A 45,388-nucleotide genomic window follows, 5' to 3' on the forward strand; every position below is an offset into this window, starting at 1 on the left:
AACTAGAACATCCTGACGACGTTTCCCTAAAATAGCGCCAATCATTTCTTCATTGGCCCCAAAATCATATAAATCGGCTGTATCGATATAATTAATGCCAGCATCTAGCGCCATATCGACGATTGCAGCAGCCTTTTTCTTATCTGTCGAAAGAGACATGCCCCCTAAACTAATTTCTGAAATGAACAATTCACTTGAGCCAAGCTGTCTTTTTTTCATGCTAATGCCCTCCTTCGATTTCTCTACTTGTAATGGTACAATGAACATATCTGAAGAACAAGCGAGGTTATAGTCAATGAAAAAGTTTGAAGAAAAAACGATAAAGACTACACCCATTTATGACGGGAAAATTGTAAAACTACAAATTGATGATGTCACTTTACCAAATGGTAATGTTGCAAAAAGGGAGATTATTAAGCATCCAGGCGCAGTTGCGGTTATAGCTGTTACAGATGAAGGCAAATTAGTATTAGTGGAGCAATATCGCAAAGCTTTAGAACGTTCAATTATTGAAATTCCAGCTGGTAAGCTTGAACCAGGGGAGGAACCTATTGTAACCGCGCGCCGTGAATTAGAGGAAGAAACAGGTTACGGAGCACAGAGCTTAACTTATTTACAAGCGTTTGCAACATCCCCAGGCTTCGCAGATGAAATCATCCATCTATTTGTAGCTAAAGATTTATATAAAATTGACAATAAGGCAGATCTAGATGAGGATGAATTTGTCGAATTAATAGAAGTTTCGTTGGAAGAGGCGGGGCAAATGGTGGCAGATGAGCGTATATACGACGCCAAGACAGCGTTTGCAGTACTTTGGCTTGCAACACAATAAGATCATAATCTTTAGCATAATAGAAGCGGACGAGCATAAGCTGTACAAACCTTGATAGAAAAGGAGCATGTTTATGTCTCGTACGGTGTCTATATTTTATCACGCTTCCATTATTGCTATGAGTTTCGTTTGCGGCGTTATCTTATTTCATATTATTGGTGGGCCGAAAGCAGAGCCTTTTATTTCATTTATAGAGCCTCGTTTAACAAATGGGGACAGGCATTCTCTGTTTCGTTTAGTGTTACCTGTTGCTGTTTCAATCGCTCTCGTAATATTGCTTGCAACACATAATGTCCTAAAGGTTCTAGTGCGTGTTACAGTGGCAATGCGTGCAACCTTTTTTGGCTTTAGCTCGGTTTTTTTATTACAAAAGCTTGAGGCGTTCTGGGTTTATACGATTTGGTGGTTTCCATTTCAGCTTATCTATTGTATATTGTTGCTAAACCTATGCAATTTACTTGTGCCAGCATGGTCAAAGCGAAAAATCGGAAAAATGATAAATGGTCGGACAATTTTGTTGAATTTTATCGGATTTTTCATCATAATAGTGGCTGAGTTTATTGTTATTTCTTATATTTTAAATTGATAACTACAGAAATTTAGCATTAGGTAAAAATATACAAAAGCATATTCGAAATCTATTCACTATCTTGTAATAGGATTTACTCCTTTGGTATAATGGAAAGAGTTTAGGGGGGCGTCACATGGAGAGCCGAATTGATCGTATAAAAAAACAGTTGCATAGTGCTAGTTATAAGCTGACGCCGCAGCGAGAAGCAACAGTTGCTGTACTGCTGGAGCACGAGGAAGACCACCTAAGTGCAGAAGATGTTTACCTTTTAGTAAAAGAAAAGGCACCTGAAATTGGTCTTGCTACTGTCTATAGAACGTTAGAATTACTAACTGAGCTCAAAATTGTCGACAAAATCAACTTTGGCGATGGCGTTTCGCGCTATGATCTACGCCAAGAGGGAGCTGCGCATTTCCACCATCATCTAGTTTGTATCGAATGTGGTGCGGTTGATGAAATTCAAGAAGATTTACTTGAAGATGTGGAAGCCGTTGTTGAAAAACGTTGGAACTTTATCATAAAAGATCACCGACTAACATTCCACGGTATTTGCTGGCGCTGTCATGATAAAAACGACGAATCGAATGAAGAAAAATAACAAGAAGCTGTCTGTTTTAATCTTTTGATTAATCGGGCAGTTTTTTGTTTTATATGAAATTAGCAATGTAGAATAGGGGACCGTTTTAGCACAATTCAAATTGCCGTGCTAAAATAGAGAATAATTGACAGTAAGGGGGCGTTATGATGAATGAATTCCAATATGCCATAGAGGATTATATCCATTTTATCCAAGTTGAACGACAATTATCCGATAATACATTAGCATCCTATCGCCGAGACTTAGAAAATTACGTGAATTTTTTGCGGGAAGTAGAGGGAATGTCTGATTTTCGAAGAGTGGATAGGACGACCATTTTACGCCATTTAGAGCAGCTGCGAATGCAAGGAAAGACAAGTCGTACTGTGGCTCGACACATCTCCTCCATTCGTAGTTTCCATCAATTTCTACTACGGGAAAAACGAGCTGAAACAGATCCGACTGTCCATTTAGAAATGCCGACCATTGAGCAAAAGCTACCAAATGTACTCTCTATCGAGGAAATAGAAGCTTTATTAGCGGCACCAAATCGCAGCAAACCACAAGGTATCCGCGATGTAGCGATGCTAGAGCTGTTATATGGGTCAGGAATGCGCATTAGTGAGCTGATTGCATTGGATTTAGCGGATATTCACTTGACGATGGGCTTTGTCCGCGTCTTTGGTAAGGGAGGCAAGGAGCGTATCATTCCACTTGGAAAAAGTGCCCTTTTTGCATTAAGTACTTATTTAGATGGCGCACGAAGTCAATTACAAGGGAAATCTCCCAAAACAGAAGCTTTTTTTATCAATCAACGAGGAAAACGTTTAACAAGGCAAGGTTGTTGGAAATTAATGAAGGAGCACGCCTTAAAAGCGGGCATCCAACATGAATTAACGCCACATACATTACGTCATTCTTTTGCAACACATTTAGTGGAAAACGGTGCGGATTTGCGAGCAGTACAAGAGATGCTAGGGCATGCCGATATTTCTACAACACAAATTTATACACATATTAGTAAATCCCGACTATCAGAGGTTTATAAGCAATTTCATCCACGCGCTTGAAAATTATTAGTTAGTCGGATGTCTGACCTTTATTTTTCGCTGTTTTTTGGTAAAATAGAGACAAGAGAGTAGGAGGCAAAATGAATGAATAAACCATTTGAAAAAATCCATGTAGTAGTATTGGACTCGGTTGGAATTGGTGAAGCTCCAGACGCAGCAAATTTTGGAGATGTGGGTTCACATACTCTAGGACATATCGCTGAAAAAATGAATGGGCTTACAATGCCACATATGGAGTCTTTCGGCTTAGCAAACATTGAACCATTACAAGGTATGCAGGCTACTGACAAACCAAAGGCATACTACGGAAAAATGCAAGAAGCATCTGTTGGGAAAGATACGATGACAGGGCATTGGGAAATTATGGGTTTGAATATCGATAAACCGTTTAAGGTGTACCCTGAGGGATTCCCAGCTGAGCTTATTGCAGAATTGGAAAAACGTACAGGCCGCAAAGTACTTTGCAATAAACCTGCAAGTGGCACACAAGTAATCGAAGACTTCGGCAAGGAGCATATGGAGACAGGAGCGATTATTGTCTATACATCTGCTGATCCTGTTTTGCAAATTGCTGCCCATGAAGAAATTATTCCATTAGAGGAATTATATAAAATTTGTGAAATTGCTCGTGAGCTAACATTACAGCCAGAATATTTAGTTGGCCGTGTTATTGCTCGTCCATTTATCGGTACACCAGGAAACTTCACGCGTACATCTAATCGTCATGACTATGCGTTAAAGCCGTTTGGTCGTACAACGATGAATGTCTTAAAGGATGCAGGGTTAGATGTTATCGCAATCGGAAAAATCTCAGATATTTTCAACGGTGAAGGCGTTACTGATGCTGTACGTACAAAAAATAATACAGATGGTATGGATAAGTTTGCAGAGGTAGTGCGCCGTGATTTCCATGGTATTAGTTTCTTAAACTTAGTGGACTTTGATGCGAATTTTGGACATCGTCGTGACCCAATAGGTTATGGCAACGCACTTCAAGAATTTGATGCACGTTTACCAGAAATTACTGAAGCGATGACAGAGGATGATTTACTAATCATTACGGCAGACCACGGGAATGATCCAACATTCCCAGGGACAGATCATACGCGTGAATATGTACCGTTAATTATCTATTCACCACGCTTTAACGGTGGTAGTGAACTAGCACTACGTGAAACGTTTGCAGATATTGCAGCAACAGTAGCTGAAAACTTCAAAGTAGAAGCACCAGCGTTTGGCAAAAGCTTCTTAAATGATCTGAAGTAAGGGGGATTATCGATATGAATATGGCGCAGCTATTTGAAAAGAAGAAACAAGGCAAGGAGCTATCACAGGCTGAAATTCAGTATTTTGTAGAGGGTTATACGACTGGTACAATTCCTGATTATCAAGCAAGCTCACTACTGATGGCAATCCGTTTATTGGGTATGACATATGATGAAACATTTTATTTAACAAAGGCAATGATTGAATCTGGAGATGTCATTGATTTATCATCTATTGAAGGTTTTAAAATTGATAAACACTCAACAGGCGGTGTAGGAGATAAAGTGACACTAATCGTCACGCCTATCATTGCTGCACTAGATATTCCGGTAGCGAAGTTTAGTGGTAAAGGTCTAGGTATTACAGGTGGTACAATCGATAAATTAGAATCCATTCGTGGCTTAAAAACAGAGCTTTCATCACAAGAATTTATCGACAATGTCAATAAACATAAAATTGCAGTGGCTGGTCAAACAGGCAATCTTGTACCAGCTGACAAAAAATTATATGCGTTACGAGATGTGACGGGTACTGTCGATTCTACCCCACTAATTGCCGCATCTATTATGAGTAAGAAAATTGCAAGTGGTGCTGACGGCATTGTACTTGATGTCAAATGTGGCTCAGGTGCATTTATGAAAACAGAAGAAGAAGCGCAGGTTTTAGCTGAAACGATGACTGCTATCGGTGAAAAGCTGGGGCGTAAAGTAGTCGCTCATATTAGTGACATGGACAATCCACTTGGAAAAATGATTGGCAATAAGCTTGAAGTAGTGGAAGCGTTTGCTTTATTAAGCGGTCGTATGGATGAAACACATGAGGATCTACTGGAGGAATGTATTATTATTTCTTCTTTAATGTACCAAGTGGCAGCAGGCGTAAATGAGGCGGAAGCAACAGCAGCTGTGAAACGAGTATTAGAGGATGGTTCAGCCGCTACAAAATTCGAGGAATTTATCGTAGCACAAGGTGGCGATTTAGCTGATATCGTGCAAAAAGACACAGCTAACAAAGTAGCTGTCAAAGCACCTACTGAAGGGACTGTAGGGACGATTAATGCACTATTAATCGGAGAAGCTAGCGTTGGTCTTGGCGCAGGTCGATTAACAAAAGAATCAGCGCTTGATTACGATGCTGGTATTCAATTAATCGCTAAAAAAGGTGACCATGTTCGCGCTGGCGAGACGATTGCTTATCTATATTCAAATCGTCAAATCGATGAGGAAACCATCGAAAAAGTACTAAAAGCTTATACAATTGCATAAATGATGAATGGAAGCGAGAACTCTCTTTAAAGGGGGCTCTCGCTTTTTTGTGTTCTAAAAAAACGTAGAGTTAAAGCGGGGGAAGAATAGTCAGGGCGAGGTGAAAAAGACAGAGCGACGGAAAGAATGGCCCAGACAATGGAAAGAAGGGGCAAAGTGACGGAAAGAAAGGCCAAGGTGACGGAAAGAAATCAGAGAGAGGGAAAGAAGAGCCAGAGCGACGGAAAGTAGGGGCAAAGTGACGGAAAGAAGAGCTAGGGTGACGGAAAGAAGGGCCAAAGCGACGGGAAGAATGGCTAGGGTGACGGAAAGAAATCAGAGAGAGGGAAAGAAGAGCCAGGGTGACGGATAGAAGAACCGAAGCGACGGAAAGAAGAGCCGAAGCGACGGAAAGAAAGGCCAGGGTGACGGGAAGAAATCAGAGCGACGGATAGAATGGTTGAAGAGACGGAAAGAATGGTTGAAGAGACGGAAAGAATAGTCAGAGCGACGGAAAGAAGGGCCAGGGTGAAGGAAAGAAGACAGAGCGACGGAAAGAAGGGCCAAGGCGACGGAAAGTAGGGCCAATGCGATGGAAAGAAGGGGCAAAGTGACGGAAAGAATAGTCAGAGCGACGGAAAGAAAGGCCAGGGCGACGGAAAGAATGGCCGAAGCGACGGAAAGAAAGGCCAGGGTGACGGAAAGAAGGGGCAAAGTGACGGAAAGAAAGGCCGAGGCGACGGAAAGGATGGTCAAGATGACGGAAAGAAGAGCCAGAGCGACGTAAAGGATGGCCCAGGTGACGGAAAGAAGGGCCAAGGCGACGGAAAGAAGACAGAGCGACGGAAAGAAGACAGAGCGACGGAAAGAAGACAATGCAACGGAAAGAAGGGCCAGAGTGACGGAAAGAAGGGGCAAAGCGACGGAAAGAATGGTCAGAACGACGGAAAGAATGGTCAGAACGACGGGAAGAATGGCCAGAGCGACGGGAAGAATGGCCAGGGTGACGGAAAGAAGACAGAGCGACGGATAGAAGAACCGAAGTGACGGAAAGAATAGTCAGAGCGACGGAAAGAAGAGCCGAAGCGACGGAAAGAAGACAGAGCGATGGAAAGTAGGGCCAGGGTGACGGAAAGAATAGTCAGAGCGACGGAAAGAAAGGCCAAGGCGATGGAAAGGATGGTCAAGATGACGGAAAGAAAGTCTAAAGTGACGGAAAGAAATCAGAGCGACGGATAGAATGGCTGAAGAGACGGAAAGAATAGTCTGAGCGACGGAAAGAAGACAGAGCGATGAATAGAACCGACAAACATGGACAGAACTGCCAAAATCATGGATAGAACTATCAATTTCCGTGGATAGGCCCGCCAAATCCGTGGATAGAACCTCCAAAGTGACGGATAGCCCCGGCAAACGTGGATAGAACCGTCAAAATAGCGGATAGAACTATCAAATTCGTGGATAGAGCCACCCAAAATCGTGGATAGAACTGCAAAAAAAGTGGATAGAACCGTCAAACGTGGATAGAACCTTCAAAGTGACGGGTAGCCCCGCCAAATCGACAGAAAGAAGAGCGTAAACATTTGCTGGCCGTTAGCATAATAATAATTCTTGTGAAAAGTGTCAGCCAGGTTTAAAAAATGTTGATATATCCCATACTGCAATTAACCTAAAAGGCTATGAGTATGTCGATTTGCCACTATTTCGGAAGACTTTGCACTAGTTCTGTCAGCCGCAAGGAATCACCACAGTGAATGTGGAATTGCACGAGGAGGAGGCGATGTTCATGCATTTTCAATTAGAAATGGTAACAAGAGAGACAGTAGTTATACGTTTATTTGGGGAGCTCGATCATCATGCAGTTGAGCAAATTCGAGCTAAAATTTCTACAGCAATTTTTCAGGGGACTGTTACGACTATCATTTGGAACCTAGAGGGGCTTTCTTTTATGGATAGTTCAGGTGTTGGTTTAGTGCTTGGGCGAATGCGTGAGTTAGAAGCAGTCGCTGGACGAACAATTTTATTGAATCCATCGCCGACAATGCGAAAGGTATTTCAATTTTCAGGGTTAGGGCCGTGGATGATGGATGCAACTGAAGAAGAAGCGATTGATCGAGTTAGGGGGATTGTAAATGGATAACGAAATGACATTAACTTTTTTAGCAATTAGTGAAAATGAAGCATTAGCGCGAGTAGCTGTGACTGGTTTTATTGCACAATTAGATCCAACAATTGATGAGCTATCTGAATTTAAAACGGTTGTCTCGGAGGCTGTTTCTAATGCCATTATTCACGGTTACGAAGAGAATGGTAAAGGTGTTGTTACAGTTCATGCAAAACGTGAGGATGATGTTGTAACGGTGTCTGTTATGGATAAAGGGATTGGTATTGAGGATGTAAGTCGAGCGATGGAGCCATTATTTACGACGAAAAGTGCGATGGAGCGTTCGGGTATGGGCTTTACTATTATGGATAGTTTTTCAGATCAGTTGACAGTCATGTCCAAGTGGCAAGAGGGTACAACTGTCACATTTACGAAGAAATTTTACTCGGTTCGCACACCGGTAATGTGAGGCTACGATTGTGAAGCCGCTAGAACAGTCGTCCGATAAGCTATTGTCACAGGGAGAAATGCGAGATTTAATTGCGCGTGCACAGCAGGGCGATCATGAGGCTCGTAAACGAATGATTGAAGGGAATACGAGGCTTGTGTGGTCTATCGTCCAGCGCTTTACAAGTAGGGGCGTGGAGCTCGAGGATTTATTTCAAATTGGCTGTATCGGGCTCATGAAGTCTGTGGATAAATTCGATCTAACATATGATGTTAAATTTTCGACATATGCTGTACCAATGATCATCGGTGAAATTCAGCGTTTTCTAAGGGATGATGGTATGGTGAAGGTTAGTCGATCTATTCGTGAGCTTAATTTTAAAATTCGTCATGCCACTGATGAATTCATTAAAAATAATGAGCATCCACCGACCATTCATGAATTGGCGCAGGTTCTTGGTGTCACAACTGAGGAAATTGTAACAGCTTCAGATGCATTAAGAGATCCTGCTTCCTTGCATGAACAATTGTATGAGAGCGAAGGGGATTCTATTACTTTAATGGATCAGATGAAGGACGAAAAATCTGAGCAGCCATTTGACTATATTCCACTAAAAGAGGTGCTCACAAGACTTGAGCCTAGGGAGCAATCCATTATTTATTTACGATACTTCTCAGATTGTACCCAAACTGAAATTGCTAACAGGCTTGGCATTTCACAAGTTCAGGTATCAAGATTAGAGAAAAAAATTCTTGCTCAATTAAAAAATTGGATGGCTACAAGTGCCACAGTTGAAGAGGAAGAAGTAAAAAAAGACATCTAAGAAAATGGTGACAGCATGACAGAAGATAAACTATTTAACAGCTTAGAAGAAGCCGAAAATTTTCTTAAAGAACAATTTGGAGACGGCGAATCATTTGACATAAGTATTAAGCATTTATTCGTCAAAGATTTGCCGGTTCTTTGCGCATATATAAGCGGACTTGTGGATGGAATAGTCTTAACACAATTACTCTCTAATATGTTGCCTGATGAGGATATTGATATTGAGGATGAAAAAGAGTATTTTGAAGCCTATTTCAATTTTCAGGGGCGTTCTGAGGAAACCAAACGTGAAGCCATTTTATTATCAATATTAAGTGGACAAGTAGCCTTTATAACGAAAAGTGGTTATGGCTATGTTGCTGAGATTCGAAATTATCCAGGACGTACCCCTGCGGAGCCTGATAATGAAAAGGTTATTCGTGGTTCTAGGGACGGCTTTGTAGAAGGTATTTCGCAAAATACTGCTTTGATTCGTCGGCGAATTCGCAATAGTAATTTACGTTTCGAGCTACATAAAATATCCGAAATCGGTCAAACCGATGTCGCGCTAGCGTTTATAAAGGGTATTGCGAGTGATGAAACGCTCGATAAATTACGACAGCGCATAGAACAAATTCATCATGATGGTTTAACGATGACTGATAAATCACTAGAAGAATGGCTGTTTAAACAAAAGTTTCATCCAGTTCCTTTTGTACGTTATACGGAACGACCAGATATTACTGCAGCGCATTTACTTGAGGGCCACATAGCCATTATTGTCGATACATCTCCTTCTGTTATTATTGTGCCAGCTACGGCTTTTCATTTACTGCAACATGCAGAGGAGTATAGGCAGGCACCATCAGTCGGAACCTTCGTCCGTTTTATGCGTTATTTCGGAGCAATTATGGGTTTACTATTATTGCCCTTATGGTATTTATGTGCAACGCATGGGATACATTTACCAGATGAGTTAGCCTTTTTAGGAGCAAAGAAAAAATCGCATATCCCACTTTTACTACAAGTATTAATTGGAGATATTGGGATAGAATTTTTGAGGATGGCCGCCATTCATACCCCGTCCCCATTATCCACTGCGATGGGTTTGGTAGCGGGTGTAATTATTGGTCAAATTGCTATTGATGTTGGGGTGTTTTCACCAGAAGTAGTGTTATATACAGCAATTTCAGCCATTTTAACTTTTATTATTCCGACATATGAGCTAGGTATCTCCATTAAACTCTTTAGATTAGTGTTGTTAATAATGACTGGTATTTGGGGAGTAAATGGGTTATTTATCGGGTTCTTTATATTATTTACGTATTTATGTTCATTACGTCCGATGCAAGCGCCATATTTGTGGCCACTTATTCCGTTCTTTCCAAATGCGATGCTTCGCGTACTTATCCGTTTCCCAATGACAGCAGATGCATTAAGACCTTATGTAGTCGATTCCGCACAACGAAAAAGATCATAGGAGCCGTTGCACTCGTTTTTTTCATGTGATAAAGTTCACATATAGTATTTTGTGATTTTTGCGAAAATTATCTTCATTCAACACAAGGTTCCACCACGACACGAGGTATTTGTGCACGTGTACTGGTCGAACTATTGTTAGATGTAACATAAGGTGCAATTTTTATCACAAGATGGAACGATGTGAAAAGGGAGAGATGCACATGCATTTATATGGAACACAAGCGATTTCTGAAAATGGTCATTTAACGATTGGACAGGTAGATACTTTAGAGCTTGCAAAAGAATATGGTACACCTTTATTTGTGTACGATACAGCGCTTATTCGGAAGCGTGCACGCAGCTTTATGGATACGTTTAAAAAACTAGGTGTAAAAGCAGAAGTAGCTTATGCTTCGAAAGCATTTGCATGTGTAGCTGTGTACCAATTAGCGGCAGAAGAAAATTTATCTTTAGATGTTGTCTCTGGTGGAGAATTATTTACAGCTTTAAAAGCTGGATTCCCAGCAGAGCGCATTCATTTCCATGGTAATAATAAGAGCATGGCTGAATTAGAATTAGCCTTTGACTCGAAAATTGGTTGTATTGTCGTGGATAACTTCTATGAAATTCAACTTTTACAAGAAATCTCAGAGCGCCGTCAACAAAAAATGCGTATTTTACTACGTGTCACACCAGGTGTTGAGGCACATACGCATGATTTCATTACGACAGGTCAAGCGGACTCTAAATTTGGCTTCGATTTAAATAATGGTCAAGCAGATGAAGCTTTCCAACGAACGTTTAACCATGAATACCTAGAGCTTCTTGGATTACATTGCCATATCGGCTCACAAATTTTTGACACAGCGGGCTTTGGCTTAGCAGGAGAAAAATTAATTGAAAAGATTTCTGATTGGAACAAGACTCACGATTTTACATGTACTGTGTTAAACTTAGGAGGGGGCTTCGGTATTCGTTATACTGAGGAAGATGCACCGCTTGAGCCGCAAGTATATGTAGAGGATATGATTACAGTTGTAAAGAACAAGGCGACTGTACTCGGTCTAACTATGCCGGAAATTTGGATTGAACCAGGACGTTCACTTGTAGGCGATGCAGGAACATCACTTTATACGATTGGTTCACAAAAAACAGTACCGAATGTTCGTAAATATATTGCAGTCGATGGTGGTATGAGTGATAATATCCGTCCAGCTTTATATGATGCGAAGTATGAGGCAGTCATTGCAAGTAAAGCAAATGAATCAAAAAGTGAAACATATACAGTGGCTGGAAAACTTTGCGAATCTGGTGATAAATTAATTATTGATGCAAAGCTACAGGAAGCAGCTTCTGGAGATGTGCTAGCAATCTTCTGTACTGGAGCGTATGGATATTCTATGGCGAGTAACTATAATCGTGTGCCACGACCAGCAGTTGTATTTGTAGAAAATGGTCATCATCAATTAGCTATTCGACGCGAAAGTTATGAAGATATTGTCCAAAACGATCTCCCGCTAACGTTAAAAAAGGGTGAGTAAATATGAGAAAAAACAAATGGGTATTACTAGCGTCCATTTCAACTTTTATTTTGTTGTGGGGCGTTGTCTATTGGGTATTAGCGTCTAAAGGTATTCTCGGACCTGGTTCGTAAGACAGAAATTGACTTGCGGTAAAAGTACAAATCGTGTAGGATAATCAAAGATTATGTACAGCTAGAAAATGAGGGAATAGACAAATATGTTAATTCGATATAAAAAAGCTTTCGAGAAAATAGCAATGGGGCTACTCTCGTTTATGCCTAACGAAAAAGACATAAAAAAGCTCAAAGAGACAATCCACTCCTATGAAAATGATAATAATTGGGTTTTATATTTATGGAAAAAGAACGATGAGTATGTTGGCATTGTTGGACTTGTAACAGACAGTAATAATATAGCTACGATTCAACATGTTTCCGTGGTACCTTCTTATAGAGGTGAAGGTGTTGCGAAGGAAATGCTACAGGAAGTAGCAGACCTTGGCCAGTATGAAAGTGTAAGTGCAACGGAGGAAACGCGTAATATTGTTCAAAAATGTATAAATTGTATGGATGAAGAAGCAGACGATCATTGACGTCTGCTTCTTCTTTGTTTGCTTTCTTGACGTTCAGCAAGAATATGTGAGCGATCTCGAAGCATATGTTTATGAAGAAGATAATTAGCGTTACTTGCTGGTAAAAGCTGTATGCGAGCAAATACTAATTTTTCTAATATAGGTGAAAGAGGAAGTTGAAATGCTTGAAAGGACTTGCCTATTTGGATAGCAGCAAGTGTATCTGTTAGTTGTGTTAGTAGTTTTTCGTAGTCGATTTCATCAAAAAAGATATGTCCCATGTTATATTGAAAATTATTGAGTGCTTTTTCTAAGATTCGCGCAGCGCCAATATCATTGTCTCGCCGCCAATGATAAAATCCTGTTGCGAGCTGTACGTATCCAACGAGAGGGTGCTTTTTATCACCTGGAGCGATAATTTTCCAGTATTCCTCGAGGACTTCATGGCATTCAAAAAAATCTTGATTGCCGTTGAAAAAAGCACAGTAGTCGATAAATAAAGTATGGTGCTGAGGATGCATTTTGGACTCCTTTCTACTATACTAAAAGAACATAGAATCTCAGGGTGGTAAAACAATGTCTTATGAAGTAAAATTAGAAGCCTTCTCAGGGCCTCTTGATTTATTATTGCATTTAATTCACAGATTGGAAATTGATATATATGATATCCCAATGGCTGAAATAACTCAACAATATATCGACCATATACATGCAATGCAGGTACTGGAGTTAAATGAAGCTAGTGAATATTTAGTGATGGCTGCTACATTATTAGCCATTAAAAGTCGTATGCTCCTACCAATTCATGAAGGTGAGCTTGAAGATGCCGAATTAGAGGTTGACGGTCCTGACCCTCGTGAAGAACTGGTCCAACGTTTAATAGAGTATAAGAAATATAAAGAAGCAGCGAGCAGCCTGCAAGAGCTTGAAACAGATCGTGCACAGGTATTTACAAGGCCCCCAGCAGATTTATCAGCGTTAGCATCAGATGAGCAAATGGCGTTATTTGATTTGAACGTCAATATCTATGATATGCTTGGCGCCTTTCAAAAACTGATGCGTCGAAAAAAATTAAAAAAACCGCTAAAAACAACTGTAGCGAGACAAGAACGCTCAGTGAAAGATCAAATGCGTTCGGTTGTCGATTCATTACGAACTACAGGTGGACGTGCATCATTTTTCGAGCTTTTTCCCTATGAAGATAAGCCAACACTTATTCTGACGTTTTTATCAATTCTTGAACTGATGAAACGTCAGGTCATCATCGTAGAGCAAGACGGTAACTTTGAAGAATTAACAGTTACATTACAGAAGGAGGAATGGGATGATGCCGAAAACAATGATGCTACAGAGTAGAATAGAAGCCTTATTATTTGTTGTTGGTGATGACGGTTTAACCATAAAACAATTGTCACAACTTTTAGGCGAACCGGAAGAGTTAGTCGTACAAACAATGGAAGTGTTGAAAACAACATATGAAGAAGATTTAGCAAGAGGCCTTAGTATAAAAGAAATAGCTGGAGTTTATCAGCTTATCACAAAATCTGAGCTAGCAGATACTATTCAAAGATTAGTAGAAAATCCAACTGCTCAATCATTATCGCAAGCCTCGCTTGAGGTATTGGCTATTGTTGCATACAAACAGCCAATTACACGTGTAGCAATTGAAGATTTACGTGGTGTGAAATGTGAAAGACCAATTCAAACGCTCGTTTCTAGGGGGTTAATTAAGGAGGTTGGTCGTTCGGAAGGAACAGGACGTGCAATCTTATATGGAACGACAAAAGAATTCTTAAACTATTTTGGATTAAATAGTATAGAAGAAATGCCTCCGTTACCTGAAGAAGAGTTAGTCGAACAAGAGCAAGAAACAGATTTATTTATGACGAAATTCCAAGAAACCTTTAGTGGAGTAAAGTGAATGAGCAAGGTATAATGCTTTGTTTGAAACATAAATATAAGTTATATTTTCCTATTACTTTTAATAAGGAGTGGCTCGTTGCTTCGGATAGTACGTTTAATATTGCTCATGATAGTCGTGGTAATAGTAATGCTTCCTCAAACCAGTCTAGCGCGAGGGGGCAGCGGATATGCTGTTTTAGATGGTGATACGGGCCGTGTTTTATTCGAATCAAATAGTGATGCACGGTTACCAATTGCTAGCTTAACAAAAATTTGGACAGCTCTTGTGGCAATAGAAAATAGCAATCTTCAAGATGAAGTGGTTATTTCACCAAGGGCTGCAACGGCTGAGGGCTCGTCCATTTACTTGCAAGCAGGTGAAAAAGTTACGGTAGAAACACTGTTATATGGTTTGATGCTTCGTTCGGGTAATGATGCAGCAACAGCTTTAGCAGAGCATGCCGGCGGATCGGTAGAAGGGTTCGTCAAGTTAATGAATGAGCGTGCTGTTGTTGCTGGACTCACAAATACAGTATTTATGAACCCTTCTGGCTTGCATCATGATGAACACTTATCGTCAGCGCGAGATACAGCTGAAATGTTAAGGATTGCTCTTCAGAATAAAACGTTCAAGAAGATTGCCTCCACAGTTCTATTTCGTGCCAATACTGAAAACGGAATGTTATGGGAAAATAAACACCGTTTATTACGAGAGGGCTCAGGGGTTGCGATCGAAATAGGCGAGGAAACACAACAACCTGTTAATGCACTAAAATCAGCAAAAGGTTCAGCTTTTGCCGGAAAAACAGGCTTTACGAAGGTAGCAGGTCGAACCCTTGCGACTGCCTTCCAAAAGGACGGGCAGACATGTATTGTCGTCACTTTGAATGAATCCGATGACTGGAATGTACATCGGGGTTTAGCCAACAAGGTTTGGCAAGATTACAGCCTTGAGACTGTAGTGAAAAAAGGTAAATATAAAGTGAATAAAAACCTTTCCATTCGTTTAGAGGAACCAATTCATTTGCAGTTAAATAAAGATGAAAAAGAAAGTGTAAGGCAAGTTTTGCATGTTTCTAGAAAACGTAAGGAAGGTGTACTGTCCATCTTTTTAGGTGAAGAGCGTATCTATGCAGTACCAGTAAAAGTTGAATCGGCGGATCGTTAAAAGCGATCCGCTGATTTTTTTATGTTTTTTAATTGCTGGTGTCACATTAATGCAAAAGTCTCGTTGTACCGTTGACGGGGAGATTAAAAGCGACAACTTGAATATCAATCTTTGTTTATTGATACAAAGCTCATCATCATAACGTGTGGTTGATTTCCGTTCCGACTGGGCGCTTTCCTGGGGGCGTCCGATGAGCCGCTTCACTCGCGTTGCTCGCTCCAGGGTCTCATCTGTGACGCTGATCCCCAAGGAGTCGCCCAGTCTCCACTCCAATCAACTTATATCAAGTTAGCCCTTTGCGTATATATTGTAGCTGTCGCACAGATAAAATCCAACAAGGACGTGGCGTTTTTAGATTGAGTTCCTCTATTTCAGTAGGTATTTGGATGCCTACTGAAAGTGAACCACACCCGCATTCATCTCATTGCTTTCAGAGGTAAGAGCCTTCTACTGAATGAATATACATGGCATACGGCTTTATAAATGTCATCCCCTAACTTTTAATTTCTATCTAAATATGTGTAAAAACACCCAAAAAATAGTTGATAAAAACAATTGCAAATAATTTAATTACTTATGCATAATTAGTTTTTCTTTAATAATGTATAAAAGTATGACATAATTTTCACAGATTAGCGGGAAAAATAACCTTATTCATATTGTGCGAATGAGGTTTAAAGATTGGTGTCAAAACCAAGGTGAATGAAAACTAGAGGTGAAAGAATGGAAAGATTACAAAAGGTCATTGCGTATGCTGGTGTGGCGTCTAGGCGTAAGGCAGAACAAATGATTTTAGAAGGTAAAGTAAAAGTGAACGGAGTAGTAGTTCGTGAGTTAGGTACAAAAGTTTCTAACTCAGACACGATAGAAGTAGAAGGCGTGAAACTTGAGAAAGAAGATAAGGTTTATTATTTATTATATAAACCACGTGGAACGATATCGGCTGTAACAGACGACAAAGGACGAAAAACTGTCACAGATTTGTTTAAGCATATCCCGCAGCGAATTTTCCCAGTTGGCCGTCTGGACTATGATACATCTGGGTTATTGCTATTGACAAATGATGGTGAATTTTCTTATATGCTGACGCATCCAAAGTTTAAAATCGACAAAACCTATATTGCTCGTGTTAAAGGAGTTCCAACGATTGAGGGTTTAAAAAACCTACAACGAGGAATTAAACTTGAAGATGGTAAAACAGCCCCAGCAAAAGTTAGTATGACTTCGTTTGATGAGAAAGCAGGTAAAGCAATCTGTGAAATTACGATCCACGAAGGGAAAAACCGTCAAGTGCGTCGCATGTTCGAGGCGATTGGTACGCCTGTTGTGAAACTAAAACGTGAACGCTTTGCGTTTTTAGATTTATTCGGACTAGCTCCGGGGGAATATCGTGAATTAACGAAGCATGAAGTGAAGCAATTGCGAGTGTTAGCAGAGACAGGGAAAATCGGATAAATAAGCAATAACTAAGAGAAAGTGAATACGTCTATGTGTAATAGTAATGTATTCACTTTCTTATTAGTGAAATCGTTCATAAATCATTCATAATTATTAGCTAAGTGTTTGTGTTTCGTTTTGCTATAATAGGTGAGAATGGCTCACCTTAATTAGTTGCATCTAAATGAAATCGTTCCCATGATTTGCAAGGTAGTATTTGACGCACAAGTGTATGACTACTATAAAATTTGACAAACATGTAAATGCTGTAAATTAGACGGTGAAAATTATACATAATGTTTGGTTGAAAAGACTTAGCGTCAGTAGGAGTTACTCAAAGCTGTAATTGATAGGGGGTTTATTAACATGGAGAAAAAGAAAAAACGTCTCGTCATTCGTACCATTATTTTGGCTGTTTTAGTCTTTGCAATTGGTTACACAGTATATGGAACAGCGACAAAGGATAAAGTAGAGTTAATAAAGGTAGGCTCTAAAGCACCAGACTTCACGTTAGTAGATTTAAACGGTGAGAAACATAAGCTGTCTGATTATAAAGGGCAGGGCGTATTTTTGAACTTCTGGGGAACTTTTTGTGCTCCGTGTGAGAAGGAAATGCCTGCAATGGACCGTCAGTATAAAGTCTTTAAAGATCAGGGTGTACAAACGTTGGCGGTCAATGTTGCGCAAACAGATTTTGAAGTACAAAATTTTGTCGATAGACACGAGTTATCGTTCCCAGTAGTTATTGACAAAACGAAAAGCGTTACGACTACCTACAATGTAGGTAATTTACCAGCAACTCTCCTTATTGATCCAGATGGTAAAGTAGCTAAAATTATTACTGGTGAAATGACGGAGGGAGATATTGCTTCGTATATGGAATTAGTGAAGCCAAAATAAGGAGAAAATGACTATGGAAAACATCATTTGTGCTTGTGGTCATAGTAACCCATATGGCACGAAGCTTTGTGAGAAATGTGGTCGCCCTTTAACTGAGGAAGGTAAACAGACAAAAGTTGTTGATATGCGCTACGATGGAACGGCGATTCGTTCAAAAACGTATAATACAACAATTGTAGATAAAATTTGGAATTTCTTCTCGAATGTAAAAGTGGGGATTGCCCTCATTATTATTACGTTGGTCGCAGCGTCAATTGGAACAATACTACCGCAAGCGATGTATGTGAATGCCCCAGAACCTAGTAAAGCAGAGTATTATGAAAAAGTGTATGGTGTTTTGGGTAAACTCTATAATAATTTAGGCCTTTCTAATTTGTATAGCACTTGGTGGTTCCAAATTTTAGTGGGCATGCTTGCGATCTCTATTATTGTTGCGAGTTTAGACCGTGGTTTACCATTGCATAAGTCGCTTAAGAATCAACGCGTGAAACGTCATGAAAGTTTCATGAAGCGTCAACGTATCGTTGCGGAAGGACAAGTGCCAAACCCTGATGAAACGCTAGATAAAGTAGAGCAAAAAATGACTGAATTAAAATATCGTGTTCGCCGTGATGGAAGTGCACTGCTGGCAGAGCGCGGCCGTTTTGCTCGGTACGGCCCATACATAAATCATGTCGGTCTCATTATCTTTTTAGCAGGTGTTATGTTGCGCTTGGTACCTGGTTTTTATGTGGATGAGACAATTTGGATCCGTGAAGGTGAGACACGAGCTGTACCAGGTATGGACGGCTATTTTATTAAAAATAATAAATTTATTTTAGAAACTCATGGTGATAAGCCGCAGGACGAGCAAATGAACCAAGGCGTAAATGCTATGGCGAAAAACTATCAAACAGACGTCACATTATACAAACAACCTGACGGAGCTCTCCCTGGAGATATAGACAATCTTGAAAAATTAAGAGATTACTCTATTCGTGTCAATCATCCGTTAAAAGAAAGCGGTTTTGCGCTGTACCAAATGAATTATCGTCTTAACGAATTGAGACAGATGAACTTTAATTTAGTGAATAAAGCAACAGAAGAAGATTCACTAGGTCAAATTGAAATTGATTTAACGAATCCTAAAAAAGAATATGATTTAGGAAATGGTTCCTCCGTACAGATTCTAATTTATACACCGGATTTTGATGGTTTTAAAGATGGTGAACCACAGACAAAATCATCCATACCAAATAATCCAGCATTTTTATTCAGAATGACAACACCAGAAACGCCAAAAGGTGAAGTAAGCTTTGTAGAGATTAGGAAGCCACCACTTGAACCACTTGGTGAAAATAAATATAGAATGAAATTCGCTGGAGCAGAAATGCGTAATACTTCAAACTTTACAATTCGTAAGGACAGAACGATACCAATTTTATTTGTCGGCGGTATTATTTTCATGATTGGTGTAGTTATTGGATCGTATTGGAACCACCGACGTTTATGGTTACAGGTGGAGCCAGACGGTCGAGTGTTGATGGCTGCCCATGTGAATAAAAATATGTTCAGTATGAAAAAGGATTTAGATACAGTCACTACATTTGCTGGTCTACCACCATATGAAGATCAGTTAGAGTCAGAGAATGGCAAGAAATCCACAAAGGAAGAGGAAGGTGACAACACCTTATGAGTTTGATTGACATCAGTGGAAACCTATTATTTGTAGCATTCATTGCCTACCTTGTGGCAACTTTATTGTTTGGTGGTTCGATAAAGCAATCGAATGCAACAGGCAAAAATACCGAAAAATGGGGCAAGGTAGCAATTGTTGTAACAATTATTGGTCTACTTGCGCAGCTTGGTTATTTTATCACTCGTTGGATTTATGCAGGGCATGCACCTGTTAGTAATATGTTTGAATTTACGACTGCGTTCGGTATGTTCATTGTTGGGGCATTCATTTTAATTTATTTTATTTATCGCGTGACAGCTCTAGGCTTAGTAGCATTACCTGTGGCGTTATTAATAATAGCCTATGCGTCGATGTTCCCGAAAGAAGTTAGCCCTTTAGTGCCGTCTTTACAAAGCTACTGGTTAACAATTCATGTTATTACGGCTGCTTTAGGTCAATCCATTTTAGCAATTAGTGCTGTAGCAGGGCTTATTTATTTATTAAAAGTAGTGGATCTCACGAAAGCTTCTAAACAACGTTTCTGGTTAGAAGCAGTAATGTTCTTCCTTGTGGTAGTCGTTGGTTTCGTTGCTGCTTCATCAATCTTTAATATGATGGATTACGATTCAACATATACGTATGTTGATAAAGAGGGTAAGGAACGTCAAATTGCATACCAAATGCCACCACTATTTGGTATGAATGAATATAAGGCTGTGGAAGAACATGGCATGTCTCCGTTAGTAGAAATGCCCGCGCTTATTAATGCAAAGAAATTAACAACAGTTGTCTGGTCGTTATTGGTAGGATCTGTTTTATATTTATTCATTCGATTAATTGCACGACGTCGAATTAGTGCGATTTTCCAACCTTTTGTCAAACGGGTAAATTTACAATTAGTTGATGAAATTGGTTATCGTTCAGTTATAATTGGTTTCCCAGTATTTACGTTAGGGGCTTTAATCTTTGCAATGATTTGGGCACAACTAGCGTGGAGTCGTTTCTGGGGATGGGATCCGAAGGAAGTCTGGGCACTTATTACATGGTTATTCTATGCAGCATTCCTACACTTACGTTTATCAAAAGGTTGGGAAGGTGAAAAATCTGCATGGTTAGCATTGATTGGTTTTGGCATTATCTTATTTAACTTAATTGCTGTTAACTTGATTCTTGCAGGTTTACACTCATACGCTTCAGCTTAAATTGGTTAATTTGAGCACATAGATTTTTAATGTCGCTAGTATTTGAAAGAAGAGCCTTCTTGCTGTGGCAAGAAGGCTTTCTTTTCTTTTCAATATGTGCTGTACAATGTACAATAGAAAGTAGAGAAAGATTAGAAGAGAGGGATCGTGAAAGTGTCAGAAAATATTTCAGTATTAGTAGTAGATGACGAGGATCGTATTCGACGCTTATTAAAAATGTATTTAGAGCGTGAAGGGTACCTTGTTGACGAGGCAGAAAATGGTGAACAAGCGATCGAAAAATCTTTGGAAAAAGAGTATCACTGTATTTTATTAGATATTATGATGCCTGAAAAAGACGGGCTTGAAGTTTGTGCGGAAATCCGTGAACGAGCAGCAACACCGATTATTTTATTAACTGCAAAAGGCGAGGAAGCGAATCGTGTACAAGGTTTTGAGCTTGGCGCAGATGATTATATTGTAAAACCGTTTAGTCCTCGTGAGGTTGTGTTACGTGTGAAAGCTATATTACGCCGTTCACAAGCATTCTCACCTTCGACAAATGCATCTTCTTCAAAAGATTTAGTTGTCTTCCAACATTTAATGATTGATCATGATGCGCACCGTGTAACAGCAGAGGGTATTGAAGTGAATTTAACGCCTAAAGAGTATGAATTGCTTTATTTCCTAGCTAAATCACCAGATAAAGTATTTGACCGTGAACAATTACTAAAAGAAGTTTGGCATTATGATTTCTTTGGGGACTTACGTACAGTTGACACGCATGTAAAACGTTTACGTGAAAAGCTCAACCGTGTATCTGAAAACGCTGCAAAAATGATTGTTACTGTATGGGGCGTTGGTTACAAATTTGAGGTTGTCAATGAATAGAATATGGAACAGTGTTGTCGGGAAGCTATGGGTAACCATATTGCTTCTCGTTTCATTTGTATTGTTTGTTTTCACGGTTTTAATGCTTGAGTTTCTTCAGAATTACCATATGCAACAAGCAGAAAGCTCTTTGCGTCAAACGGCAGCAACAGTTGCAAGTATAGTAGATGATAATGAAACGGCAGAATCTACTTCGGAACTATTAAAAGATATTTTACCTGAAAGTACAAATGCACTTATTGCTACTTACCAAGATAGCGTTTCTTTCGCTATGCAGGAAGGTGTCAATAAAAAAGAAATCCAGGATATGATTTTAGCCAATAAATCGTTCAAAGAAGTTTTTCAATCAGATAAACCGATTATTAAGGAAATGATGATGCCGTCTTCCACAGACAAAGAAAAATTGGAATCGTATGTTGTGCTTGGTTTCCCCTTAAATGTGGAAAATGCAGTGCATGGGGCTGTCTTTATTTATCAAAGTCCAGATGCGCTACATAAAACATCGAAAGAGACGACGAAAATTGTCTTTTTATCTGCATTCATTGCCTTTGTCTTGACGACATTTTTTGCATTTTTCCTATCCTCACGTATTACGTCACCATTACGTAAAATGCGTGAATTGGCGTTTGAAATTTCGAAAGGGAATTTTGAAGCGAAGATGCCAACGACACAAAATGACGAAATTGGCCAGCTTGCAGTTGCCTTTAATCAAATGGGCCGTCAATTGAAACATAATCTAGAAGTGATCAATCAAGAAAATGAACAGCTTTCGAATATATTGACATCGATGACAGATGCCGTGATTACGTTTAATCGTGATCGTACAATATTATTAAGTAATCCGCCAGCGGACCGTTTAATGCAAAAGTGGTTTGTCAATAAGGGGTCACAAAGTGCGAAGCCCATTCCGCCAGAGCTTTATCATATGCTCGATCATGTACTGATGTTCGAAGATAAGCTTGAAGAAGAGATTGAAATGGATGGCAGTTACTATACGTTTACGATTAGCCCTCTTTACAGTGAGGAATCGATACGTGGAGCGGTTGCGGTTATTCGTGATATGACGGAGCAGCATCGCTTAGAAAAATTGCGTTCAGACTTTATTGCTAATGTTTCACATGAGCTACGGACGCCGATTTCGATGCTTCAAGGTTATTCAGAGGCTTTAATGGATGATGATTTTATTCAGGATCAAGAAGAACGTAATGAGATTACAAAAATTATTTATGATGAATCAAAGCGTATGGGACGTCTCGTAACAGATTTATTAGACCTTGCCCGAATGGAATCGGGGCATATGACGCTTTACAAGGATGAGCTCCCTATTAATTCAACATTCGAACGTATTACGCAAAAATTTGCACAGGTTGCAAAAGAGAAGCATGTTCGTCTAATATTTGACAGTGAATTTAATGACGATGCTTGGATTAGTATCGATGAGGATCGGATTGAACAAGTGTTAACAAATTTAGTTGATAATGCTCTACGTCATACGGATGAAGGTTCAGTCACCGTGAAGGTTGAGCAGGAGCCAACCTTTGCCAAGATTTCTGTCCAGGATACAGGGCACGGTATTCCACAAGAGGACTTACCCTATGTCTTTGAACGTTTCTATAAAGCAGATAAAGCACGTACGCGTTCTAAAGGTGGGACTGGCCTAGGTTTAGCTATTGCGAGAAATATTGTCAAAGCACATTCAGGCAATATTATGGTGGATAGTGTGCTAAAAGAAGGGACTACCTTCACGTTTTATTTACCATTCGATTAGAATGGTGTTTATTGGATGTAACTTTTGTGAACATTTAGACGACAAATATAAATAGAACGGGGGTGGAGTGCTTTGAATGACTCCGTGTTCCATCGTTTATACGATGCATATCATCAAGACGTGTTCCAGTTTCTTATTTATTTAGTAAAAAACCGTACAGTTGCTGAAGATTTGGCGCATGAGGTTTATGTCCGCGTATTGCGCTCATATGATCAATTCGCCGGAAATAGTAGCGAAAAGACTTGGCTTTTTGCTATTGCTAAAAATGTCGCGATTGATCATTTTAGAAAGCAGACTGTACGCCAAAAACATTCACTTGATTTTTTTGATTGGGAAACGGAACAACTACATTCAACCACACCATCACCGGAAGATGTGCTGCAGGCCAGTGATGAATTTATGAAAGTGCAATTAGCACTTGAACATTGTACGGGTGATCAAAAAATGGTCATTATTATGCGCTACTTTCAAGATTTATCCATTGCAGAAACTGCGCAAATACTAGATTGGACAGAAGCGAAGGTAAAAACCACTCAGCATCGTGCCATTAAATTTTTAAGGCAACAGCTACAACAGATTAGAGAACAGGAGGCGAAATGGCAATGACACATAATCCATTTGATGATGACCAACTGGATCATCTATTAAATAATGCCCCTAAGCTTTCTGATCACCGCTCTAAAGAGGAAGTGTTAAATCGATTATTGGCAGATGCTCGTTTACAGGATAATGTCCATCTTCAAGAAGCACAACAACCAACAAATGATGAAATACTAATGCAAGAGCAACAACAGCCAGAGAAAACAAAGAAGGTAGTTCGTAAATGGCCAATCTTTATGGGTGTAGCAGCTGTTTTCGCCTTAACAGTACTTACAGGCTCCGAGTTAAATAATCATACAAAAATGAAACAAGCTAATGCTCCGGAAGTTTCTCCATATTCAACAGTGCAGGAAAGTCAGGCAGCGAAAAGCTATGTCAACCATGATCGGATTGTGGAATCCAACATAGTAGCAGAACATTCAAAGATCATGTCTCTACGATCTTCTGTTTATACAGATGATTTAAAAGATGCAGTAGTATTCCATATAGGGTTGGCAAATCGTGAAAAGGAAAGTGTACCGATGTCGTATATCATTCCAAAGGAACGAGTGGCTACTGATTTTGGGAAGAAAAAGCCTTCCACATTACAAATGTATGAAAAATATGCGCCACAAATTGATGAGGAAGCAAATGGTTTTACGAACTATCATCCTTATAAAGGAGAATTAAAAGAGAAGGGCGATAAACTAGTGCATGTAATGCCGGAGAAGAATGACTATGATGTCGCTTCGGCGGATAATAGCGAATATGTAGGGACGTTACAGGATACATTCTCAGACTCAGAGTATAAAAATATTGAGTTTGAAAAACCAAAGGATAAAGCCGACGAAATTTCCAAGGAAGAAAAGCCTATGGTATTAACTAGCTCCAATCATTTTAATTATTATTTATATAAAGGTGAAAATGGAGAAGAATATTTATCTCCTGATTCTCGTAAAACTTTTTCCACTGTAACAGAAGCACTTACTGGTATGCGGAATAAAAATGATGATGTATACGTTCCAGTTGTACCGGAAAATATAACATACACTGTCAAAGAGGTGGCGGAAGGTGTCATTGTTACATTTGATGAGCCGCTTGACTTAACGACGATGGATGCTGTTCGTGCGACGCAATTAATTGAAGCAATGATGCTCACCGCTGCAAGCTTTGATAAACAAATACGTTTAGACAATGTTGTACAGGAAAGCTGGGAAGGATTTAATTTGAAAAAATTCTTGCCGAAGCCTGTGGGAGCCAATAAACGATATATGCCATAAACGAAACGAACGGAACATAAATACATTTTTTTGGAGCATTCTCGCCGCATATGTGCGTGAATGCTCTTGTTAATTTCATGGACAGTAAACCGGCTATTAGGAGCATCGATAAACATACAAGTTTAATCGGAAGCGGCTTTGTTTTTTGCACAAAACCGAACTAGGGCACAAACATAATTGATGCAAAGCTATTTACTTTTCGCTAATAATTCATTATAGTAAGGCTATGAAATAAAAAAATATTGATTCATCTTCGGGGCAGGGTGAAAATCCCGACCGGCGGTAATAGAGTTGTAAATCGCTAATATTTCTTTTACGATACATTAGCTCGAATGATTTACTAAAGACTCTTCAGCCCGCGACCTGTGCAAATAGTTTTTTGCATGGCTGACTTGGTGCGATTCCAAGGCCGACAGTTATAGTCTGGATGGGAGAAGATGGAGGTACGATCGTCATTCATTGTTATGAATTTAGCTATGTACGAGCGTTTTTTCGATGTGACTTCACACCGTATCTGCTCAAAAATAGTTAAGTATTGGCGTTTTTTAATCATGCCTATTCTCCCTTATGCTCTTTTGCATAAGGGTTTTTTCATGATAATAAGTGATGAGGTCGTAACCTTTCTTCTTGCGAGATTGAATCAGCAAAGAGGAGAGAGTTTTCTATGAAGAAAAATGTTAAACTTCAATCGTTTATTACGATTGGTATGCTGAGCAGTATTTCGTTTTTATTAATGCTTTTTAATTTCCCAATTCCGCCATTTCCAGCGTTTTTGGAAGTGGACTTCAGTGATATGCCAGCATTACTAGCTGCCATCACAATGGGACCTGTAGCTGGTATTTTAGTAGAGTTCTTTAAAAATGTGTTGGACTGGATTTTCTCTGGAACGCCAACGGGAGTACCGGTTGGGCATATCGCGAACTTTGCAACAGGTATTTTATTTATTCTACCAGTGAGCTTTGTTTTTAATCGCGTGAAAACAGTTAAAGGTCTTATTGGAGGTTTAGCTGCTGGAACTATCATCATGGCAGTGGGAATGAGCGTCCTTAACTATGCAGTATTTTTACCAATGTACACTTACTTTTTAGGTATGGAGCCTGTCGTAGGTGATTCACTATATAAAATGATCGTAGCTGGTATCTTGCCATTTAACATTGTAAAAGGTATTTTAATTACTATTCTCATGGCATTACTATTCACAACAATGCGTAAATGGATACATCAGCAGCGTTCAATGTATTTAACAAAATAATTAGGATGAAACCTCGAGCTACGTTAAGCGCTCGAGGTTTTTTTGATGGAAAGAAAGGTCGGAGTGATGGAAGAGTCAAAGCGACGGATGAAAGAGTCAAAGTGACGGATAGAGAGCGGAGCGACGGAAAGAAGGGCCAGAGCGACGGAAAGAAGAGCCAGAACGACGGATGGAAGAGCTGAAGCGACGGATGAGAGAGTCGAAGCGACGGATAGAGAGCGGAGCGACGGAAAGAAGGGCTGAAGTGACGGAAAGAAGAGCCGGAACGACGGATGGAAGAGTCAAAGCGACGGAAAGAATGGAAAGAATTAATCTAGTCGAGTTTAGTATTTTCATGTAGAATAAGAAAGAGTTTAGAGTGTTAGAGGAGTTTGAAGAGATGAGCGAAAAAAAGAGTCAGTGGTCTAGTAAACTAGGCTTTATTTTAGCATCGGCTGGAGCTGCAATCGGACTAGGGGCAATTTGGAAGCTTCCGTATGTTACTGGGCAAAGTGGAGGGGGAGCGTTTTTCCTTATTTTTGTTCTATTTACACTGCTGATTGGATTACCGATGCTATTATCAGAATATGTTTTAGGTCGTGGTACACAGTCTGAGGCTGTGACGGCCTATAAAAAAGTGGCACCAACGAAAACCGGGTGGGCCTGGGTTGGTCGTTTAGGTGTGCTCGGCTGTTTTTTATTATTAACTTTTTACAGTGTTGTAGGAGGTTGGATTTTTATATATAGTGGCCTTGGTGTGACTGGGGCTGTGATTGATCCTGCCAATGATCCGAGTGAGCTATTTGGAAAGATTGTAGGAACGCCTTGGATTACATTACTTGGTTTAGGACTGTTTACGTTGGTTAATGTATTAGTTATTTCACTGGGTGTACAAAATGGCATTGAGAAGGCCAATAAGTGGATGATGCCTTTATTATTCATTATGTTTATTGTCCTTGTTGTGCGAGCTTTAACGTTAGATGGAGCAATGGAAGGGGTTAAATTCTTCCTGTGGCCTGACTTTTCCGATATTACTGGAAAAGCTATATTAGAGGCGTTAGGACAGTCTTTCTTTGGCTTAGCGGTAGGGTTTTCTTGTCTTGTGACGTATAGCTCCTATTTAAAGAAAGATGTGAGTTTACCTAATTCGGCAGGCTCTGTTGTTCTACTTACTGTGCTTGTATCGTTTTTAGCAGGATTAGCAATTTTCCCTGTTGTATTTGCCTTTGATTTAGAACCAGCATCTGGACCGGGCTTATTATTTATGGTTCTGCCAACGGCGTTTAGTCAAATGCCATTTGGTGAAATATTCTTAGCGATGTTTTTATTATTATTTTTATTCGCAACGTTAACGTCTTCCTTCAGTTTATATGAAATTATCGTAGCGGCATTTATGGAGAAGGGGCGTATGTCTCGTTCTGCAATGACTATGCTTCTAGGTGTAGTAGTCTTTATGGCGGCGATTCCTGCAGCGCTTTCATCAAGTACATTAGCGGATGTATCGATATTTGGGAAAACGATTTTTGATGCAACAGACTTTCTAGTGTCGAATTTAATGCTTCCATTAGGGAACTTATTGATTGCGATCTTTATTGCGTATGTAGTCGATAAAGAATTTGTGAAGCAGGAATTATTAATAGGGAGTAAAATGGGACATGGGTTCTATTCAACCTATCGTCTACTAATGTTAATAGTTGTACCTCTTGTCATTATCGTTGTTTTCGTCAATATGCTTTTACAATATTAAAGAGAGTAGGTTGCGTTCCGTTTAAGGAATGCAACCTTATTTTAATGATGGGGGCAGCAATAGAGTTAATATTCGCTAAGTGAAAGCTCGCCTAGCCAGCCTTCTTTAATGATCTGTCTCGCTTGCTCTTCGCTTTTAGTAATAGGGAACACTTTATCGACTTGTGAAATAGCAAACAAGCTGTGAATGAAATCATCTATGACAATAATAGCGATTTTCTTTTCTTTTACAGATACTTTCTTTGCGAAATTGACAATCATGCCAAAGCCGGTACTATCAATATTTGTAACCTTCTGCATATCGATAATGTATCCATGCTTAGTTTCCAAGCTTAACGATTGAAGTTCAATTTTTATCTCTTCGATCATCCCATATTCTAAATCGCCAGTAAACGCAATTAAAATATAATCAGCCTTTGTGTCAATATCCATCGCAATTTTTTTCTGATTCATACTATAGCGCCTCCATTTTCTTTTTCGTGTTAGGGAACTCTTCTAGTTTATTAGAAGTTAAAACTTGAATTTATTGACTTCATTTTGTAATTTATCAGCAATAGATGCTAATTCATCTGAACTTTGTGTAATTTCTGCAATGGTTGCATATTGTTCTTCCGATGTTGCGGCGATTTCCTCCGTTGCTGCAGCGGAGTCTTCAATGATGCGGGAAATATCTTGAATCGCTTTTTGAACCCCTAAGGAGTTATTGTTTACAAGGGTAAATGCCGTCTTCATTTGCTCAACGCCTTTTTCAGTTTCTTCGACCTTTTCAACAATTTCCTTTAATGCGGTGCCTCCTTTATTGATAATTGTTACTTGCTCCTCTACTGCTAGTAGATTACTTTCCATCGTGCGAACTGTCACAGAGGTTTCGGCCTGAATATCTTTAATAAGATTTGTAATTTGCCCTGATGCTAAACTTGATTGTTCGGCTAACTGGCGTACCTCCGATGCAACAACGGCAAACCCTTTTCCTTGCTCGCCTGCTCGTGCTGCTTCGATGGCTGCGTTGAGGGCAAGTAGATTTGTTTGCTCTGCAATACCGGTAATAACGGTAATAATGCCACCAATTTCTTCGGAGCGTTTACCAAGTTTTTGGATAGAATCTGTTGCGTAAGACACTGTTTGTGTGACGTCGCTTAAATGCTTAATCGCCTCATTGATCGCCTCTTCACCTTGACGTGCGAAATGGGTCGATTGTATAGCGCTATTTAACGTGTTTTCGGCCTTTTGTAAACTGCTCGATACTTCTTCAATTGTTTTTTGCATCATTGATACTATTTGCTCAGCTTGCTCAGATTGAGTCGTAGTGCCAACTGCAATTTCATTCATCGTCAGTGCGATTTGGTTAGAGGCCTCGCTTGTTTGGTGTGATGATTCTGCTAATGAGTGCGATGAGTTAGCTATTTGATTGGCGCTGCCAGCTACGATTGTTACCGTCTCTGTTAAACGATTTTTCATATCACTAAAGGCATTTGCTAACACAGCAATCTCATCTTTACCTTTAGGGTTTAATAACTTAACATTTAAATTTAAAGCTGATAACTCTTTGGCATTTGTACTTAAAATATTAATAGGGTTAATGATTTGTCGCTGTAAAAACCAACTAATCCCGACAATCATTAATATGGCAATTCCTAAGGAAATCGCTACATTTTCCAGTGCAGACTTTGTAGCAATACTTATATAAGGAGCGGTTGGAACGGCTGTCGCCCATACACCAATAACATCTCCTTGGCTATTTAAAATTGGGTCATAGGCTCCTTGGTGCATACTACCTAAGACATTTGCTGATCCGATATAGCGTTTTTTTTCTCCCAACACAACAGTCGCAACGTCATTAGAAACCTTTGTATTTAATGCACGTTCGCCATTTTCGACTATATTTGTACTAATGCGAGTATCATTTTGGAAGATTGATACAGCGTTTCCGTTTGTTAGCTCCCCAACTTTATCAGCTATCTCAAAATTGTCTACCATTTTGACGTCGCCTTTATACAATTGATTGTCTTTAATAGACCATTCTCCTGGGAATGTAGCATCTAAATATTCATAGCCCAATTGAATATCTGATAAAAGTTTTGTATTTGCACTTTCTAACAGATTTTTTTTGGCAACATAAAAATTTATTCCTGCTAAAAGTGTAGTAAGTAGCAAAATACACCCGAATATTAACAAACTCATTTTCTTTCGGATTGACAGCTTCATGAAAACTCCTCCAATTTTACGTTTTATACACGAATCTTTTTTGAAACTCCAACTAAAAATTTTGTGTCAGATATATTTTCAAACCAAATATGGTCAACCATATTTTTTACAAAAAATAAACCTCGCCCACGATCTGAATAATCCAGTTCGTTTAAATCAAATTGTAGAACCTTATCCCAATCATTTTCTGCGATTCCTTTCGCTTCATCAGTAACTGTAATTTTAATTTCTTTATTAGAGTGGGATACGTGTACTTGAATTGCTTTTTTGCAGTATGGCCCAATCTTTTCAACAGCTGCCACAGCATTTATCACTAATTCATGTACGACAAATCGTAATTCTCTTTTAAAAGGTAGATTATATACATCTGTATAATTCTCCATAACTTGATCTACGTAAGCTATTGCTTGTGTATCAGGATTTACATTGAGTATGAATTCCATCATCAATCACCGACCCTGTAATGTAATTGTTATTGAAACTACTGTAATATCATCGCTGTAATCATTATCGAATAAATCATATTTTTGAGAAAATTTCCGCAAGGCGTAGCCATTATCTTGTGAAGCATAAGAATGGAAAAAGTCCAAATCGACAACATGTTGCTCATTGATTGTCAATAATCCATCTGTATAAAGTATTATGCGATGCCATCCGGATAAAGGGATCGTTTTTTTATTGATTTGAATGGTTGGGAATAGCCCTAAGATAGGTGTATTTGCTGGAAGGAACACCGTCTCGCCGTATTTTCCAAATAAGAACCCAGATGGATGAGCCGCATTAACATAGTTTACAGTTCCGTTTTTCGTATCAATAAGTATGTAGATGGCTGTCATTAAAAACCTGTCTATATCTTCATCAGAAAATAACTCGTAAATTTGGCGGTTAAGTTCTCGGATGACTAATACTGGATCAATTAATTTCGTAATGATTCCTTTTAACAAAGATCTAATGGACATTGTAACGAGCGATGCGGCAATACCATGTCCCATTGCGTCATAAAGAAGAATAGCGGTTAAATGTTCATTAATCTTAAACCAGCAGTACATGTCACCTCCTAATGTGTTGGATGTAACATAGAGTCCATCAATCTGAATATACTCAAGATTCAATGAAGGAGATAATGCATTTTTTTGAAACTTCTTTGCGACAATTAAATCTTTTTGAATACTACTTTCTTGCTGTTTTCGCAGCTTGGTTTCTTTTTGATATTTAAGGGCCACTTGAATCCGAGTTTTAAACTGAGTAAAATCAAATGGTTTTAAAATAAAATCGAAAATCCCAGCTTCAAAAACCCTATCAATTGTCATACTTTTTTCGTAAGTAGTAGAAAGAAGGATAGGGGCGTCAAGCCAATTCTTTAGTTCGTCAATTTGTTGACAAATGTTCTCGCAATTTTTAAGCGTCATTTTTGCATCAAGAATAATTAATTCCAGCTCTTCTTTCAAAGAATCTGATAAATAATTCATTGCTACGTCAGTTGTTGTGAAGCAATGAATATTTTTGATGTCGATACGATGAAAATATTTTTGCAGACGCAATACATCATTACTTACGCTGCCAATAATTAATACTGACATACCTTCTCCCATTCACCGCCTTATGTATCTTTAACAAAGATAAAGCCACTGGACACAATTACGCAGAGGCGAAATCGATATAATAATTCCCGCCTATTATTATATACGCCTAATTTACTTATCTAATGAATAATTCAGAAATTCTAATTTGCTATAAATTTACCAATAATTATGACATTATACAAGACTATTGTGATATAAAATGTGGAAAAAAGTTCTTGCTTCTTGTAATAAAGTCGAAAAAGTTTTAATGAAATCACATTTTAGTAAGTCTAAAGGCCTTAAAGAAAGATAGATGACTCTATTCATCTGAAAAAAAGATTAATATATTCGGAAAAGCGCATGTTATAAAACCTTACATAGATATTGTGTTTTTTATCGTTGTGATGTATTTTAAAAACAGTTACAAAGGAATTGTGTTAATTAAAATTACGTGGGAGTGGTGAAAAATGAAACATTATACAAAAGAAGATATTAAACGTTGTATGAAGGAAGAAAATGTGAAATTTATTCGCCTGCAATTTACGGATATATTAGGAACAATAAAAAATGTTGAAGTACCTGTTAGCCAATTGGAAAAAGCATTGGACAATAAAATTATGTTTGATGGTTCATCAATTGAAGGTTTTGTCCGCATTGAAGAATCAGATATGTATTTGAGCCCTGACCGTGATACATTCGTTATTTTTCCTTGGACTGCTGAAAAGGGCAAGGTGGCTCGTTTCATCTGTGACATCGTTAGACCTGATGGTACTCCATTTGAAGGGGACCCCCGCACCAATTTGAAGAGAGTTTTAAAGGAGATGGAGGAATTAGGGTTTAGCTCATTTAATTTAGGGCCAGAGCCAGAGTTTTTCTTATTGAAGTTAGATGACAAAGGGCATCCAACACTGGAGTTAAATGATAGTGGTGGTTACTTCGACTTAGCCCCAACAGACTTAGGAGAGAACTGTCGACGTGATATCGTATTAGAGCTAGAAGAAATGGGCTTTGAAATTGAGGCATCTCATCATGAGGTTGCACCTGGTCAACATGAAATCGACTTTAAATATGCAAATGCTATTGAAGCATGTGATAATATTCAAACGTTTAAGCTCGTTGTAAAAACGATCGCTGCCCAGCATGGACTGCACGCAACCTTTATGCCAAAGCCACTATTTGGTGTTAACGGTTCTGGCATGCATTTTAACTTATCATTATTTGAAGGGGATAACAATTCATTCTATGATGAAAAGGCAGAATTGCAATTAAGCCAAACGGCGCGTAGCTTTATGGCAGGGATATTAAAGCATGTACACGGCTTTACAGCTGTAACGAACCCGCTTGTTAATTCCTATAAACGATTAGTGCCTGGCTATGAGGCTCCTTGCTATGTGGCATGGTCTGCACAAAATCGTTCACCGCTTATTCGAATTCCAGCTGCCCGAGGACTATCCACACGTATCGAGCTTCGTTCTGTCGATCCAGCAGCAAATCCTTATTTAGCAATGGCCGTAATTTTAGCATCTGGGCTTGATGGCATTCGAAAAGATCTCACACTGCCGAATGCTGTAGATCGAAATATTTATAAAATGTCACGAGCAGAACGTGAAATAAATGGGATCGATAGTCTGCCATCGTCATTGGAATTTGCACTCCTTGAACTAGAAATGGATCATGTTGTACGAGATGCACTTGGAGACCATATCTTTGAAAAATTCACGGCTGCTAAAGAAATAGAATGGCATAAATATCGGACACGTGTCCATAACTGGGAGCGGGAAGAATATTTAAGAATGTATTAGAAAGGAGTGTTGGGGCTTTGGAGCTCCAACACTTTTTTTTATCAGTCCATAGATAGAGAGCTTGTTCCATCGTCTTAACAGCTATAAAATGTTACAAAAGGAAGGCCATCCCAATCATGTCTTGATAGGGATCGCCATTTTTTAGTTAGGTAGTTCACTTTGGATCATTAATGTGCTTTTGCGTTTTTTATCTGAAAAATCCTGGTTAATAATATAGACATTATTGTCAGCAGAAAGTTTATAAAAGTTAGGCGTGTTTAATGCCTCATTCAATTCCCCATCTTCAACTAATAAATTATTATTCACTTTAAATGTTCTCATCCCTTCATCGTTATAAGAAAAAAACACCTGATTGTTAAAATCTGTATAATAGGAATTTACAGTTAACACATCCGAAACAACTTCTTGGGTACGTTTAGTAGAAAGATTATAAAAAAGAAGCTTTTGGTCATTAATTGAAGATTCACTAGGGTTATCAAAGGTTAGATAAATAAATTGTTGTTCATTTAGCAAACTTGCCCAACCAATGAATTCATAGTCAGTTTTAATTTCTTCTATTTTTTTGCTTTCTACATCATATAAATACAAATAACCAACATTATTTTTTTTATCTGTGAATAATATTTTTCCATCCTTTGAAGATAGATGCATATTCATAAATGTATACGTGTTTAAATCAAAGATACTTTCGGTTTCATTAGTTTTTAGATTCTTTAGCAGTACTTCGGCTTTTTCATTTTTTCTATCCGATTTAATCCAAGCTGCATAGTCCCCAATTAGGACAGGGAAATCATTAAAGACATTTTCTTCATTTTCTTTTGTTAATGGTTGAATTTCTTTCGTCTTTAAATTCATAAAATAAGGGTTCAACTGCCATCCACTTTCATCGGCATCTACCCATACTAACCAATGATCATTTAATTCTACACCTTGAACTGATGGCATTTTGAATTTACTGTTAAATATGGATGTGTATTTTTGGGTTTTTCGATCGTATTGAATAATTTTATTATCAAGACTTGAAGGACTCTCTTGATCTACACTCATATAAATATAGTCAGCATTACCTCTAAATGAGGTGATACTTGTAAAAGGTACGTCATCTGTTTTATTGAAATCTTTATCGATTATTTGGTAATAATCTGAATCTTTAGGTTTAGCTTTATAACTATTAATATATACATTATTATAGACGGCTTTACAAACAATGAATACGAATATAGCTGCACATGACAGTATGATTGTTCTCTTTATTATTTTCAATATGAATCTCCCCATTTAGACTAAGGTTATAACTTTTGTAACATCTACTAAAGCTCAATCATTTGCCCCGTTTTAAAAGATTGTAATTTTTCTTTTAAAACGGTTTTGAGAATGTTAAATCCTTTTGCTCCAGTACAATGGCAAGAATAAATACAATCTATTTTCATTTCATTTAAAGTATTGCCAATGGAGATCACTTCTTCTTTTGGTTTTCCTAAAGTGTTAACTATGGGTAGACCAATTAAATGAAATCCCCCAATAATTGCGTTGATTTTCTTATTTGGAAATTTTTTAGTTATAGCTTTAGTTATATTTACAATTCCGTGATGACTACAACCGCTAAATAATACTAACTCATTGTCGTTTTCGATCACTAACACGATTTCGTGATTAAAATCGTCTAATTCCTTCTTATCCCCTTTATAAAGATTGTTCGTATATTCATTCGTAGGCTCTAAATGAATAATATGAATGCCCTTTGTAAGTTCTATATCATCGTAAAATAACTTCAAACGATTATCGAAGTTTTTTATTGTATCCTTTGCCCCTACATAATGATAATAAGGTCCAATTTTTATCCAATGTGATTCTAAGGCATTCGAAGACAAATAGATGGGAGCATGTTTATTTACTTCATCCAAATAACTTAATCCTCCAATATGATCAGAATGCCCATGTGAAATAATTACTGCATTCGCTTTGTTTAAATCGATACCTAAAGCTTGTGCATTTTTGATATAGGAGTGATCCGGGCCCAAATCAAAAATGATGTTCATTTGTTCGGTTTCTATATACAAGGATAAACCATGCTTGGCTGTCAATTTTTTATCTGATTTCGAATTTTCGAGGATAGCAGTAATTTTCAAAAAAACCCCTACTTTCTAATGAATGCTAGATATTCTACAATGGACAATATTCAGTGCTTATATTTTACCATATAAATGGTTATTTGCCTGTTTTTATCAATTTACTAAAAATAATTTGTTGTGACAAATACTTCCTTTTGCACTATGATTAGAAGAAAAGGGTGAAAATGTATGGTGCAAGCGACTCAAGTAGTAACGATACAAAATAATGATATTGTGCAATTTGAACATGATATTAATAACGCTCTATTAGATTTAAGCGATTATTTAATTGTTGATATTAAATATAATACGTTATATATAGGAGAGCATACAGTTATACATTCAGCTTTAATTATTTATAAATAATTGACTCTAAGGGGGACATACCTTGTCAAAAATATATTGGGTATCCATTGCTAAAAGAACAGATGAACCTGAAGTGAAGCAGAATATCATTGAAAGAATATTTGCGAGGAAATCAGAATTAAAGGATTTTCTAGAAAGAGAAGGCTACTGTAAGGCAGCGAAAAATCAATATATTAAAATTGATGATGAATTGATTTATGAAGCGGCCGTTGAAAAAGTCAAAATGAAATAATTCATCGTAAGAGTTTACCCGCGGGTGGTAGGGAAATACCCGCGGTTGTGGATATGTGTGAGGGGGACTTCAAATAGGATGCTCTTATCCTATGTCATGATGGTTCTATTATTGAAAAAATGATAATAGGAATGGTCTATCTTCAGGAAAGGTTAACGTTAAATTTAGTAATTCATCTTTTGATTTCCAGGCAATTTCATAAATCAATTCATCAGGGTCATGGATTATCATTTGTCCACCTTTCATAATTGTTTCAAAATAACGAACTTCTACTAAATCATTATTTTTATGTAATACTTCTTTGACGATGTCTACTACATATCCTGTTTCCTCATACACTTCGCGGATACAACATGTCTCATAATTCTCAGTAGCTTTTTTTCCTCCCGACGGTACTGACCATGTTTTTACTTCCTCTTTCGTACCTTGCAAAACCATTAATAATTGATTGTCCTCATTGAAACAAATTCCTGCAGCCCCTTGCCATTTACCCAATATCAATATCTCCAATCTAATTGTGTTATTTAATAATAATTTTAACCTATAGTATCTAAAAGTTGAGATGACATTTGTTTAAATGTTTTCTATGTAAATAGGTTAATTGGAGTGGAGACTAGGCGACTCTTGGGGATCAGCGTCAGAGGAACGAAGGCTAAAACCATCATATCCTGTGATAACGCCTTCGTGACCAACATCGTGTTGCCCCGACGCCCCCAGGAAGCTCTGCTCTGTAGCGAAAGCGAAGCGACAGCAATAAAGCGCCTAGTCGGAACGGAAATTAACCCCACACGATGGTAAAAATATAGCTTTCATTTTTACCAGTCCAACGTTAGCATAAAAAGACAGGAATAACTAATTTTGATGGTTTATGCTATAAGCAAGGAGTGAGGGCACTTGAGTTGGATTGAGTCGATTCAAAAAGCAATAATTTATATCGAGGAGCATTTATTAGATGACATCACAATGGAGCAAATCGCACGAGAGGTAAATTCTTCGGTCTTTCATTTTCAACGGACATTCTCGATTTTAACGGATATGTCTATTGCTGATTATATAAGACGTAGAAGGCTAACATTAGCAGCGCAGGAGTTAATAAACACAGAGCAAAAAGTAATCGATCTCGCCTACAAATACGGCTACGACTCTCCTGAAGCCTTCACCAAGGCATTTCGGAAGCAGCATAACGTAACGCCTAGTGAAGCAAGAAAGAAGCAAGGACAACTACAATCATACAATCGCCTGGTCATCCAGGTAAGACTGAAGGGAGCAGAACCAATGAAGTATAAAATCGTAGAAAAAGAAAAGTTTCAAGTGGTAGGGGTAAAAAGAACATACAATTGTCAAAATGGTGAGAATCTGCAAGGCATTCCTCAATTTTGGAATGAGATGAATTCGAAAAACTTCGATCATCAACTTATCCAATTAAATAACGGAAGTATCAAAGGAGTGCTCGGTGTTTGTGTACCGAATACAGACCAAGGACAAAGTGGTTTCATTGATTACTGGATTGCAACGGATCATGTAGGGGATGTGGAAGAAAATCTATGGGCGCTGGAGGTACCTGCATCAAAGTGGGTAGTGTTTGAAGTGCATGGCCCTATGCCAGATGCGATGCAAAATACTTGGAAACAAATATACTCAGAATGGTTCCCATCCAATCCATATGAACCTAATGGAACGGCTGAGCTAGAAGTATACTCTGACGAAGATCCATTTAGTCCTGACCTTTACTCTGAAATTTGGATTCCGATTAAGTAACAGCAATGAAAGTAGCCAAGAATGTTCATTCTTGGCTTATTTTTTTAGTAAAGTATAAATATTTAGGTCATTAAAAGATTCTTTGGATTCATCATATTCCTGAAAAGTTCCTTTAAAAGTAAAATTCAATTTCTCTACAACTTTTATAGAATTTACATTACCAGGCTCAATTTTTGCTTCAATACTATTTAGGTTTAAAGTGGTGAAGGCATAATCAATTAAAGCCGAAATACCTTCTTGCGCATAGCCATTTCCCCAATAGGCCTTAGCAAGATCATAGCCAATCTCTGCTGAGGCGTTGTCTACGTCAAATGAATTAAATCCACAAGAGCCGATTATTTCGTTGGATTCCTTCTTGATCATTGTAAAGCGAATAGCCTTACGCTCCGCAGCTAATTGATCAAAAAGAGCAATCATTTCTTTCGCTTGTTCTTCATGCGTAAAATTAGTGATATTCATAAATTTTGTAACTTCTGGGTCCGACCAGATAGTAAATAGACTGTGTGCATCCGACATCTTCATTTTTCTTAAATATAATCTTTTTGTGTAAATTTGTTCAATCAATACTTATCCCTCCAAGGTTTTAATTAAGTTTGGATGAAAAATATTGCTATCTGCGCATAATTCAGTCCCTTCAAATTTTCTATAGCGATTATACAATATTTCAATATTAAACAATAGTTCTAGTAATTGCTAAAAACGTTATAATGTATACAAAAAGAATAGGAGAAATGAAAATGATCAAAGTAGCGGCCACGAATTATTCGATTATAAAAGAAACAATAGAAAGGGCGCCAACATTTGTCTACAGCATACTAGATCAGGTAATAGAAGGTACTATCTATGCCGACAATGAAAGCCTACAATCACTACTGTTTCAAACCAAATCAGGGATATACTATGTTTATGGCGATTCGCCCAGCGAACAAGTCGTAAGTAAACTTGCGGCTTTACGACAACAATCTATTGAAGAAAGGAAACGTTTCACATTATTTTCTTTTTCAGATGATTGGAACGCTAAAATTGAACAACAGTTAGATGGTCATGTAAAAAAACTAGAAAGATACACTTTTACTTTTGCTAAAAATGCTTATAACGATAGAGAAAGAAGAGAGTTACTTGACTACGAAATCACTAAAATCAAGCAACCTCAAATTGAGCATAGTTTAGAATTTGACAATCAATATTATGATGAATATTGGGATTCTACTAATAATTTCCTTGAAAATGGCTTTGGTTTTTGTTTGCAGCATGGAGATAAGATTATTAGCGAAGCGGTCTCTATTTTTAAATCGCATCAATTGGCAGAGGTGGATATAGTAACTGATCCTAGTTATAGAGGAAAAGGGTTAGCAAGCTTCATTGCCGAGACATTCATTGATTATTGCCTTTTTAATGATATTCAGCCTTGTTGGGATTGCGATATTCATAATCATGCATCCTATCAATTAGGCACAAAGCTAGGCTTTAGTAATCCTCAAAAATATGCAGTTTATACAAAATCTTAACGCTCAAAGCAGGTCCTTAAGATCAATGTAGAAGCATGTATATGTTGTAGGGTATTGAGAAAATTTCGCATGAAAGAAGGAGGTTGCATATGGACAAAGATAGCATTATTTTCGATTTGGATGGGACACTTTGTTATTCAAGAAAAACAGTAGCAGAGTCATGGGCGTAGGTAGTTCGGCGTCTCCTTTCGGTAAAGGCAAGATAATCGAAGAATTATCTAAAATGATGGGGTTACAAATTAAAGAAATAGCCGCTGTATTATTTGATGATCTTGATGAAGAAAAGCAGATGGAGCTTTATTTTAGCATCCTGCCAGCAAGAGAAAGTTGATTTATTACGTTATGTTGGTATTTTATATCCGCAGTTAGAAGAAACTTTGCTAAGCCTTTCGAAAAAAATTGTCAGAAGGGCTACATTGAAAACATTTTATGCTTATCATAAACTAGAAAAATACTTTCTCGACTTTGAAAATCCGGGGCGTACCGGTTTGTCAAAAGGTGAAAACATTCAATTAATTATGGAAAGAAATCACATAAAAAACGCTGTTTATGTGGGAGATACACAGGGAGATATGGTTTCGGCAAAGTTTGCAGGGATTCCTTTTATTTTTGCTTCCTATGGTTTCGGTAAGCCAGAGGAGTATGACTATATCATCGAAAAGCCAATAGATTTATTGAATCTATTTTAAACTAGGGCTGTTTTCGTATAGATTGTTGCTCTTCGACTAACGGTGCAGAATAGTTGAATAAGATAGATTGGAATAAAAGGGGTGTAGATTATGAAAATGTATGAAACACAAAGGTTAATATTAAGACAAATTGATGATAGTTGGGCAGAGGAAGTTCTTCAATACTACAATAGAAATCGCTTCTTTTTATCTGAATGGGAACCTCTACGCTCAGAGGAATTTTATACTCTTGATTTTCAGAAGAAGTTCCTTCAAGAAGATTTCAAGTCTAATGAAAACGGTACAATATTTAGGTTATGGATTACTAATAAACATGACGAACGAAAGATTATAGGGTGTATATCATTTAACTTGATTGTGCGTGGTGTTCTTCAATCTTGTATTTTGGGTTATAAATTAGACAAAGAGGAAATTAATAAAGGTCTAATAACGGAAGGAATGAAAAAAGCCATTTCCGTGGTTTTTGAAGAGTTAAAACTACATAGAATAGAAGCACCTATTATGCCCATTAACACTGCTTCTATAAAGGTTGTAAGCAAATTAGGATTTGAAAATGAGGGTCTTTCTAAAAAATTTATAAAGGTAAATGGAAGTTGGGAAGACCATACAAGGTGGGCATTAATTAATATCAACGGGTAATGGTAGTTCCTCAACTAAGGAGTGTATCAGTCTAAAAAGAACAGGACTTGTGTTTATGATAAACCTCATTGTTCTTTCATCTTCAACTAACGGCGCAGAATAGTTGAATAAGAAAATGTGATAAAATAGATAAATGACATACTTAAATGGGTGAAAATATGGACAGTATCTTAAAACAATTAATTGAAATTAAAAAAGAATTAGATAATCCATTTCCATACAGGGATACTTATAAAATACAAGAAGATTTTCGAGCAGAATTTTTAAAATTTATCAGATGACGAAAACTGTCTCACGGGTGATTTTAACACTTACTGTATGAATATAGCCGGAACTCTAAGTTATGTTTTAGCAGGCAAGACAAATAATATCCCCCAAGGTCAAATCGAGATGTTGCAGAAGTCTTTCTTTGATTTCTTTAAACAATATAAGTTTTTTGTAGACAAAATTGAAACCTATAACGAATTCTTTCGGGAATATAAAAACTTTGAACAAACAAGAAGATTGTTATTACATCTCCTGTCAAAATAAGTATTTCTTAATTTACTTGAAGATCATTGAGTTGCATAGGCAGCTCTTTTTCTTATTGAACTACGAAGCAGTATATTCTTGAAGAAATTAAGCTAAGTAAATTAAAAATAGAAAGGGATTTATTTAATGTTTGATTTCTTATCCGATTTATTATCAGGTATGATCTGTGTAAACACAGGTGCTTTGAATACAAAAAAAATTGACAATAATATTGAGCATTTAAAACAGCAAGAATGGTTTAAAGATATTTACGAAGATGAGAAATACCACAGATTATTTGTTACTAATAGACAAATTAGAGCTTATTTACAAAGCAGAACTCGTATTAAAAAAATTATTCGTAGTGAAGTAGCTAGAAGAAAGTTATTGCTTTTAATTGATAAACAAATAAAATCCTAATCAATACCTTGAAATCATAGTTCTTAACTAACGAGGGCTTTACTTGAAGATCATTGAGTTGCATAATGCAGCTCTTTTTTCTTTATTGAACTAACGGGTAGGATAGTGCAACAATTCGAATATTACTGCGTCTACAATATGAGGTGGTTATGTAAAAAAATGGTTAATCGGTTTTTGTGTAGTAATTGGATTATTCTTTTTGTTGGCAATTTGGGTGCTAAGTAGTCTACTTTATAATGAATATGAGGTACTTGAAGCAAACTGGGGAATTAAATTACCGCAAGCAACAGAAGTTAAAGATTTACTTACGACAGAAAACAGTTTTCACGGAGATGGTGAATGGTTTACATTGCTTGAATATTCAAAACCGATTGATTTAACAGAAAGTAACTTTGTAAAACTTTCATTAGAAGAAATAGCTAATGCAAATAACAAAATAGCCAATTTTCAACGAAGAACACTTGAAATTCGTCAAAATGATAAAACGGTAGTCGATGTTTTTAAGACCTATGATGTTAAGGCAGAAGTTAATGATTATTACTATTATGAAGAACAAAATAATGGCTTTGATACGATTGTTTTGTTATATAAAACACAAACACAACAGTTATATAAATATGAGTGGCATCAATAGGGTGAATAACTGAAGAGATTGCATCAAATAAGTAGTCGCTTCTTGTACTAACGGGGCAGGTTAAATACTTAAGATTATGGTAATCTTTTTGTTAAATAACAGAAAAAAGTGAGTGTTTTATTTGGACATAAGATATGATTCATCATACATCTATATCGAAAACATTGAAGATGAGGCTAAGATTCTCAATAAATTTTTGTAAAGATAAAGGAAATAAACTTGTTTTTTTAGAACTATATTATGAAGAAGATGTGGCCGCTTTATTTATTAATAACTATCGTTTTAAAATCTTGGATAATGCCGTCTGTATAAAGAACAGGAAAATAAAATATCAATATTACATAGTCCAGCTACAACTATGGATATTAGAAAAACATTAAAGGTATTTCCGTGGGATTTCTCAGCTATTGTATTACAAAAAAACACATCAATAAGAATTAAATACCATATAAGAGGTTATGAGTCTGACAATGGGTTTGGTATAAGAATTAAGGAGTTTAAAAACGGTTCTTTTATTAAAGAGATACTTCCGCTATTAACTCAGACCAAATAAAATATATAAAGTCAGGGGAAGGGCATAAGGGCATACCATAACATAAATTAACTTTTCCTTATTCAACTAACGTAGTGCTTTACTTGAAGATCATTGAGTTGCATAATGCAGCTCTTTTTTTCTTTGAACTAACGGGGCGGTTTAGTGTAAGAAGAGTTATGATTTTATGGTAAAGTTATAAATGGGGGATTGTTTATGAAAATTAATACATATCTTATTCAATTGGCAGTTACGATAATAGTTATATTTGGAGGGATTTTTACCCTTCGGTATCTTAGAACAGGTGAATTTTTATTAGACCAAATTATTGGTGCTTCGGTTGGTATTGTACTTCTTATTGCATCATTAATTTGGAGAAAAATAAACAAATAATTTTGTTAAACTAACGGGTGCTTTACTTGAAGATCATTGAGCTGTTTTAGACAGCTCTTTTTTCTTATTGTACTAACGGAGCAAATTAGTTGAAGTAATTATATAGTAGCCTGGGAGGAACAGGATGAAAAAAATCATTTCAGGAATGATAGTAGGAATTGCTATCGGATTCGGTCTGTATTGGATAATCACTCACAAGGTCTATGACGAAGCCTTCTATTTCCCAAAAGGTTACGAAGGTTGTGCCTATGTTGTATACAATATAGAAGGTACTCCTCAACTAGAAATTGAAGATAACACCATACAATACCATTTTGATGAAGATGGTTTAGTGCTTACTACTTCTCCTCAAGATTTTGGTTGGGAAGGGAAAGAAAATTCAGGGTTTCATGATGTCAAATACTTCTACGTAAACGAGAACGGCGAGAAAATAAATGAAATCCCTGAAAGTGAAATCGGATTTGTCTCTTTAGGTAGTTATAGTCAAAATGGAAGAATTCAAATTACTATGATGTCTATCCCAGTAGGTGATACAGCTAAGGCTTGTGACGAGAAGTACGAAGAATTAGAAGAGATATTGGATAAGAAACTAAAAACAGTTGAGTAAAAGGGTGGGGATTCAACTATAAGGGGCTTTACTTGAAGATCATTGAGTTGCATATCCAGCTCTTTTTTTCTTTATTGAACTAACGGCGCAGGTTAGTTGAAGAAAGGGATTGTTAGAATTTGTTATAAATACAAAAATAAATAGGGAGGTATAAATTTGAATTTAAAGTCATTGGCTTCAGAAATTTCTAAAATTTATATGCAAAATTCTAAGGTTGAGGCTGTACTGCTTGGGGGATCTATTTCACGTAATTGGCACGATGAATATTCTGATATAGAGTTATTTATATTTTGGAAAGATAGTCCAACGGAAGAGGATAGACAAGCTTCTATTAATACAGTTAATGGAAGTATAATTGATTTTCATCCTTATGAGGAAGAGGAATGGTCTGAAACATATATAACTCAAGGAGTTAAATTAGAAATAAGTAACTTTTTAACATCTACAATCCAAAAAATTATTAATGAAGTAACTTTGGCTTTTGATACTAATTTAGATAAACAATGTCTTGTAGCTTCAATTTACGATGGAATATCGCTTGGTGGCGAGAAAATTATTAGTCAACTAAAGGAAAAAGTAGCGGTTTATCCACGAGAATTGAGTGAGGCAATGATAAGAAATCATTTCAATTTGGGTAACCGGTGGAATAATCGTGAGGCACTGCTTGCACGGGAAGATTGGCTAATGCTCTATAAGGTAATTGTTTCAGTACAGACAAATATAATGGGAATTCTTTTTGGAATAAATCGATTATATGTTCATCATCCAGCTTTCAAATGGCAAAAACATTCTTTAGAGAATATGGAAGTTTCCCCCAAAAATTTATCGAACCGACTTACGTCTATTTTATTGGGACACCCTAAAAATAGTGTAAGAGAATTAGAAGTAATTACACAGGAAATTTATCAATTAATACAAAGTGAGTACCCAACTATTGATTTATCTAATGTTATTGATAAATCACTATTCTTAAGGCCAAAAAATAACTGAATAGAAAGGTCTTTGTTCAACTAACGGGGGCTTTACTTGAAGAGAATTGAGCTGCTTAGACAGCTCTTTTTTCTTATTGAGCTAACGAAGCAGTTTAGTTGAACAAGCAATGTCAATTTAATTTTAATGAAGCTGGGAATATTACACCTAAAATACATTGAGGTGTTAGAAAATGACCAGATCTATTTCACTATTGTTGATTTCATTTTGTTTGTTTTT

48 protein-coding genes, 1 pseudogene and 1 riboswitch (1 of these 50 running past the window's edge) are annotated in these 45,388 nt (G+C 37.6%); of the genes and pseudogenes, 39 read left to right on the forward strand and 10 right to left on the reverse strand.

Going from position 1 to position 45,388, the window contains the following annotated elements:
• On the reverse strand, positions 1-219 hold the start of the coding sequence (locus MOK21_RS20015; RefSeq protein ID WP_249075715.1) for an aldo/keto reductase. Its footprint begins 681 nt before the window's first position; only the first 219 of its 900 coding nucleotides appear in the window; its start codon is at positions 217-219; its stop codon lies beyond the left edge, outside the window.
• 76 nt (positions 220-295) lie between these two features.
• On the opposite strand from MOK21_RS20015, the gene MOK21_RS20020 reads away from it, so the two are divergent.
• The 12 genes from MOK21_RS20020 (at position 296) to MOK21_RS20075 (ending at position 12,492) form a co-directional block, all read left to right on the forward strand.
• A complete protein-coding gene (locus MOK21_RS20020; protein ID WP_249075716.1) occupies positions 296-832 on the forward strand; it encodes an NUDIX domain-containing protein in 537 nt (178 codons plus the stop codon).
• A 73-nt stretch (positions 833-905) separates the two neighbouring features.
• Positions 906-1,418: a hypothetical protein gene (locus MOK21_RS20025; protein WP_249075717.1), complete on the forward strand. Its 513-nt coding sequence runs from the start codon at positions 906-908 to the stop codon at positions 1,416-1,418.
• 118 nt (positions 1,419-1,536) lie between these two features.
• Entirely contained in the window at positions 1,537-2,001 is a 465-nt protein-coding gene (gene fur, locus MOK21_RS20030; protein ID WP_004232171.1) for a ferric iron uptake transcriptional regulator, read from the forward strand.
• 146 nt (positions 2,002-2,147) lie between these two features.
• Positions 2,148-3,050: a site-specific tyrosine recombinase XerD gene (gene xerD, locus MOK21_RS20035; RefSeq protein ID WP_249075718.1), complete on the forward strand. Its 903-nt coding sequence runs from the start codon at positions 2,148-2,150 to the stop codon at positions 3,048-3,050.
• 84 nt (positions 3,051-3,134) lie between these two features.
• Positions 3,135-4,316, forward strand: coding sequence for a phosphopentomutase (deoB, locus tag MOK21_RS20040; RefSeq protein WP_249075719.1), 1,182 nt, complete (start codon positions 3,135-3,137; stop codon positions 4,314-4,316).
• A 14-nt stretch (positions 4,317-4,330) separates the two neighbouring features.
• Positions 4,331-5,581 (forward strand): thymidine phosphorylase, encoded by a 1,251-nt coding sequence (locus MOK21_RS20045; protein ID WP_249075720.1) that lies wholly within the window; start codon positions 4,331-4,333, stop codon positions 5,579-5,581.
• 1,765 nt (positions 5,582-7,346) lie between these two features.
• A complete protein-coding gene (gene spoIIAA / locus MOK21_RS20050; protein ID WP_249075721.1) occupies positions 7,347-7,700 on the forward strand; it encodes an anti-sigma F factor antagonist in 354 nt (117 codons plus the stop codon).
• A complete protein-coding gene (spoIIAB, locus tag MOK21_RS20055; RefSeq protein WP_249075722.1) occupies positions 7,693-8,133 on the forward strand; it encodes an anti-sigma F factor in 441 nt (146 codons plus the stop codon). The genes spoIIAA and spoIIAB overlap by 8 nt, the downstream gene beginning before the upstream one ends.
• Positions 8,134-8,143: 10 nt before the next feature.
• Positions 8,144-8,935, forward strand: coding sequence for an RNA polymerase sporulation sigma factor SigF (sigF, locus tag MOK21_RS20060; RefSeq protein WP_249075723.1), 792 nt, complete (start codon positions 8,144-8,146; stop codon positions 8,933-8,935).
• Between the two features lie 15 nt (positions 8,936-8,950).
• Positions 8,951-10,396: a spore germination protein gene (locus MOK21_RS20065; protein WP_249075724.1), complete on the forward strand. Its 1,446-nt coding sequence runs from the start codon at positions 8,951-8,953 to the stop codon at positions 10,394-10,396.
• Between the two features lie 202 nt (positions 10,397-10,598).
• The gene (gene lysA / locus MOK21_RS20070; RefSeq protein WP_249075725.1) at positions 10,599-11,918 is read left to right on the forward strand and encodes a diaminopimelate decarboxylase; all 1,320 of its coding nucleotides are present in this window, start codon (positions 10,599-10,601) and stop codon (positions 11,916-11,918) included.
• A 199-nt stretch (positions 11,919-12,117) separates the two neighbouring features.
• Positions 12,118-12,492, forward strand: coding sequence for a GNAT family N-acetyltransferase (locus tag MOK21_RS20075; protein WP_249075726.1), 375 nt, complete (start codon positions 12,118-12,120; stop codon positions 12,490-12,492).
• Here MOK21_RS20075 and MOK21_RS20080 read toward each other — a convergent pair.
• Positions 12,486-12,992, reverse strand: coding sequence for a DUF309 domain-containing protein (locus MOK21_RS20080; protein WP_249075727.1), 507 nt, complete (start codon positions 12,990-12,992; stop codon positions 12,486-12,488). The two genes, MOK21_RS20075 and MOK21_RS20080, sit on opposite strands and share 7 nt — an antisense overlap.
• A 55-nt stretch (positions 12,993-13,047) precedes the next feature.
• Here MOK21_RS20080 and MOK21_RS20085 point away from each other — a divergent pair, with 55 nt between their 5' ends.
• From MOK21_RS20085 to MOK21_RS20145, 13 genes are all read left to right on the forward strand, one after another.
• Entirely contained in the window at positions 13,048-13,827 is a 780-nt protein-coding gene (locus MOK21_RS20085; protein ID WP_249075728.1) for a segregation/condensation protein A, read from the forward strand.
• Entirely contained in the window at positions 13,799-14,392 is a 594-nt protein-coding gene (gene scpB, locus MOK21_RS20090) for an SMC-Scp complex subunit ScpB (protein ID WP_249075761.1), read from the forward strand. Before MOK21_RS20085 ends, scpB begins: the two co-directional genes overlap by 29 nt.
• 78 nt (positions 14,393-14,470) lie before the next feature.
• On the forward strand, positions 14,471-15,541 hold the full coding sequence (locus MOK21_RS20095; RefSeq protein WP_249075729.1) for a D-alanyl-D-alanine carboxypeptidase family protein: 1,071 nt from the start codon (positions 14,471-14,473) through the stop codon (positions 15,539-15,541).
• Positions 15,542-16,264: 723 nt separating this feature from the next.
• Positions 16,265-16,996 (forward strand): pseudouridine synthase, encoded by a 732-nt coding sequence (locus MOK21_RS20100; protein WP_249075730.1) that lies wholly within the window; start codon positions 16,265-16,267, stop codon positions 16,994-16,996.
• Between the two features lie 348 nt (positions 16,997-17,344).
• Positions 17,345-17,878 (forward strand): thiol-disulfide oxidoreductase ResA, encoded by a 534-nt coding sequence (resA, locus tag MOK21_RS20105; RefSeq protein ID WP_249075731.1) that lies wholly within the window; start codon positions 17,345-17,347, stop codon positions 17,876-17,878.
• 13 nt (positions 17,879-17,891) lie between these two features.
• Positions 17,892-19,553 carry a cytochrome c biogenesis protein ResB gene (gene resB / locus MOK21_RS20110; protein ID WP_249075732.1) on the forward strand — a complete coding sequence of 554 codons (1,662 nt, stop codon included), beginning with the start codon at positions 17,892-17,894 and terminating at the stop codon, positions 19,551-19,553.
• A complete protein-coding gene (gene ccsB / locus MOK21_RS20115) occupies positions 19,550-20,737 on the forward strand; it encodes a c-type cytochrome biogenesis protein CcsB (protein ID WP_283164819.1) in 1,188 nt (395 codons plus the stop codon). The genes resB and ccsB overlap by 4 nt, the downstream gene beginning before the upstream one ends.
• A 153-nt stretch (positions 20,738-20,890) precedes the next feature.
• Positions 20,891-21,607: a response regulator transcription factor gene (locus MOK21_RS20120; protein WP_049668637.1), complete on the forward strand. Its 717-nt coding sequence runs from the start codon at positions 20,891-20,893 to the stop codon at positions 21,605-21,607.
• Positions 21,600-23,375: an ATP-binding protein gene (locus MOK21_RS20125; RefSeq protein WP_249075733.1), complete on the forward strand. Its 1,776-nt coding sequence runs from the start codon at positions 21,600-21,602 to the stop codon at positions 23,373-23,375. Before MOK21_RS20120 ends, MOK21_RS20125 begins: the two co-directional genes overlap by 8 nt.
• Positions 23,376-23,447: 72 nt before the next feature.
• Positions 23,448-23,981: an RNA polymerase sigma factor SigX gene (gene sigX / locus MOK21_RS20130; RefSeq protein ID WP_249075734.1), complete on the forward strand. Its 534-nt coding sequence runs from the start codon at positions 23,448-23,450 to the stop codon at positions 23,979-23,981.
• A complete protein-coding gene (locus tag MOK21_RS20135; protein WP_249075735.1) occupies positions 23,978-25,234 on the forward strand; it encodes an RNA polymerase subunit sigma in 1,257 nt (418 codons plus the stop codon). The genes sigX and MOK21_RS20135 overlap by 4 nt, the downstream gene beginning before the upstream one ends.
• 245 nt (positions 25,235-25,479) lie before the next feature.
• Positions 25,480-25,677, forward strand: a riboswitch (FMN riboswitch).
• 221 nt (positions 25,678-25,898) lie between these two features.
• Positions 25,899-26,486 carry an ECF transporter S component gene (locus MOK21_RS20140; protein ID WP_249075736.1) on the forward strand — a complete coding sequence of 196 codons (588 nt, stop codon included), beginning with the start codon at positions 25,899-25,901 and terminating at the stop codon, positions 26,484-26,486.
• Positions 26,487-26,865: 379 nt separating this feature from the next.
• The gene (locus MOK21_RS20145; protein ID WP_249075737.1) at positions 26,866-28,212 is read left to right on the forward strand and encodes a sodium-dependent transporter; all 1,347 of its coding nucleotides are present in this window, start codon (positions 26,866-26,868) and stop codon (positions 28,210-28,212) included.
• Between the two features lie 65 nt (positions 28,213-28,277).
• On the opposite strand, the gene MOK21_RS20150 is transcribed toward MOK21_RS20145, so the two are convergent.
• Genes MOK21_RS20150 through MOK21_RS20165 form a run of 4 tightly spaced genes read right to left on the reverse strand, consistent with a single transcriptional unit; the run spans position 28,278 to position 31,996 of the window.
• Positions 28,278-28,664, reverse strand: a complete 387-nt coding sequence (locus tag MOK21_RS20150) for an STAS domain-containing protein (protein WP_249075738.1) — start codon at positions 28,662-28,664, stop codon at positions 28,278-28,280.
• Between the two features lie 57 nt (positions 28,665-28,721).
• On the reverse strand, positions 28,722-30,416 hold the full coding sequence (locus tag MOK21_RS20155; protein ID WP_249075739.1) for a methyl-accepting chemotaxis protein: 1,695 nt from the start codon (positions 30,414-30,416) through the stop codon (positions 28,722-28,724).
• Between the two features lie 23 nt (positions 30,417-30,439).
• Complete coding sequence (locus MOK21_RS20160) at positions 30,440-30,859, reverse strand: ATP-binding protein (RefSeq protein WP_249075740.1); 420 nt, start codon at positions 30,857-30,859, stop codon at positions 30,440-30,442.
• 6 nt (positions 30,860-30,865) lie between these two features.
• On the reverse strand, positions 30,866-31,996 hold the full coding sequence (locus tag MOK21_RS20165) for a SpoIIE family protein phosphatase (protein ID WP_249075741.1): 1,131 nt from the start codon (positions 31,994-31,996) through the stop codon (positions 30,866-30,868).
• A gap of 449 nt (positions 31,997-32,445) precedes the next feature.
• On the opposite strand from MOK21_RS20165, the gene glnA reads away from it, so the two are divergent.
• The gene (gene glnA, locus MOK21_RS20170; protein ID WP_249075742.1) at positions 32,446-33,780 is read left to right on the forward strand and encodes a type I glutamate--ammonia ligase; all 1,335 of its coding nucleotides are present in this window, start codon (positions 32,446-32,448) and stop codon (positions 33,778-33,780) included.
• A gap of 141 nt (positions 33,781-33,921) precedes the next feature.
• Here the strand turns inward: glnA and MOK21_RS20175 are convergent, their stop codons facing one another.
• Both MOK21_RS20175 and MOK21_RS20180 read right to left on the reverse strand, forming a co-directional pair.
• Positions 33,922-35,043, reverse strand: a complete 1,122-nt coding sequence (locus MOK21_RS20175) for a hypothetical protein (RefSeq protein ID WP_249075743.1) — start codon at positions 35,041-35,043, stop codon at positions 33,922-33,924.
• A 47-nt stretch (positions 35,044-35,090) separates the two neighbouring features.
• On the reverse strand, positions 35,091-35,909 hold the full coding sequence (locus tag MOK21_RS20180; RefSeq protein ID WP_249075744.1) for an MBL fold metallo-hydrolase: 819 nt from the start codon (positions 35,907-35,909) through the stop codon (positions 35,091-35,093).
• Positions 35,910-36,080: 171 nt separating this feature from the next.
• Here MOK21_RS20180 and MOK21_RS20185 point away from each other — a divergent pair, with 171 nt between their 5' ends.
• The gene (locus MOK21_RS20185) at positions 36,081-36,257 is read left to right on the forward strand and encodes a sporulation protein Cse60 (RefSeq protein ID WP_249075745.1); all 177 of its coding nucleotides are present in this window, start codon (positions 36,081-36,083) and stop codon (positions 36,255-36,257) included.
• A gap of 22 nt (positions 36,258-36,279) precedes the next feature.
• Complete coding sequence (locus tag MOK21_RS20190) at positions 36,280-36,489, forward strand: hypothetical protein (RefSeq protein WP_249075746.1); 210 nt, start codon at positions 36,280-36,282, stop codon at positions 36,487-36,489.
• A 108-nt stretch (positions 36,490-36,597) separates the two neighbouring features.
• Here the strand turns inward: MOK21_RS20190 and MOK21_RS20195 are convergent, their stop codons facing one another.
• Positions 36,598-36,927: an NUDIX hydrolase gene (locus MOK21_RS20195; protein ID WP_374110267.1), complete on the reverse strand. Its 330-nt coding sequence runs from the start codon at positions 36,925-36,927 to the stop codon at positions 36,598-36,600.
• A gap of 456 nt (positions 36,928-37,383) precedes the next feature.
• Between MOK21_RS20195 and MOK21_RS20200 the strand changes: the two genes are divergently transcribed.
• Positions 37,384-38,247, forward strand: coding sequence for an AraC family transcriptional regulator (locus tag MOK21_RS20200; RefSeq protein ID WP_249075748.1), 864 nt, complete (start codon positions 37,384-37,386; stop codon positions 38,245-38,247).
• Between the two features lie 36 nt (positions 38,248-38,283).
• On the opposite strand, the gene MOK21_RS20205 is transcribed toward MOK21_RS20200, so the two are convergent.
• A complete protein-coding gene (locus tag MOK21_RS20205; protein WP_249075749.1) occupies positions 38,284-38,811 on the reverse strand; it encodes a GNAT family N-acetyltransferase in 528 nt (175 codons plus the stop codon).
• Positions 38,812-38,984: 173 nt separating this feature from the next.
• Between MOK21_RS20205 and MOK21_RS20210 the strand changes: the two genes are divergently transcribed.
• From MOK21_RS20210 to MOK21_RS20250, 10 genes and pseudogenes are all read left to right on the forward strand, one after another.
• Positions 38,985-39,755, forward strand: coding sequence for a GNAT family N-acetyltransferase (locus tag MOK21_RS20210; RefSeq protein ID WP_249075750.1), 771 nt, complete (start codon positions 38,985-38,987; stop codon positions 39,753-39,755).
• A gap of 130 nt (positions 39,756-39,885) precedes the next feature.
• Positions 39,886-40,086: a hypothetical protein gene (locus MOK21_RS20215; RefSeq protein WP_249075751.1), complete on the forward strand. Its 201-nt coding sequence runs from the start codon at positions 39,886-39,888 to the stop codon at positions 40,084-40,086.
• Between the two features lie 85 nt (positions 40,087-40,171).
• A complete protein-coding gene (locus MOK21_RS20220) occupies positions 40,172-40,444 on the forward strand; it encodes an HAD family hydrolase (RefSeq protein WP_249075752.1) in 273 nt (90 codons plus the stop codon).
• A gap of 87 nt (positions 40,445-40,531) precedes the next feature.
• Positions 40,532-41,083 (forward strand): GNAT family N-acetyltransferase, encoded by a 552-nt coding sequence (locus MOK21_RS20225; RefSeq protein WP_308221945.1) that lies wholly within the window; start codon positions 40,532-40,534, stop codon positions 41,081-41,083.
• A gap of 291 nt (positions 41,084-41,374) precedes the next feature.
• Positions 41,375-41,614 (forward strand): annotated as a pseudogene (locus MOK21_RS24030) (YxiJ family protein); the annotation flags it as partial.
• 126 nt (positions 41,615-41,740) lie between these two features.
• Positions 41,741-42,013 (forward strand): hypothetical protein, encoded by a 273-nt coding sequence (locus MOK21_RS20230; protein ID WP_249075754.1) that lies wholly within the window; start codon positions 41,741-41,743, stop codon positions 42,011-42,013.
• A 199-nt stretch (positions 42,014-42,212) separates the two neighbouring features.
• Positions 42,213-42,647: a hypothetical protein gene (locus MOK21_RS20235; RefSeq protein WP_249075755.1), complete on the forward strand. Its 435-nt coding sequence runs from the start codon at positions 42,213-42,215 to the stop codon at positions 42,645-42,647.
• Positions 42,648-43,395: 748 nt separating this feature from the next.
• Positions 43,396-43,572: a hypothetical protein gene (locus MOK21_RS20240; RefSeq protein ID WP_249075756.1), complete on the forward strand. Its 177-nt coding sequence runs from the start codon at positions 43,396-43,398 to the stop codon at positions 43,570-43,572.
• Between the two features lie 124 nt (positions 43,573-43,696).
• Positions 43,697-44,179, forward strand: a complete 483-nt coding sequence (locus MOK21_RS20245; protein ID WP_249075757.1) for a DUF6843 domain-containing protein — start codon at positions 43,697-43,699, stop codon at positions 44,177-44,179.
• Between the two features lie 156 nt (positions 44,180-44,335).
• Positions 44,336-45,169 (forward strand): DUF4037 domain-containing protein, encoded by an 834-nt coding sequence (locus MOK21_RS20250; RefSeq protein ID WP_249075758.1) that lies wholly within the window; start codon positions 44,336-44,338, stop codon positions 45,167-45,169.
• Positions 45,170-45,388 lie beyond the last annotated feature (219 nt).

This window comes from Lysinibacillus sp. BPa_S21 (genome assembly GCF_023337795.1).
In the GTDB taxonomy this organism is placed as follows: domain Bacteria; phylum Bacillota; class Bacilli; order Bacillales_A; family Planococcaceae; genus Lysinibacillus.

Coding starts and splice junctions, on each gene's coding strand:
- MOK21_RS20140 (WP_249075736.1), top strand. CDS start 25,899: ATGAAGAAAAATGTTAAACTTCAATCGTTTATTACGATTGGTATGCTG.
- MOK21_RS20165 (WP_249075741.1), bottom strand. CDS start 31,996: ATGTCAGTATTAATTATTGGCAGCGTAAGTAATGATGTATTGCGTCTG.
- MOK21_RS20080 (WP_249075727.1), bottom strand. CDS start 12,992: ATGCATCCTCAGCACCATACTTTATTTATCGACTACTGTGCTTTTTTC.
- MOK21_RS20210 (WP_249075750.1), top strand. CDS start 38,985: ATGATCAAAGTAGCGGCCACGAATTATTCGATTATAAAAGAAACAATA.
- scpB (WP_249075761.1), top strand. CDS start 13,799: ATGCCGAAAACAATGATGCTACAGAGTAGAATAGAAGCCTTATTATTT.
- MOK21_RS20065 (WP_249075724.1), top strand. CDS start 8,951: ATGACAGAAGATAAACTATTTAACAGCTTAGAAGAAGCCGAAAATTTT.
- MOK21_RS20020 (WP_249075716.1), top strand. CDS start 296: ATGAAAAAGTTTGAAGAAAAAACGATAAAGACTACACCCATTTATGAC.
- glnA (WP_249075742.1), top strand. CDS start 32,446: ATGAAACATTATACAAAAGAAGATATTAAACGTTGTATGAAGGAAGAA.
- MOK21_RS20185 (WP_249075745.1), top strand. CDS start 36,081: ATGGTGCAAGCGACTCAAGTAGTAACGATACAAAATAATGATATTGTG.
- spoIIAB (WP_249075722.1), top strand. CDS start 7,693: ATGGATAACGAAATGACATTAACTTTTTTAGCAATTAGTGAAAATGAA.
- MOK21_RS20230 (WP_249075754.1), top strand. CDS start 41,741: ATGTTTGATTTCTTATCCGATTTATTATCAGGTATGATCTGTGTAAAC.
- MOK21_RS20240 (WP_249075756.1), top strand. CDS start 43,396: ATGAAAATTAATACATATCTTATTCAATTGGCAGTTACGATAATAGTT.
- lysA (WP_249075725.1), top strand. CDS start 10,599: ATGCATTTATATGGAACACAAGCGATTTCTGAAAATGGTCATTTAACG.
- MOK21_RS20195 (WP_374110267.1), bottom strand. CDS start 36,927: ATGGTTTTGCAAGGTACGAAAGAGGAAGTAAAAACATGGTCAGTACCG.
- spoIIAA (WP_249075721.1), top strand. CDS start 7,347: ATGCATTTTCAATTAGAAATGGTAACAAGAGAGACAGTAGTTATACGT.
- deoB (WP_249075719.1), top strand. CDS start 3,135: ATGAATAAACCATTTGAAAAAATCCATGTAGTAGTATTGGACTCGGTT.
- MOK21_RS20150 (WP_249075738.1), bottom strand. CDS start 28,664: ATGAATCAGAAAAAAATTGCGATGGATATTGACACAAAGGCTGATTAT.
- MOK21_RS20125 (WP_249075733.1), top strand. CDS start 21,600: ATGAATAGAATATGGAACAGTGTTGTCGGGAAGCTATGGGTAACCATA.
- MOK21_RS20155 (WP_249075739.1), bottom strand. CDS start 30,416: ATGAAGCTGTCAATCCGAAAGAAAATGAGTTTGTTAATATTCGGGTGT.
- fur (WP_004232171.1), top strand. CDS start 1,537: ATGGAGAGCCGAATTGATCGTATAAAAAAACAGTTGCATAGTGCTAGT.
- resB (WP_249075732.1), top strand. CDS start 17,892: ATGGAAAACATCATTTGTGCTTGTGGTCATAGTAACCCATATGGCACG.
- resA (WP_249075731.1), top strand. CDS start 17,345: ATGGAGAAAAAGAAAAAACGTCTCGTCATTCGTACCATTATTTTGGCT.
- xerD (WP_249075718.1), top strand. CDS start 2,148: ATGAATGAATTCCAATATGCCATAGAGGATTATATCCATTTTATCCAA.
- MOK21_RS20075 (WP_249075726.1), top strand. CDS start 12,118: ATGTTAATTCGATATAAAAAAGCTTTCGAGAAAATAGCAATGGGGCTA.
- ccsB (WP_283164819.1), top strand. CDS start 19,550: ATGAGTTTGATTGACATCAGTGGAAACCTATTATTTGTAGCATTCATT.
- MOK21_RS20160 (WP_249075740.1), bottom strand. CDS start 30,859: ATGGAATTCATACTCAATGTAAATCCTGATACACAAGCAATAGCTTAC.
- MOK21_RS20245 (WP_249075757.1), top strand. CDS start 43,697: ATGAAAAAAATCATTTCAGGAATGATAGTAGGAATTGCTATCGGATTC.
- MOK21_RS20045 (WP_249075720.1), top strand. CDS start 4,331: ATGAATATGGCGCAGCTATTTGAAAAGAAGAAACAAGGCAAGGAGCTA.
- MOK21_RS20025 (WP_249075717.1), top strand. CDS start 906: ATGTCTCGTACGGTGTCTATATTTTATCACGCTTCCATTATTGCTATG.
- MOK21_RS20145 (WP_249075737.1), top strand. CDS start 26,866: ATGAGCGAAAAAAAGAGTCAGTGGTCTAGTAAACTAGGCTTTATTTTA.
- MOK21_RS20100 (WP_249075730.1), top strand. CDS start 16,265: ATGGAAAGATTACAAAAGGTCATTGCGTATGCTGGTGTGGCGTCTAGG.
- MOK21_RS20085 (WP_249075728.1), top strand. CDS start 13,048: ATGTCTTATGAAGTAAAATTAGAAGCCTTCTCAGGGCCTCTTGATTTA.
- MOK21_RS20135 (WP_249075735.1), top strand. CDS start 23,978: ATGACACATAATCCATTTGATGATGACCAACTGGATCATCTATTAAAT.